This window comes from Cyanobium sp. PCC 7001, assembly GCF_000155635.1.
Classification (GTDB): domain Bacteria; phylum Cyanobacteriota; class Cyanobacteriia; order PCC-6307; family Cyanobiaceae; genus NIES-981.
In genome coordinates this window covers 273,777-328,929 of sequence record NZ_DS990556.1, presented here as the reverse complement: position 1 = coordinate 328,929, position 55,153 = coordinate 273,777, and the positions used below count along the sequence as shown (strand labels likewise).

At 69.6% G+C, this 55,153-nt stretch carries 54 protein-coding genes (1 of these 54 running past the window's edge); 24 read left to right on the top strand and 30 right to left on the bottom strand.

Annotation, left to right across the window (positions count from 1 at the left end):
• Nucleotides 1-107 precede the first annotated feature (107 nt).
• From CPCC7001_RS01625 to CPCC7001_RS01615, 3 genes are read left to right on the top strand one after another with little or no spacing between them, the layout of a single operon-like run.
• Nucleotides 108-1,118: an SMP-30/gluconolactonase/LRE family protein gene (locus CPCC7001_RS01625; protein WP_156796638.1), complete on the top strand. Its 1,011-nt coding sequence runs from the start codon at nucleotides 108-110 to the stop codon at nucleotides 1,116-1,118.
• Nucleotides 1,119-1,134: 16 nt separating this feature from the next.
• Nucleotides 1,135-1,818: a PIG-L deacetylase family protein gene (locus CPCC7001_RS01620; RefSeq protein ID WP_006909838.1), complete on the top strand. Its 684-nt coding sequence runs from the start codon at nucleotides 1,135-1,137 to the stop codon at nucleotides 1,816-1,818.
• Between the two features lie 32 nt (nucleotides 1,819-1,850).
• Nucleotides 1,851-2,729, top strand: coding sequence for an FAD-dependent monooxygenase (locus CPCC7001_RS01615; protein ID WP_050757026.1), 879 nt, complete (start codon nucleotides 1,851-1,853; stop codon nucleotides 2,727-2,729).
• Here CPCC7001_RS01615 and CPCC7001_RS01610 read toward each other — a convergent pair.
• Nucleotides 2,674-3,501 (bottom strand): hypothetical protein, encoded by an 828-nt coding sequence (locus CPCC7001_RS01610; protein ID WP_071778331.1) that lies wholly within the window; start codon nucleotides 3,499-3,501, stop codon nucleotides 2,674-2,676. The genes CPCC7001_RS01615 and CPCC7001_RS01610 overlap by 56 nt on opposite strands.
• Before the next feature lie 85 nt (nucleotides 3,502-3,586).
• On the opposite strand from CPCC7001_RS01610, the gene CPCC7001_RS01605 reads away from it, so the two are divergent.
• The 6 genes from CPCC7001_RS01605 (at nucleotide 3,587) to CPCC7001_RS01585 (ending at nucleotide 7,691) form a co-directional block, all read left to right on the top strand.
• Nucleotides 3,587-4,570 carry a hypothetical protein gene (locus tag CPCC7001_RS01605; RefSeq protein ID WP_006911344.1) on the top strand — a complete coding sequence of 328 codons (984 nt, stop codon included), beginning with the start codon at nucleotides 3,587-3,589 and terminating at the stop codon, nucleotides 4,568-4,570.
• A 288-nt stretch (nucleotides 4,571-4,858) separates the two neighbouring features.
• Nucleotides 4,859-5,218, top strand: coding sequence for a hypothetical protein (locus CPCC7001_RS01600; RefSeq protein WP_198006438.1), 360 nt, complete (start codon nucleotides 4,859-4,861; stop codon nucleotides 5,216-5,218).
• The gene (locus CPCC7001_RS15430; RefSeq protein WP_006911785.1) at nucleotides 5,215-5,385 is read left to right on the top strand and encodes a hypothetical protein; all 171 of its coding nucleotides are present in this window, start codon (nucleotides 5,215-5,217) and stop codon (nucleotides 5,383-5,385) included. The genes CPCC7001_RS01600 and CPCC7001_RS15430 overlap by 4 nt, the downstream gene beginning before the upstream one ends.
• A gap of 85 nt (nucleotides 5,386-5,470) precedes the next feature.
• Complete coding sequence (locus tag CPCC7001_RS01595; protein WP_006910145.1) at nucleotides 5,471-6,412, top strand: GNAT family N-acetyltransferase; 942 nt, start codon at nucleotides 5,471-5,473, stop codon at nucleotides 6,410-6,412.
• Nucleotides 6,413-6,549: 137 nt separating this feature from the next.
• Nucleotides 6,550-6,939 carry a hypothetical protein gene (locus CPCC7001_RS01590; RefSeq protein ID WP_006909221.1) on the top strand — a complete coding sequence of 130 codons (390 nt, stop codon included), beginning with the start codon at nucleotides 6,550-6,552 and terminating at the stop codon, nucleotides 6,937-6,939.
• A gap of 29 nt (nucleotides 6,940-6,968) precedes the next feature.
• Nucleotides 6,969-7,691 carry a triacylglycerol lipase gene (locus CPCC7001_RS01585; protein WP_006910093.1) on the top strand — a complete coding sequence of 241 codons (723 nt, stop codon included), beginning with the start codon at nucleotides 6,969-6,971 and terminating at the stop codon, nucleotides 7,689-7,691.
• On the opposite strand, the gene CPCC7001_RS01580 is transcribed toward CPCC7001_RS01585, so the two are convergent.
• The 11 genes from CPCC7001_RS01580 to CPCC7001_RS01535 form a co-directional block, all read right to left on the bottom strand.
• Nucleotides 7,646-8,356, bottom strand: coding sequence for a chitin deacetylase family protein (locus tag CPCC7001_RS01580; protein WP_225867141.1), 711 nt, complete (start codon nucleotides 8,354-8,356; stop codon nucleotides 7,646-7,648). The two genes, CPCC7001_RS01585 and CPCC7001_RS01580, sit on opposite strands and share 46 nt — an antisense overlap.
• Before the next feature lie 50 nt (nucleotides 8,357-8,406).
• Entirely contained in the window at nucleotides 8,407-9,339 is a 933-nt protein-coding gene (locus CPCC7001_RS01575) for a polyphosphate kinase 2 family protein (RefSeq protein WP_083782540.1), read from the bottom strand.
• Between the two features lie 115 nt (nucleotides 9,340-9,454).
• Entirely contained in the window at nucleotides 9,455-11,950 is a 2,496-nt protein-coding gene (locus tag CPCC7001_RS01570) for a plasma-membrane proton-efflux P-type ATPase (protein ID WP_006909486.1), read from the bottom strand.
• Between the two features lie 52 nt (nucleotides 11,951-12,002).
• Complete coding sequence (locus tag CPCC7001_RS01565; protein ID WP_225867140.1) at nucleotides 12,003-12,440, bottom strand: DUF302 domain-containing protein; 438 nt, start codon at nucleotides 12,438-12,440, stop codon at nucleotides 12,003-12,005.
• Nucleotides 12,430-12,576, bottom strand: coding sequence for a lmo0937 family membrane protein (locus tag CPCC7001_RS14915; RefSeq protein WP_006911068.1), 147 nt, complete (start codon nucleotides 12,574-12,576; stop codon nucleotides 12,430-12,432). Before CPCC7001_RS14915 ends, CPCC7001_RS01565 begins: the two co-directional genes overlap by 11 nt.
• 112 nt (nucleotides 12,577-12,688) lie before the next feature.
• Nucleotides 12,689-13,222, bottom strand: a complete 534-nt coding sequence (locus tag CPCC7001_RS15675; RefSeq protein WP_225867139.1) for a CsbD family protein — start codon at nucleotides 13,220-13,222, stop codon at nucleotides 12,689-12,691.
• A gap of 135 nt (nucleotides 13,223-13,357) precedes the next feature.
• Nucleotides 13,358-14,311 (bottom strand): DUF389 domain-containing protein, encoded by a 954-nt coding sequence (locus CPCC7001_RS01555; RefSeq protein WP_006910255.1) that lies wholly within the window; start codon nucleotides 14,309-14,311, stop codon nucleotides 13,358-13,360.
• A 133-nt stretch (nucleotides 14,312-14,444) separates the two neighbouring features.
• Complete coding sequence (locus CPCC7001_RS01550) at nucleotides 14,445-15,599, bottom strand: hypothetical protein (RefSeq protein ID WP_006911457.1); 1,155 nt, start codon at nucleotides 15,597-15,599, stop codon at nucleotides 14,445-14,447.
• A 280-nt stretch (nucleotides 15,600-15,879) separates the two neighbouring features.
• The gene (locus tag CPCC7001_RS01545) at nucleotides 15,880-17,121 is read right to left on the bottom strand and encodes a PAS domain-containing protein (protein ID WP_006909171.1); all 1,242 of its coding nucleotides are present in this window, start codon (nucleotides 17,119-17,121) and stop codon (nucleotides 15,880-15,882) included.
• Between the two features lie 3 nt (nucleotides 17,122-17,124).
• On the bottom strand, nucleotides 17,125-18,132 hold the full coding sequence (locus CPCC7001_RS13905) for a sigma-70 family RNA polymerase sigma factor (RefSeq protein ID WP_006911052.1): 1,008 nt from the start codon (nucleotides 18,130-18,132) through the stop codon (nucleotides 17,125-17,127).
• Nucleotides 18,133-18,284: 152 nt separating this feature from the next.
• Complete coding sequence (locus CPCC7001_RS01535) at nucleotides 18,285-21,599, bottom strand: chemotaxis protein CheB (protein ID WP_225867138.1); 3,315 nt, start codon at nucleotides 21,597-21,599, stop codon at nucleotides 18,285-18,287.
• Nucleotides 21,600-21,708: 109 nt separating this feature from the next.
• Between CPCC7001_RS01535 and CPCC7001_RS01530 the strand changes: the two genes are divergently transcribed.
• Nucleotides 21,709-22,773, top strand: coding sequence for a helix-turn-helix transcriptional regulator (locus CPCC7001_RS01530; protein ID WP_006911647.1), 1,065 nt, complete (start codon nucleotides 21,709-21,711; stop codon nucleotides 22,771-22,773).
• Complete coding sequence (locus CPCC7001_RS01525; protein WP_006911599.1) at nucleotides 22,770-23,573, top strand: carboxylesterase; 804 nt, start codon at nucleotides 22,770-22,772, stop codon at nucleotides 23,571-23,573. The genes CPCC7001_RS01530 and CPCC7001_RS01525 overlap by 4 nt, the downstream gene beginning before the upstream one ends.
• Here CPCC7001_RS01525 and CPCC7001_RS01520 read toward each other — a convergent pair.
• Complete coding sequence (locus CPCC7001_RS01520) at nucleotides 23,552-23,971, bottom strand: nuclear transport factor 2 family protein (protein WP_006910306.1); 420 nt, start codon at nucleotides 23,969-23,971, stop codon at nucleotides 23,552-23,554. The two genes, CPCC7001_RS01525 and CPCC7001_RS01520, sit on opposite strands and share 22 nt — an antisense overlap.
• Nucleotides 23,972-24,140: 169 nt before the next feature.
• Here CPCC7001_RS01520 and CPCC7001_RS01515 point away from each other — a divergent pair, with 169 nt between their 5' ends.
• Nucleotides 24,141-24,374 carry a hypothetical protein gene (locus CPCC7001_RS01515; protein ID WP_043368459.1) on the top strand — a complete coding sequence of 78 codons (234 nt, stop codon included), beginning with the start codon at nucleotides 24,141-24,143 and terminating at the stop codon, nucleotides 24,372-24,374.
• On the opposite strand, the gene CPCC7001_RS01510 is transcribed toward CPCC7001_RS01515, so the two are convergent.
• Both CPCC7001_RS01510 and CPCC7001_RS01505 read right to left on the bottom strand, forming a co-directional pair.
• The gene (locus CPCC7001_RS01510) at nucleotides 24,347-24,817 is read right to left on the bottom strand and encodes a cupredoxin domain-containing protein (RefSeq protein ID WP_006910411.1); all 471 of its coding nucleotides are present in this window, start codon (nucleotides 24,815-24,817) and stop codon (nucleotides 24,347-24,349) included. The two genes, CPCC7001_RS01515 and CPCC7001_RS01510, sit on opposite strands and share 28 nt — an antisense overlap.
• Complete coding sequence (locus CPCC7001_RS01505) at nucleotides 24,814-26,952, bottom strand: copper-translocating P-type ATPase (RefSeq protein ID WP_006909615.1); 2,139 nt, start codon at nucleotides 26,950-26,952, stop codon at nucleotides 24,814-24,816. Before CPCC7001_RS01505 ends, CPCC7001_RS01510 begins: the two co-directional genes overlap by 4 nt.
• Nucleotides 26,953-27,041: 89 nt before the next feature.
• On the opposite strand from CPCC7001_RS01505, the gene CPCC7001_RS01500 reads away from it, so the two are divergent.
• The gene (locus CPCC7001_RS01500) at nucleotides 27,042-28,148 is read left to right on the top strand and encodes a sensor domain-containing diguanylate cyclase (RefSeq protein WP_225867137.1); all 1,107 of its coding nucleotides are present in this window, start codon (nucleotides 27,042-27,044) and stop codon (nucleotides 28,146-28,148) included.
• Here the strand turns inward: CPCC7001_RS01500 and CPCC7001_RS15880 are convergent.
• From CPCC7001_RS15880 to CPCC7001_RS01485, 4 genes are all read right to left on the bottom strand, one after another.
• Nucleotides 28,137-28,262 (bottom strand): hypothetical protein, encoded by a 126-nt coding sequence (locus tag CPCC7001_RS15880; RefSeq protein ID WP_255347421.1) that lies wholly within the window; start codon nucleotides 28,260-28,262, stop codon nucleotides 28,137-28,139. The genes CPCC7001_RS01500 and CPCC7001_RS15880 overlap by 12 nt on opposite strands.
• Before the next feature lie 15 nt (nucleotides 28,263-28,277).
• Nucleotides 28,278-28,463: a hypothetical protein gene (locus tag CPCC7001_RS01495; RefSeq protein ID WP_006911673.1), complete on the bottom strand. Its 186-nt coding sequence runs from the start codon at nucleotides 28,461-28,463 to the stop codon at nucleotides 28,278-28,280.
• Between the two features lie 111 nt (nucleotides 28,464-28,574).
• A complete protein-coding gene (locus CPCC7001_RS01490; protein ID WP_043369298.1) occupies nucleotides 28,575-29,255 on the bottom strand; it encodes a cupin domain-containing protein in 681 nt (226 codons plus the stop codon).
• Between the two features lie 14 nt (nucleotides 29,256-29,269).
• On the bottom strand, nucleotides 29,270-31,708 hold the full coding sequence (locus tag CPCC7001_RS01485) for an HAD-IC family P-type ATPase (protein WP_006910202.1): 2,439 nt from the start codon (nucleotides 31,706-31,708) through the stop codon (nucleotides 29,270-29,272).
• 142 nt (nucleotides 31,709-31,850) lie between these two features.
• On the opposite strand from CPCC7001_RS01485, the gene CPCC7001_RS01480 reads away from it, so the two are divergent.
• Complete coding sequence (locus tag CPCC7001_RS01480) at nucleotides 31,851-32,108, top strand: hypothetical protein (protein ID WP_006909107.1); 258 nt, start codon at nucleotides 31,851-31,853, stop codon at nucleotides 32,106-32,108.
• An 11-nt stretch (nucleotides 32,109-32,119) separates the two neighbouring features.
• Here CPCC7001_RS01480 and CPCC7001_RS01475 read toward each other — a convergent pair whose 3' ends face one another.
• On the bottom strand, nucleotides 32,120-32,881 hold the full coding sequence (locus tag CPCC7001_RS01475; protein WP_006910518.1) for a TIGR01458 family HAD-type hydrolase: 762 nt from the start codon (nucleotides 32,879-32,881) through the stop codon (nucleotides 32,120-32,122).
• An 86-nt stretch (nucleotides 32,882-32,967) separates the two neighbouring features.
• Between CPCC7001_RS01475 and CPCC7001_RS01470 the strand changes: the two genes are divergently transcribed.
• Nucleotides 32,968-33,414 (top strand): TspO/MBR family protein, encoded by a 447-nt coding sequence (locus CPCC7001_RS01470; protein WP_006909828.1) that lies wholly within the window; start codon nucleotides 32,968-32,970, stop codon nucleotides 33,412-33,414.
• Between the two features lie 6 nt (nucleotides 33,415-33,420).
• Here CPCC7001_RS01470 and CPCC7001_RS01465 read toward each other — a convergent pair whose 3' ends face one another.
• The gene (locus tag CPCC7001_RS01465; RefSeq protein ID WP_006911536.1) at nucleotides 33,421-35,085 is read right to left on the bottom strand and encodes a SulP family inorganic anion transporter; all 1,665 of its coding nucleotides are present in this window, start codon (nucleotides 35,083-35,085) and stop codon (nucleotides 33,421-33,423) included.
• A gap of 244 nt (nucleotides 35,086-35,329) precedes the next feature.
• On the opposite strand from CPCC7001_RS01465, the gene CPCC7001_RS01460 reads away from it, so the two are divergent.
• Nucleotides 35,330-36,955 carry a serine hydrolase gene (locus CPCC7001_RS01460; protein ID WP_006910686.1) on the top strand — a complete coding sequence of 542 codons (1,626 nt, stop codon included), beginning with the start codon at nucleotides 35,330-35,332 and terminating at the stop codon, nucleotides 36,953-36,955.
• 43 nt (nucleotides 36,956-36,998) lie between these two features.
• On the opposite strand, the gene CPCC7001_RS01455 is transcribed toward CPCC7001_RS01460, so the two are convergent.
• Genes CPCC7001_RS01455 through CPCC7001_RS01435 form a run of 5 tightly spaced genes read right to left on the bottom strand, consistent with a single transcriptional unit; the run spans nucleotide 36,999 to nucleotide 41,210 of the window.
• The gene (locus CPCC7001_RS01455) at nucleotides 36,999-37,565 is read right to left on the bottom strand and encodes a PAP/fibrillin family protein (RefSeq protein ID WP_006909791.1); all 567 of its coding nucleotides are present in this window, start codon (nucleotides 37,563-37,565) and stop codon (nucleotides 36,999-37,001) included.
• Nucleotides 37,552-38,172, bottom strand: a complete 621-nt coding sequence (locus CPCC7001_RS13900) for a hypothetical protein (protein WP_006909367.1) — start codon at nucleotides 38,170-38,172, stop codon at nucleotides 37,552-37,554. The genes CPCC7001_RS01455 and CPCC7001_RS13900 overlap by 14 nt, the downstream gene beginning before the upstream one ends.
• Complete coding sequence (locus CPCC7001_RS01445) at nucleotides 38,172-39,242, bottom strand: type III polyketide synthase (protein WP_006910749.1); 1,071 nt, start codon at nucleotides 39,240-39,242, stop codon at nucleotides 38,172-38,174. Before CPCC7001_RS01445 ends, CPCC7001_RS13900 begins: the two co-directional genes overlap by 1 nt.
• Nucleotides 39,233-40,378, bottom strand: a complete 1,146-nt coding sequence (locus CPCC7001_RS01440) for an NAD(P)/FAD-dependent oxidoreductase (RefSeq protein WP_006911473.1) — start codon at nucleotides 40,376-40,378, stop codon at nucleotides 39,233-39,235. The genes CPCC7001_RS01445 and CPCC7001_RS01440 overlap by 10 nt, the downstream gene beginning before the upstream one ends.
• Nucleotides 40,368-41,210 (bottom strand): methyltransferase domain-containing protein, encoded by an 843-nt coding sequence (locus CPCC7001_RS01435; protein ID WP_225867136.1) that lies wholly within the window; start codon nucleotides 41,208-41,210, stop codon nucleotides 40,368-40,370. Before CPCC7001_RS01435 ends, CPCC7001_RS01440 begins: the two co-directional genes overlap by 11 nt.
• Nucleotides 41,211-41,297: 87 nt before the next feature.
• Here CPCC7001_RS01435 and CPCC7001_RS01430 point away from each other — a divergent pair, with 87 nt between their 5' ends.
• The 5 genes from CPCC7001_RS01430 to CPCC7001_RS01410 are packed head-to-tail and all read left to right on the top strand — an operon-like array spanning nucleotide 41,298 to nucleotide 47,395.
• A complete protein-coding gene (locus CPCC7001_RS01430; protein ID WP_043368458.1) occupies nucleotides 41,298-42,722 on the top strand; it encodes an NAD(P)/FAD-dependent oxidoreductase in 1,425 nt (474 codons plus the stop codon).
• Nucleotides 42,723-42,741: 19 nt separating this feature from the next.
• Entirely contained in the window at nucleotides 42,742-43,455 is a 714-nt protein-coding gene (locus CPCC7001_RS01425) for a glycosyltransferase family 2 protein (RefSeq protein ID WP_156796633.1), read from the top strand.
• On the top strand, nucleotides 43,452-44,762 hold the full coding sequence (locus tag CPCC7001_RS01420; RefSeq protein WP_006911598.1) for a hypothetical protein: 1,311 nt from the start codon (nucleotides 43,452-43,454) through the stop codon (nucleotides 44,760-44,762). Before CPCC7001_RS01425 ends, CPCC7001_RS01420 begins: the two co-directional genes overlap by 4 nt.
• Nucleotides 44,763-44,769: 7 nt before the next feature.
• On the top strand, nucleotides 44,770-45,639 hold the full coding sequence (locus tag CPCC7001_RS01415; RefSeq protein ID WP_006911296.1) for a DUF547 domain-containing protein: 870 nt from the start codon (nucleotides 44,770-44,772) through the stop codon (nucleotides 45,637-45,639).
• A gap of 10 nt (nucleotides 45,640-45,649) precedes the next feature.
• Nucleotides 45,650-47,395 (top strand): ATP-dependent DNA ligase, encoded by a 1,746-nt coding sequence (locus tag CPCC7001_RS01410; protein ID WP_006911795.1) that lies wholly within the window; start codon nucleotides 45,650-45,652, stop codon nucleotides 47,393-47,395.
• Here the strand turns inward: CPCC7001_RS01410 and CPCC7001_RS01405 are convergent.
• The 4 genes from CPCC7001_RS01405 to CPCC7001_RS01390 all read right to left on the bottom strand — a co-directional run bounded on the left by CPCC7001_RS01405 (nucleotide 47,355) and on the right by CPCC7001_RS01390 (nucleotide 50,884).
• Complete coding sequence (locus CPCC7001_RS01405; RefSeq protein WP_043368456.1) at nucleotides 47,355-47,939, bottom strand: DUF4178 domain-containing protein; 585 nt, start codon at nucleotides 47,937-47,939, stop codon at nucleotides 47,355-47,357. The genes CPCC7001_RS01410 and CPCC7001_RS01405 overlap by 41 nt on opposite strands.
• A gap of 66 nt (nucleotides 47,940-48,005) precedes the next feature.
• On the bottom strand, nucleotides 48,006-49,598 hold the full coding sequence (locus CPCC7001_RS01400; protein WP_050757023.1) for a polyamine aminopropyltransferase: 1,593 nt from the start codon (nucleotides 49,596-49,598) through the stop codon (nucleotides 48,006-48,008).
• Nucleotides 49,595-49,825, bottom strand: coding sequence for a hypothetical protein (locus CPCC7001_RS01395; RefSeq protein WP_225867135.1), 231 nt, complete (start codon nucleotides 49,823-49,825; stop codon nucleotides 49,595-49,597). Before CPCC7001_RS01395 ends, CPCC7001_RS01400 begins: the two co-directional genes overlap by 4 nt.
• A 9-nt stretch (nucleotides 49,826-49,834) precedes the next feature.
• Nucleotides 49,835-50,884 (bottom strand): hypothetical protein, encoded by a 1,050-nt coding sequence (locus CPCC7001_RS01390; RefSeq protein WP_006910861.1) that lies wholly within the window; start codon nucleotides 50,882-50,884, stop codon nucleotides 49,835-49,837.
• Between the two features lie 75 nt (nucleotides 50,885-50,959).
• Here CPCC7001_RS01390 and CPCC7001_RS01385 point away from each other — a divergent pair, with 75 nt between their 5' ends.
• The 3 genes in view from CPCC7001_RS01385 to CPCC7001_RS01375 are tightly spaced (at most 46 nt apart) and all read left to right on the top strand, a layout consistent with a single transcriptional unit that may run on beyond the window.
• Nucleotides 50,960-51,169 carry a DUF350 domain-containing protein gene (locus CPCC7001_RS01385; protein ID WP_006909114.1) on the top strand — a complete coding sequence of 70 codons (210 nt, stop codon included), beginning with the start codon at nucleotides 50,960-50,962 and terminating at the stop codon, nucleotides 51,167-51,169.
• A 13-nt stretch (nucleotides 51,170-51,182) separates the two neighbouring features.
• Nucleotides 51,183-53,666 carry a ligase-associated DNA damage response DEXH box helicase gene (locus CPCC7001_RS01380; protein WP_006911820.1) on the top strand — a complete coding sequence of 828 codons (2,484 nt, stop codon included), beginning with the start codon at nucleotides 51,183-51,185 and terminating at the stop codon, nucleotides 53,664-53,666.
• Between the two features lie 46 nt (nucleotides 53,667-53,712).
• Nucleotides 53,713-55,153: the 5' portion of a diguanylate cyclase gene (locus tag CPCC7001_RS01375; RefSeq protein WP_006910221.1), read on the top strand. It continues 533 nt past the right edge of the window; 1,441 of the gene's 1,974 nt are visible here — the first part of the coding sequence; the start codon lies at nucleotides 53,713-53,715; its stop codon lies off the right edge, out of view.

Genomic DNA, 55,153 nt, shown 5'->3' with positions numbered 1-55,153 from the left:
TCAGTGTTCAGCGGCCAGCTTTGCAGCGCTGACGGCGAGGGGAGGAGGGAAGGTGGCGTTCTTCGAGCCGTGGCTACAACAAAAGGGGAGCGCCCCGGGCTGCATCCATGCCGAGGGTCTCCAGGGCAGCGATGGTGGCAGCGATGGCGGCAGCGATGCACAGAGACTGGCAGGGTGGCCCGGTGCACTACCCGGACCCGGCCATCGAGGTGATCGCGCCGGCCTTCCAGAAGTATGTGCTCCCCAATGCCGCCGTGGAGCGGATCCACACCGGCGCCCGCTGGACGGAGGGGCCGGTGTGGTTCGGCGATGGGCGCTACCTGCTCTGGAGCGACATCCCCAACAACCGGATCCTGCGGTGGTGCGAAGACACGGAGAGCGTGAGTGTCTTCCGCAGCCCGTCGGACTACGCCAACGGCCACAGCCGTGACCGCCAGGGCCGCCTGATCAGCTGCGAGCACGCCAGCCGGCGGCTGACCCGCACTGAACACGACGGCTCGCTCACCGTGCTGATCGATCACTTCCAGGGCCGGCGGCTGAACGCCCCCAACGATGTGGTGGTGCACCCCGCCGACCACATCTGGTTCAGCGATCCGGGCTATGGAATCCTCGTGAACTACGAGGGCGGGCGGGCGCCGTTCGAGCTGCCCGCCAACGTGTATCGCCTCGATCCGGACACCGGCGAGGCGAGCGTGGTGGCCGATGACATCGAGAAGCCCAACGGGCTCTGCTTCTCGCCCGATTTCCTACAGCTCTACATCACTGATACAGGCGCCTCCCACAAGCCGGGCCACCCGCGCCGGATCCTCGTGTACGACGTGATCGACGGGTCGCGGCTGGCCGATGGGCGGGTGTTCTGCGACATGGGGCCGGCCATGGCCGATGGCCTCACCTGCGATCTGGACGGCAACGTGTGGGCCAGTTCGGGCTGGGCCGATCCCAGCCTCGATGGCGTGGCCGTGTTCTCTGCCGGGGGGGAACTGATCGGGCGGATCCACCTGCCGGAGGTGGCCTCCAACCTCTGCTTCGGCGGGCGCCGGCGCAACCGGCTGTTCATCACCGCCGGGCAGTCGGTCTATGCGCTGTACGTGGAGGCCCAGGGCCTGCCGTTTCCCTAGGACCCTGATCTGCAGCATGACCACCCTCCTCGCCTTCGGCGCCCACCCCGATGACATCGAGATCGGCTGCGGCGGCACCGTGCGCAAGCTGATCCAGCAGGGCTGGCGGGCCGTGCATGTGTGCGTCACCTCCGGGGAGGCCGGTAGCAGCTCGATCGATCGGGCCACGCTGGCGGCCACCCGGGAGCAGGAAGCGCAGCGGGCTGCCGAGGTGCTGGGTGCGGCGCGGGTGGAGTTCCTGCGGGCCCCCGATGGTCTCTCGCAGTATTCCCGGGAGCAGAAGATCGCCGTGATCGATCTGATTCGCGAGGTGCGTCCCGAGATCCTGTTCGTGCACGCCAGCAGCGACGCCTTCCCCGACCACCGCGTGGTGCACGAGCTGGTGATGGCCGCCTTGGCCGGCGCCGCCGGGCCCTGGTATCAGGAGGCCCGAGGAACACCGCATCAGCCGGCCACAATCCTCGGCTACGAGGTGTGGCATCCACTCAGCACCCCTCAGCTGGCGGTGGACATCAGCACCACCGTGGAACGGAAGCTGGACGCCCTCCGCTGCCACCGGTCGCAGATCGAACCCACCCACTACGACGAAGCCTTTCTCGGCCTGGCCCGCTACCGCGGCGTGATGAGCTTCGCCGGCAGCCACGCCGAGGTGTTCGAGGTGCTGCGCACATCCCTGAGCCTGCCTCCCGGGCTGGCCTGATCTCACTCCCCCGCCTGCTCCGCACCGTGTCGATGCCGCTGCCCCGCCAGACCGCCGTGCTCGTGGTGGGCGCCGGCCCCACGGGGCTGCTGCTGGCGGCGGAGCTGCTACGGCGCGGGGTGCCCACCCTGCTGATCGACGCCCGCGCCGAGGCGCTGCACTGGGACCGCGCCACGGTGATCCATGCCGACGGCCGCCGGCTGGGGGAGGTGGACCTGGCCGGCAACGGCAGCCGCTATGGCTTCAATCTCGGCCTCTCGGAGGAGGTGACGGAAGCCATCCTCACGGGCCTTCTCGAGCGCCATAGCGGCCGCGTGCAGCGCTCCTGCCGGCTGCTGGGCAGCGAGCTCCATGGCGGCGGTGTGCGCGCCACGCTGGCCTGCGGCGAGCTGGAGCACAGCGTGGAGGCCCGCTGGCTTGTGGGCTGCGACGGCCTGCACAGCACCGCCCGCGAGCTGAGCGGCATCGGCTTCGAGGGCCAGGCCATCCCACGCTCCTGGGCCGTGTTCAATGCCGCGGTGCAGGGCTGGCCCCACTCCTACGAGGTCAACGCGGCTTATCTGGAGGCTTCGCCGCTGATCCTCACGGCCCTGCCGGAGCAGCCCTTCCGGAAGCTGATGGTGTCCCGGGTCGGCAAAGACAGGCTTCTTGCCGTGGATCCGGTGATGGCCGGAGGAGACTTCGGCCGCTATCGCCTCAGTGATCCCTCCATCGCGAGTCTGATCTTCTGGGTCGGGGGGGTTCCCGCCGAGTCATGGCAGAAGCACCGCGCAAGCGGTGCGTCGCTGCCGTCGCTGCACAGCCCGCAGTGGGGGCCGGATTACGAGGCCGTGATCGAGATGGGCACCGCTGCGCTCACCACCCTGGCCCTGGATCTGTTCCGGCGTCCCGCTCCAGCCAGCCGATGGTGAGGTCGTTCGGATCCTCCTGGAGGTAGAGATAGCCGCTGCCATCGGCCATCACGATGGCCCGGTAGTTGTAGGGAACGCCCTGGCTGTCGCGCTGCACCACGGTGGCGAGACAGTCGGCGTTCACCTCGATCGTGCCGCTGTAGGAGGCCGCCTCGATCTCTCCCGCATAGCTGCTCAGGGCGACACCTTGCACGGCGCCTTCCGTCCAGGTTTCGCGCTGCACCACGGCATTGGGCCGCCAGGCTCCATCCCAGCTGAGACCCTGTTGCTGGCTGAGGACCGTTCCCGTCAGTGTGGAGTCTGTGCAGGCTGCATCACCCTGGTGGCGCCAGATCCCGGTGAGGGTGCTGCCGGCCGCCTGGCTCAGGCTGTAGCGGGGCCGCCCCGCGGCATCCAGGACGGCCTCGGCCTCATACCGGGAGCCGGGGCCGGCCTCGGGCGTGGTGCGCTCCAGCCGCACCCGGCAGGGGCCGATCGGCCGCACCGTGCCCGTGGTGCGGAACTGCCGGAACGCCTGGCCGCGGCGCTCGAACACCGTGCCCTCGATCCGGCCGTCGACCGTCCAGTGCTCCTGCCGCAGCCGGGCCAGTGGCTGCTGATCCGCGCCCTGGCCCCGCCAGCCCCTCTCCAGAACCACATGGCGCCCCGCCGCCGGGGGCGGGCAGGAGGCCTTCTTCGGGGCGGCCCGGCCCGGCAGCGGCAGCAGCAGGGCGGTGGAAGCCAGCAGAGCCAGCCAGACCGGGGTGCGCAGGCCAGCTGGAACGGAGGGCATCAATCCACCTCCCATCTCCCCCACAGGGTAGTGGCGGCTTGCGCAGGGCTCGGCAGGGTAGGAGCGGAAGCGGAAGCGGAACGGCATGCAGGCGGAACTCCAGGACGCATGCCGCAAGGCGGCAGAGCACACGGTTGAGTGGATCGCGGCCCGGCTGAACTCCCCGGAAGGGCTCGGCCACGACCTGGCGGCCCACTACAAGGCGCCCTATCTGCTGCAACTGGCCGGCCGCCCCCGCGAGGCGAGGCAGCTGCTTGACCGGATCGCGGCCCGCTTTCAGCAGCCCAGCGGCGACTTCCTCAGCCGCCCCGCCCTGCGCACCGCCGATCCGGTGCTGGCCGGCTATCCGGCCTACATGAGCGGCTGGATCGCGATGGCGGCCCACAAGATCGGACGCTTCGATCTGAGCTTGCCGGCCTGGAGTTTCCTGCAGCGCTTCTGGAGTGATGCGCCGGCCGGCTTCACCCTCCAGCCCCGCGGCGATGGTCAGGAGGCCGTGCTGGAACTCCTCACCTGTGCCCATCTCGGCCTGGCCTCGCTGTACTTCGCTGACCTGGAGCGTGCCCGGGGAACGGCCCGGGCTCTGCAGCGCTTCCTCGACATGCAGCCCGCCCCCACGAGCCGGCTGTACCTGCAGATGAGCGCTGAGGAACAGCTGCTGACCGAGTTCCCGCCAGAGGTCGCCCCGCTGCATTGCGTGGAGGCGGGGGAGCCGGGGCAGGCCTGGTTCTTCCTCGGCTATCCGATCGCGTTCCTCTGCCGCCTGCATCAGGCCACCGGGGAGGCGGCGCCCCTCGCCACGGCCAGGGGCTACGGCGGCTTCGCCGCAGCCTGCGCCCCGCGCATGGTGCCCGAACCCTTCGCCCACAAGGTGGCCTGGGGCTGCGCCGAACTGGCCTCCGCCACAGGCGAGGCCGCACCACGGGCGCTGAGCGAGGCGATCGTGCGCCACCTGCTCCAAGGCCAGAACGCCGAGGGCACCTGGCTGGCGGACGCTTCGCCACTCACCCGCATCGACCAGAGCGTGGAGATCGCCATCTGGCTGCTCGAGGTGAGTGCTCTGGGTTGACCGGATCCCGGCGGTGGCCATTGGGGGCCGCTCTCAGGGAGTGCCGGCTGGAGCTGTGGTGCCGCTGCCGAAGCGCTGGCGCAAGTGGCGGGCGATAGCGATCCGCCGCGCCAACCAGACGGTTCCCGTGCCTGTCACATGGTCCAGGAACCACTCCAGCCCGTCGATCCGCCCGGGGCGGCCGAATAGCTGATCGAACGGCTTCTCAGCCTGGCGTCACCGCCCCATGCACCGTGAGACGTCGGGCAGCGCCTTGGTATCTCTGGGCACCCCCAGGAAGCTGTTCGAATGCGCCTCGTTCTTCTGGGCAACGCCGGGGCCGGCAAGAGCAGCCTCGCCCGGCAGCTGCAGGCGCGCCATCCGGCGGAGCGTCTCTCCCTCGATGCCGTGGCCTTCGAGCCGGGCAGCCCTCAGCGGCGCCCACTGGCCGACAGCGTGGCAGCGGTGCGGCGGTTCATCGCCGCCCACGAGCACTGGATCCTCGAGGGTTGGTACGCCGACATCCTCGCGCCGGTGCTGAAACAGGCCGAGGAAATGATCTTTCTCAATCCCGGCGTGGAGGTGTGCGCGGCCCATTGCCGGAGCCGGCCCTTTGAGCCCGAGAAGTTCACACGCCGGAAGAGCAGCAGCAGAACCTGGAGAACATGATCGCCTGGGTGCGCTCCTATCCCACGCGCGAGGACGAATACGGCCTCGGGCAGCACCGGGCGCTGTTCGAGGCCTTTCCAGGATGGAAGCGCGAACTCACCCGTCCGGAGTATTACGACAAGCTGCTCCAGCCAGGGCAAGGGAGCTGGAATTCAGGGAATGGGTGACCCTTTGTGATGATTGCGGTGCCGTGATTGGGACCAGGGCTGGTATCGCTACGATCGCCCATCCAACGACGGCAGCGCACGGCTCGTGAGCCTCTCCATCCGACTTCTCCAAGAGCAGGAGCTGTCCGCGGCGGAAGATCTCTTCAGGCTCGCCTTTGGCACCTTCCTTGGATTGCCAGAGCCGAGCAACTTCGGCGGCGATGCGAACTACGTGCAACCCCGATGGAGGCTCGACCCGACAGCGGCCTTTGCCGCTGAGCTGGATGGAACGTTGGTCGGATCCAACATTGCCTGTCGTTGGGGGAGTGTCGGCACCTTCGGGCCTCTTTCCGTTCACCCTGACTGCTGGAATCAAGGCATTGCCCAGCGCCTGATCGAGCCCGTGCTGGATCTGTTTGACGCCTGGGGGATCCAACAGGCCGGATTGTTCACCTTCGCCAACAGCCCCAAGCACCATGCGCTGTATGGCAAGTTCGGGTTCTACCCACGCTTTCTGACCTACCTGATGGCGAAACCCATTCAGATGGAGGTCACCAGCGTGTCCGGATCCACCTACTCCCAGCTCACCCCTGAGCAGCGCCTGGAGTGTCTTGAAGCCTGTTCAGCGCTCACGGATGCCCTCTACCCGGGCCTGGACCTCTCCCGAGAGATCGAAGCCGTTCATTCCCAGGCATTGGGAGATACGGTCTTGCTGTGGGATGAGGCAGGCCTGGCGGCCTTTGCGGTCTGCCATTGTGGGCCCGGCAGTGAGGCCGGCAGTGGGGCTTGCTACGTGAAATTCGGCGGCGTCCGCCCGGGGCCCCGCACGGCCGAGCAGTTCGAGATGCTGCTCGATCAATGTGAGCGTCATGGGGCGTCCCAGCAGGCGTCGCGTCTGCTGGCTGGGGTGAACACCAGCCATGAAGCGGCTCTTGGGCGCATGGTCGCCCGAGGTTTCCGTACAGAAATGCCCGGTGTCGTGATGCACCGGCCCAACGACCCTGGGTACAACCGCCCCGATCTGTTTGTTCTGGATGACTGGCGGTGATGGTTTCCTTCAGCCGATGACGGCCACGCCATGGACTCCCACGCCACCGGCTGACGATCCGGCTCGGCCGCTTCCCCTTTCGCCGGGATGATTGGCAGCTGCCCTGACCTGACCCGATTGGATGGCCGACCCTGGCCATGAGGGTTGTACTGCATGTGCTCGGGTCGATCCTGGTGCTGCCCTATGCGGCCCTGGCGCTGTGGTTCCTGGTCATCGGGGACATCGCCCGATCCAAGGGGCTGTTCGCCGTCCTCGAGACGGCCCTGAACCACCTCAACGGTGTTCTCCTCTGGGGGATCTACCTGCTTCCGCTGCTGTGGCTCGGCCTGGTGGTGATGGGTTGCGTTCCCCGGCTGCAGCAGCCGGGCGCCCTGTGCCTGGCCCTGCTGGCCCTTGCGAGTTGTCTGGTGGTGGTGAGCCTGTCGTCCACCCCGGTGGGCCTCGATGATCTCGTGCTGCTGTTCCCCTGTCTTGCGGTCGCCGTGAGCAGCGCCTGGTCGTTCTGGCGGGCCGGATCAAGGATGTAGCCAACCCGATCAGCAGCACACACCGGCCCATGCCCACCCAACCGATCCTGATCCTGGGCGGCTTCCTGATCAGCCCCGAGGCCTACGCGCCGATGCGGGAGCGGCTGGAACAGCTGAGCGGCCAGCCGGTGCGACTGGTGCCCGTGGGCAAACCGGAATGGCTGCTCACCGTGTTCGCCTTTGCCTGGGCGCGGATCCTCGATCGCGTCGCCGTCGCCGCCCGTGAGCTGGCCCGACAGTCGCCCACCGGCACGGTGACGCTGATCGGCCACAGCTCCGGCGGCATCATGCTGCGGCTGTTTCTGGATGACGCCCCCTTCCAGGGCCGGCGCTACGACGGCAAGGCCCTGGCCAGCGCGCTGGTGATGCTGGGCAGCCCCCATACGGCCCTCAAGGCCACCGTGCTGCGCCAGATGGTGCAGCGGCGCCTGCCGGGCTGTCCCTTCGCCGATCAGGTGCGCTACCTGTCGGTGGCGGGCGATCTGGAGCTGGCCGAGGCCACACCGATGGCCCAACGCCTGGCCCCCACGGCCTACCGCAACAGCACGGGTGATCCCCACGACCGGGGCGACGGCCTGGTGCCGGTGGCCTCCGCCCTGCTGGAGGGCTCCACCCCGCTGGTGCTTCCCGGCGTGGCCCATGGCGGTGCCTTCGGGCCGCGTTGGTATGGCAGCCCGGAGGTGGTGGAGCAGTGGTGGGCGGCCCTTCAGGAGCCCGGATCGAGCAGCTCCGCCAGCGGCACGAACGTGTAGCCGCGCCGGCGCAGGTCAGGCACGATCCGCTGCAGCGTGCGGCAGGTGCGGGCGTTCAGAGCCGGGGTGTCATGCAGCACCAGGATGCCGCCGGGGTGGGCGTTGCAGCGCACGAACCAGCGCACGAACCACAGCGGCGGCTTCAGGGTGTCCCACGGGAAGATCGAGCCCAGCACCAGCCGATAGTGGCGTCCTGCCAGCCACGCCAGCATCCGCCGGTGGAACCAGCCCTGCCCTGGCCGGCACCAGCGCCAGGTCACCGGCTCGGGGAAGGCGGCTCGCTCCACGCGTCGCTCGGTGTTCCGGAGCTGCCGGTGAAAGCTGGACTCCTCCAGAGCGGCAGAGGGTTCATCACGCCAGAGATGGTTGCCGAGCTCATGCCCCTGCTGCAGCGCCCGGAGGGGGAAGGCCGGATCCCGCTCCAGATGGGACCCGATCAGGAAGAAGGTGGCAGGCACCTGCAGTTCCTCCAGCAGCTCCAGCAGGGCCTCGGAACCGGGGCCGCTGGGGCCGTCGTCGAGGGTCAGGGCCAGCCGTTTGCTGGGCCCGCGGCCACAGAACAGCACCTGCGGGTGGAGCGGCGCCAGCAGGAAGCGGATCAGCAGCGAGGGAAGCAGCAGACCGAGCACCACCAGATCCAGGAGGAGCACCAGGACAACCAGCAAGTGGTTCGTCATTGTCCATACAACAGGGTATAGCCTGGGGCAGCAATGATCTAATCCTGCTGCTCGAGCATCGATCGGGCATTGAGGAGTTCGGCCTCCTGCTGTGCACTCAGGCTGGGATATGAGAGGTTCATCTCCTTTAGCTTCGTATAGATTACGGCAGCCACGGCAAGCCGTGTAAACCATTTATGATCGGCTGGGATAATGTACCAAGGAGCAATGGCTGTGCTCGTGTGGTTGAACATGGCTTCATAGGCAGCCATATAGTCGTTCCAGTAGCTGCGCTCGATGACATCCTTGACAGAATATTTCCAGTTCTTCTCGGGTCGGCCAACCCTCTCCAGCAGACGGTCCTTCTGCTCACTCTTGGACACATTCAAGAAGAACTTGAGCACGACGGTACCATTGTTGACGAGGTAGTCTTCGAATGCGTTGATTTCCCTGAAGCGGCGATACCATATCTCCTCATCAATCAACGCTTTGGGAAGCTGGCGTGAGCCCATCAACTCGGGATGGACTCGTGTGATGAGAACATCTTCATAGTAGGAGCGGTTGAAGACGCAGATATTTCCTCGTCGCGGCAGCACATTTGAACAGCGCCAGAGGAAACCATGGTCCAGTTCTTCGATGGAAGGAGCCTTGAAACTGTAAACACGACAACCTTGCGGATTGATTCCAGACAGTACATGCCTGATTGTGCTGTCTTTGCCAGCGGCATCCATGGCCTGAAGAATAATCAGCAAGGCATGGGTGTCCTGGGCATAGAGCATGCCCTGGTAGATAGCCAAGGCACGGATAGCCTCCTGCAGATCGCGATCGGCATCATCCTTTTCCAGATAATGGGCCTTGTAACCAGGGTCGAAGTCACTGGCAAGGGAGATGGTCTTGCCAGGGGGAACAACCAAGGGCCTCACCAGACGACCAAGATCTGGGATCGGGAATGGATTGGATGGTGCATGCTGTTCAGAGAATTGCTCGTCCATGGCCTTGGGATGCCGCAAAGGTGAAGTAAAACCACTTGATCCATTGACTCTGTTCAGGCTGCTCCTCGGGCACGCAGAAGTTGGAGCCATTTAAGACATAGCCATGAGGAATCCATCAGCCAATGATGCTGGCCTGCCGGAGTCGCGCCGCCCCATCAGCCTGTGGTTCTGAGTTCAGAAACCGGTAGACCACCAACTTGAGGCGGTCATTGACCACGAACCAGACCAGGGCATAGCCCCATACCGCCAGGGCCCAACTCCATCCCAGCGGAGCCATGAACCATCCATACACCGCAATCAGCGTGGCGAGCAACTGGGTTCCGCACACTGCCAGCAGCAGGACCCTTGATGGACGGATAGACCAGAATGGACCACGAGTCCGCGTCAGGAAGATCGTCAGATGCCCTGCCACAGAAAGCTTCAGGTACATCAGCGTCTGGAGATGAGAACGATCGAGATTGTAGATACGCTCGCCAAGAAAGAACAGTCCAAAGGCTGACGCGACGCCAACCACGCCCAATGCAGTGGCGACCCCAAGCACAATGCGCATATTCCATCTTTCTGGGGTATTGCTGTAATGGACGTTATCGTACGCAATAGAGAGTATGGCGCCATCATTGAGCAAGGCAAGCATCACGATCATGACGGCGGTTACAGGGTAAAAGTTAAACGCCAGGATCGAGGCCGTCATGAACAGAAGAACGCGCAGTGTTTCGGCGATGCGGTAAATTGCATAACTGGTCATTCTCTGGAAGATCTTGCGGCTTGCCTTGATCGCATCGATGATCACGGATAAGCCTGGGCTCATCAGCACTATCGAAGCGGCACTTCTGGCCGCATCCGTGGCATCCGAAACGGCAATGCCGCAGTCGGCCTGCTTCAGGGCGGGAGCATCGTTGACCCCGTCTCCCGTCATGCCAACGATGTGGCCGTGCTGCTGGAGAACCTGCACGATCTGAAACTTGTGCTCCGGAAACACCTGCGCGAATCCATCCGCCTGTTCGATCGACTTCGCCAACAACCCCTTTTGAGCGGTCTGGGTGGCTCCAAACCCGTTGGCATCGAGGATCAGGGAGCCCAGCCCCAGCTTCTCCGCCGTTTCCTGGGCGATAGGCAATTGGTCACCGGTGATCATCTTGACCATCACGCCCATCTCGTGGGCGGTGGCGATGGTCGCCCGGGCTTCCCGGCGAGGGGGATCGAACAGGGGCAAGACCCCCAGAAACTGCCAGTGGCCTTCCGCATCCGTGCGAGCCACCCCCAAAGACCGGTATCCGCGTGCTGCAAACCCATGGATGGCGTGCTCGACGGAAGCCGAGACCTCGGCGCGGTTGCAAGACAAGGCCAGGATCACCTGAGGGGCCCCTTTGGTGACCTTGAAGTCCCCGCCGTCTCCGCGCCGGATGGTGGCCTCGGTGCGCTTGTGCACCGGATCAAAGGGCTGAAAGTGAACCACCTGGTAGCCATCCAGGCTCTGGCCCTCGCCCAGGCCGCCCAGCACCGCCCGGTCGATCGGGTCCTTGTTATCCGAACGTGATGCCAGTGCGGCGTACAACGTCACCAGGTTTGAACCTGGGCCGTCGCCGGAGCGATCCACACTGAAGGGTGCCCCCAGGGTGAGCGTGTTCTGGGTCAGTGTGCCGGTCTTGTCCGAACACAGCACATCGACCCCAGCCAGCTCCTCAATGGCCGCCAAGCGGGTCACAATGGCTCCCCTCTTCGTGAGCAGACGTGCCCCCACCGCCATGGTCACGGAAAGGACGGTGGGCATGGCCACGGGAATCGCCGCCACAGTCAACACCAAGGCGAACTGAAGGGTTGTGAGCAGGGGATCTCCGCGGAACAGCGCCACGGCCATGATCACGGTGACCAGAATCAGCGCGAGCAGGATCAGATAGTTCCCGATCTTCAACACGGCTTGTTGAAAATGGCTCACGCTGTGGGCAGATTGCACAAGTTCCGCCGTCTTGCCGAAGTAGGTGGATCCACCTGTGGCAAAGACCAACGCGTCGATCTCCCCCTGGCGAATGATGGATCCTGAAAACACGACATCGCCACTGGAACGTGTGGTGGGCAACGATTCACCCGTTAGCGCCGACTGATCCACCTGCAGTGGCTCACCAGCCAACAAGCGGGCATCCGCCGGCACAATGTCGCCGAGGCGCAGATGGACGACATCGCCAGGCACCAATTCCCGCGATTCCAGAGTTGTCCACTGTTGATCCCGCTTCACCTGGGCCTTCAAGGCCAGTTTGGCCTGGAGCGCCGCAATGGCATTGCCTGCCTGGTGTTCTTCCCAGAAGCCGATCACCCCGTTGGCCAGCAGCAGCACGAGGATGATGACAAGATCTGGCCAGTGCCTGGCGAGTGCCGAAAGCACCACAGCGAACTCAATCATCCATGGAATCGGACCCCAGAAATAGGTCAGAAACTTCAGGATCTGATTGGTCTTTCTTTCTTTGATCTCATTGCTGCCGTACTCTCTCAGACGGTGCAGAGCCTCTGTCTGGCTCAGGCCAGCTGGGGATGACTTCAGTGCGTGCAGCAGCTGCTCTGTATCCAGCGTCTCCCATTTCCCACTGGGACCATGGTTCTGACGTGTGGGACCCATTGTCCTGATGCCTGATTGTCCTGAGAGGTCTTGTCTTAGCAGGCCGTGAACCTCAGCGCCCGCGCCGCGAAGCGGCCTCCTGGATGATGCCAATAGCAGAGGCTTCCACCTCTCGCGCCACCTCCATCAGTTCGGGATCGGAGGACAGGCTGCTCAGCATGGCTGCGGGGCGGATCATGCCGATGCTGGTCTGGCCAGCTTGGGTGTACACGGCGATCCGGCAAGGCAGGGCCATGGTCAGCTTCATGTCGCTTCTCAGCACCCTGGCTGCCTGTTGCGGGTTGCACACCTCCATCACCCGGCACTCCTCAACAAAGGTGATGCCCTTGCTGCGCAGACTTTCTCCGAGGTCAAGCAAGGACAACACACCAAAGCCATGGGCTGCCACGGCAGCATGCATGTCGGCACTGGCCTCGTCGAATGATTTCGCTGTCTCCAGAATGAAGAATTGATCCATGGGATCGGGCCACTTCAGGGGTTCAGAGGCCACGCCCTCGAATCAGACGCAGCAGAATGGCGATTACGGCAATGACCAGCAGGACATGAATCAAGCCTCCGAGGGTAAAGTTTGTGAGAAACCCTAGGAGCCAGAGAACAACCAGAACAACGACAATCAACTCCAGCATCGCTCTCTCCAGTGAGGATGGATTATGGGGATAGAAGCTATACTCAGGCCTGGAACTGTCTTTTCTGATCTGTCAGGGGATGCCGTCGCTTCTGGTGCGGCATCCCGAAGACTCAGCTCAGATCATCGGCCACCTTTCCCGCAGTATCGCGCACTCCCCTGGCCGCAGATGCAGCGCCATCCTTGAGATTGCCAGCCACATTCATGGCCGAAGCCTGAACCTGCTTGGCCTTGCCCTTGATCTGGTGGCCAGGATCACCCGTGAGTTCACCATAGGCCGACTCCAGCTTGCCCTCTGCGTCTTTGGCTGCAGCGTCGAATTTGTTTGACATCGTTAAGAATGCAATGGGTTGAGGCTGTCCAGTTGCAGCCATCGCAACACCGCTCAGGGGGAGAATGATCGTGATCATCAACACCGCAGAAGCCATCAGCGAGGCAACAAGATCCTTCCAACGTAGATTCATCCGTAGATTCATCCGTAGATTCATCGATGGCGTGTCCCGTTCCTTCCCTTTAAGCTTAGCCAGGTCGGTCCGGGCCGAATTCAACCAATGGGATAAGGACGGATGATTCAGTCGAGTGATCCATTGCCACGTGTTGCAGCCTGGGAGTTCAGCAGTATGACGAGTGTTGAAGCCCTTCTCCATGGAAAGCCTCACCTCTCGGTCGAGACCAGTTCAGCGAAGTCCACTCCTTGGCCCATCCCCTTTCACTGGACCGGCCTACCGCAGGAGCAACGACGTGCTGCGCGAGCGGCACCCGCGTTGCGGGACGATTCTCTTTCAGTCACTGATGGACGAATAGGAGAGCATGGAGATGATCTCCACGGCGACATCAACGTGGCAAGACGTACTCGCCATGATCTCTGTACCAATCTGATCGGCGAGAATATCTGGGATCTCACCGCCGAGGCGGCACCGCAGTCGGACATCCACAACAGCTTCGTATTCACCCAGAAGGGTGACATCCACGCAGCTGCCAAGGGCAATGAAATTGGTTACGGCTTTGAGCAATCCCGCCACGATGCCGCGAATGCTCTTCTCGAGCTCCAGGTGCCGGCGTCGTACACCGCTGATGGCAAGGATGGAGACGCTGCCGACCAGATCCAGAGCTGCGACATTCAGCAGCAGCAGAGAGAATGCGTTCCAGCTGTGCTCTGGCTGTCCGAGGGCCCATCCGATGCCAATCACGGCTGCGGGTGGAATGAGCGAGATCGCCACCTGCACGCCGATCACCGCATCGATGGCTTGCCCCCAGGGATGCTCCACGATGTTCGGCTGGGAAATCAACGCCAGGGAGGCCGCCGCACCGGCCGACACTGCAATCAGCGTGCTCAGAACCACGTCCCTTGCCGATGGCATCGCCCTCAGCAGAATCTCAGGAGTGATGTCAATACCTGAAAGACAACTCCGCAACAAGAATGTAATGGCAGCGGAAACACAGGCGCCGATCAAGAGCAGCCCGAAGAACTGCTTGATGATGCCACCGAGGAAGACCCGACCATTTCGAAACAGCGCACCGATGCATACCGCCCGCGAGGGTGCCATGAACGGAGCGACACACATCGACCCGATGACCACGGCCGCACTGTTTAGCAGGAGCCCTGCCGTTGCCATCACTGTGGCGGCCACCACCATGGAGATGTATCCACCGGTGATGGTTGCACCCGAGATGGCGCGTTGCTCCAGCGTGGTGTGGTAGTTCCTGACACCCCAAGCTCCGATGACCAGTTCCACGTCTTTTGGACGTAGTTGCTGGCTGTCCCTGTACGTCATGCCTGCCTCATCAACAGACTCGTCATCCTCAGCAACCTACGGTCAGAAACCAAGTGGCCTAGGCAAGGCCGGTTCGCAGCACTGCCACGTCCGCTCAGTAGCGGTAGATGGCAGCAATCCCTGTCATGGTAGGCATTCTGGCGGCAGGGAGTACCACCACTTCTGTTCCCATCTGGAGAGCCGTCTTGCCGAGGTCGTCAAGAAGATCATTGACGTTCGGATCTTCCAACTGCCCCAACTCGATCTCGCCCGTCTGAGGGTTCAGCCGGCCCGGGATGTTCCGTTGGGCCTGAATCAGCAATGTAGCCACTCGCCCATCCACTACGGCCTTCGCCACGGGACCCAGCGTGTCGTCACCCTGTCCTGAAGAGCAGGCACTGCCAAACTCCTCCATCAGGGCGGCCATGTGATGCAGGACCTGAGGCTCTCGAACTGCCCAGGCCCGTTGCCGCAGCTGCTCCGTTGAGGAGTTCTCCTCTGGAAACATGTCGATGCTGTCCTGCATCAGGAAGGGGTTGTGGCTGATTGCGTGGAAGAGGGCATGGTGCTCCGGCAGGGCCGCCAGGATCAGCGGCAGGCCCGATGGCCGGGAGTGGTGTTCCAGAACGGCGCTGTCGACGGCCCTGAAGAAGCGCTCCGTATCGTGATCCGCCTCGGCCTTTCTTCCACCATGGCCATGGTGCATGGGGGCGTGTCCGGCACCCACCCCGCCATAGGAGGCAACGGTGTGGTGCGCTTCCGTCACGTCCGCCCCCAGGGCCTCGGTCATGGTTCGGGGGATCTCCGCGGCCAGATCAATTTCGTCCAGGGCGTCCCGGCTGCCCTCGAAGAGCCTGACCTCCGTGCGGCTGAGGCCGAGCACCTGATAGCGGTCAGCGGACTGAAGGATCTGCAGTAGCGGCTTGAGGTGAAAACTGTCGGCGACAACCGCTAGTTCCGCTACTGGATGCTGGAGTTTGTAGACCCGAAACAGATCCTGGGCTCCGAGCACAGCCAGGCCATCGAGGGTGTGATTCCAGAAATCGAGGTCATGGGCGAGCGCCAGAAAGGGCCGCAGCAGGGGTTCGATCTCACCCTGCGGCAAACGTCTCTGCAACGACTCTTCCAGCGCCTTGACCAGATTCCTGAAACGTATGGGGTCCTGCTGGTTGTCCGGATCGTGCCGATGGGTGGGTTGATAGAGCGAGAGGCAAGGAGGAGGGCAGTCGCTCAGGAGCCCTGCTGTGATGTCCTTGTTGAAGCTGTTCACGGCGATCTCCTTGTCTTTCTTGATTGATGCGTCGTCACCAAGGGAGTCGAACGGTTGGTGATTCGGTGGGGCCAGTACCTCGGCGACGACGCCGCGTATCCACTGTCTAGCTGCGTGATCGCAGAATCGAACTCAGACCTTCACAGGTCGTAGGGCAGCTGGCTGTTTCATGTCATCCCCGTGATGACGAGGATGGATCAGGGAGAGGCTGCCCACATCTCTGCCCACCCCAGGCACGTCATCACCTCCAGAGATGGGTTTCCCGTCAACATCGATTCGCTCACAGGATCGCAATCGCCAGGTTGCGTGGTGTGTTGCGGGGCCGGGCCTGCTCCAGGGCCTGCTCCGCCCGCAGCAGCAGCTCCTCCAGCCGGCTGCCCGGTGTCTCCAGGGCCATGCCCACACAGGGATCGATCACAACCGGATCGCCCCCCAGATCCAACGGCAGGGTGAGCGTCGCGTGCACCCGCTCCACCAGGGCCGTGGCCTCGCCGATGTGGGCCACGCCCGCTGTCACGCCGAGCAGTTGGCCTGTGGCGAAGTTGCCCACGAGGCCGTCAGGTCCGAGGGCCTGCGCCAGGCGCTCCGTGAAGGCCCGCCAGAGGAGATCACCGGTCGCGGTTCCGGGCGGATAACGGAGCAGCTGGGCCTCGGAGAGGGCACACAGGAGCAGGCTGAGCGGCTGGGTGCGGTGCGTGTGGCGATGGCGGCGGGCCAGGAGCGTGAGCACATCGCCTTCTGCGGCCACTGGCGCGGCCGGCCTGGCGGCGAGGGTCGTGAGCACCAGGCTCTGGGTCGCAGCGCCTGCGCTGCGCAGACCACTGAGGGTCGCCAGAACCGCAAGGCCGCGGCCGTCGCTCCCCACCAGATCCAGGGCAGCCCGCTCGGTTCGGCCAGGGCCCGCGGCCCGCAACCGCTGAAAGATCTTCAGCTGGTCAGGGGGCAGGAAGGCGTCCAGAGTGCGGCCAAGCAGGCTCTGCCGGGGATGATCAAGCAGCTCGGCAAGACGCGGGTTGGCGTACAGCACCACTCCGGTGGAGGAGAGGGTGGCGACCGCCTCACCCATCTGCTCCACCAGGTGGCGGTAGCAGGCGTCGCCGCTTTCACGCAGGTACACACCGCCGTTCACCACCAGGGCATCCGCCTCTCCACTGGTGATCGCCTCCACCAGAGCCCGCAAGGCAGCGTTCTCCGCCTGGAGTTGGCGCAGGCGCCGGCGGAACCACCCTGGCGGGCCGCTGCGGAGCGCCGAACACGGTGGCGCCGCCGACGGCAGCGGATCGGCCACCAGGCTGGGGATGGCGCGCACGCCGGCCCGGAGGGCCGGCTCGGGGTCGCTGGACACATCCACCACCCGGAGCTCCACCCGGGTGCTTCCCTCCTGATCGCAGAGGTGACGCAACCGGCACAGCGCTGCGGCCGAGGCCGGTGCGCCGCCGCAGATGAACAGCGTCCAGATCCAGGGGACGTCGTGGGCCGGGATCGTCGTCGCCGGCACGGGGGCGCAGTCGGTGCTGGGCACGCCTCAGCCCCCCCTGGGATCGAGAACCGGACCCAACCGGCGGCGCAGGTTCTTCAGGGTGCGGCGCTCGACACTCTGGACACAGCTCTTGCTCACCCCCAGTACGCGCGCTGTCTTGGAGCAGGAGCGGGACTCATCGTCGCCGTAGCGAAGCTGGAGCACCTGCCGGTCGCGCAGATCGAGAGCGTCCAGATGCTCATGCAGCCAGCGGTAGTCATCGTGCGGCACGTTGCCGCGCCGATCCGGGATCACCTCGATCAGGGTTGTGTCCTCCCCCATGCTTGCTGAGGGCTTGTCCAGCGATGTGGTGCTGCATTGGCGCACCACGGTGAGGGCGGTCTGCAGGCGCTGCTCCTTCTCCCCGAGGAGCGCGGCTATGGCGCCGATGGAGAGGGGCTGCTCCGCGCAGGCTTCCAGCAGCTGGGCGCGGTAGGCGATGTTGCGCAGTGCGGTGGGAATGCGAATGCCGTTGCCGGTGGCCGTCATGCAGCGCTGAACGGCCTGGTGAATCCAGGAAAAGGCGTAGGTGGACAAGCGGTAACCCCGCGAAGGATCGAACAGTTCAACCGCACGCATCAGGCCGATGTTTCCGGCCTGGTAGAGATCCAGCATCTCGAGCTGAAGATTGCCGATCCGGCCGCGATAGCGCCGGCACACCATCACTACCAGGCGCAGATTGGCGGTGACCATGCGATTGCGGGCCCTGGTTCCCCGACGCCGCAGTGACAGCGGCGGATCCGGATGCTGCAGCCACTCCTGCACGGTGCCGGCGAGGTGCAGCTCCTCGGCGGGCGTGAGCAGGGGAACGCGCGCGATCAGGCGCAGATAGTCACTGAGGCCATCGCCGCCGCGGAAGCGGGGATGGGCGGGGGCCAGGCGGGCATCGCGCGATGCCTTCGGAACAGGATCCGGAGGATCGATCTCCTGGTCCTGGTCCCCCTGCCGTGCCGGTTCCTGCTCGCTCTGCGGCGCTGCTGCGTGGAATCGATCCTGTACCGGGTTGTAGACCATGGCCGATCCCTGCTTTCCTCTCTCGTGGCTTCACCGTAAGGGGATAATTCCGGCCCCCCACTGGGGCCATCCCGAACGCTGCACCTGTGCGCCAATGCAGCACCTTTGCGATAAAGCACAGCCCTGCCGACCGGCTGCCGGATGTCTCCGCGTCAGGCAGGGGGATGCACCAGCAGCGTGATCCACTCCCTGGCGAGGGATTGCCGGGGCAGGCGCAGCTCCACCGCCACAGGCTGGAGCGCTCCCTCACGGTTTCTGAGGGAAAGCACGGGTCGAGCGGAGGGCGGCCCCCCATCGCCATCGCCCCGCTCCCGGGCCTCCCGGATCAGGGCCTCCAGCTCCTCCTGCGGGCAGAGCATCGCCGCGCTCACCCCCGTGATCGAGCCCGGGTCGAAGCCCACGGCAGCGCAGAACACCCCATTGGCCATCACGACGCGCTGTTGCCCGTCGAGCACGGCCACGCCGAAGCTGGCGTTCTGGAACACGGATTCAAAGATCGCCGCGAGTTCATCGGCCCGTTCCTGCAGGCCGTGCACGTCGGTGACGTCGGCCAGGGTGCCGACCACGAAGCGCTCCTCGCCATTGCGGACCACCCGGGCCGACTCCTTCATCCAGAGCTGGCGGCCGTCACGGGTGGTGAAGGGATAGGTGATCGACCAGTGGCTCTGCAGGGGGTCGCGGGCGGCCCGGACCCTGGCGCGGTCGGCCGGGGCGATCGCCTCCTCGAGCAGCTCCGGCCGTTCGCACACCTCCGCGGGGGTCCAGCCTGTCAGGGCCTGGATCCGCTGGCTGGCGTAGAGCAACCGGGTGCCGGTGTGGTCCCACTTCCACACCACCTCATCGAGGGCATCGGTGAGGGTGGAGAATTCATTGAGGGCCGCTTCCGCCGCCTGGCGCACGGCCACCAGTTCCGACACGTCGGTGAGGGTCACGATGGCGCCCCGCCGGCGCCCGTCCCGCTCGAGATAGGGAACCACCTGGATCAGGTAGGCCACGTCCTCGCTGCTGGCCTCGAAGCTCTGTCGCGGCCCCCCGTCGAGGACGGTCTTGAGGGCCTCCTCCAGACCTGGCAGGGGAACGGTGGTGGGCACAGCCCGCAACGGCTGGCCGATGTCCGTGTCCACCAGGCCGAACACCCGCACCGCCAGCGGGGAGAAGCGGGTGACGCGGAGGTGGCGATCCACGATCACCATGCCCTGGCTCAGGGAGGTCTGGATGTTCTCCAGTTCGACATTGAGCTGCTCGAGTTCCTCACTGCGGGACCCCAGCTGCTGGTTCAGGGTGGCGAGCTCCTCGTTGGTGGCCTGGAGCTCCTCGTTGGAGGCCTCCAGTTCCTCGTTCGACGACTGCAGCTCCTCGGAGGAGGCCAGCAGCTCCTCCGAGGAGGCCTCCAGCTCCTCGTTGGTCTGCTCGAGTTCCGCCAGGGAGCGCCGAAGGGTGTCCTGGCTGGCCAGCAGCTCGTGCTCCAGCCGCTCGATCTCCCGGTCGAAGGCGGCGTCCCGGGCCTCCGGGGGGCCGGGCAGCGGCTCCCGGCCCCCCGGAGGCAGCGGCTGAAAGGTGAGCACGGTGAGCTGGCGCTCCCCCACCCACATCTGGCGGGCCTCCAGGCGCACCGCCCCCTCCAGGCCCTCCAGCTGCAGCGGCTGACTGCTGGCGGCCAGGCCGTCAGCGCGGGCGAGCACCAGCAGGGCCCGGGCCTCCGCCTGCAGACCCGGCCGGAGGAAGGCGTGGGCCGAGGTGGTCATCCGGCCTTCGGGCAGACGGCAGAAGGGGGTCACATCGCCCAGCACCTCCACCAGGTCGTGGTTCTCATCCAGCACCAGGGCCGCCGGACAGAGGGCGCGGGTGAGCGCTTCGAGCAGGGCCATATGCTGCTCGGGCACTGTCTCGCGCAGCACGGCGATCCGCCCCCCCGAGGGCGGACCCTTGGCGGTCCTCTGCACCAGCGGCACCAGGGCGGGGCGGGGGCGCCGGGCCCCCTGCGGCGTGCGGCTGTAGAGGCCGTGTTCGGCGTCGGCCACGGCGAAGCCGGCCGTCCTGCTGCCGAGGGATTCGGAGCTGCCCAGCAGCAGCAGACCACCGGGGAGCAGGCCGAAACGGAAGCGGTCGATCACCCGCTCCTGCATCGGCGCGGTGAAGTAGATGAGCGTGTTGCGGCAGGAGATCAGGTCGAGGCTGGGGAAGGGCGGGTCCTCGCCCACGTCGTGGCGGGCGAAGACGGCGCAGGCCCGCAGGCCCTCACTGATCTCGATCTCACTGCCGTGTTCGATCACGAACCGCTGGCGCAGCGCAGCGGGGATGGGCTTGGCCGCCGCGAGCGGGTAGCGGGCGCGGCGGGCGATCGCCAGGCTCTGTTCCTCGAGATCGGTGGCGAAGATCTTGAGATTGGCGGCGAGGTCGGCGGGATGGCCCAGCACCGCACTGATCACCATTGCGATGGAATACACCTCCTCCCCCGAGGCACAGCCGGGCACCCACACCCGCAGGCGTTCCGGCGAGGTCCTCCTGGCCACGTAGTCGCCCAGCCGCTGCTCGAGCGCCTCGTAGACCAGCGGATCCCGGAAGAAGGCCGTGACGGCGACCAGCAGGTTGTGCACCAGCCTCTGGGCCTCCTCACCCTCCGCCGTGAGCAGGGGGAGATACTCCTCCAGCCGGCTCACCTGACGGATCGCCATCCGGCGCTGCACCTGCCGGCGCAGGGTGGACGCCTTGTACTCGGAGAAATCGATGCCGCAGGCGTGCTTGAGCTGCGCCGTCACGGCGTCGAGCTGCAGCGGCTCCGCAGCCGGCTGGCCCTCCGCCACCCCGGACCTTCCCGCCGCGGTGAGCTCGGCCAGGCGGGGGCCGATGGCCCCCGGGGCCAGCACCAGGTCCACACCCCCGAGGCTGATGGCAGCCCGGGGCATCGCATCGAACTTGGCGCTCTCGGGTGTCTGGGCCAGGGTGAGCCCGCCCGCGACCCGCAGGGCCCGCACGCCGCGGGCGCCATCGGCCCCGGTGCCGGAAAGCACCACCGCAACGCCGCGCTCCCCCCAGTGGTCGGCGATCGAATCGAACAGCAGGTCGATGCAGGGGCTGGGCCCGAAGCGGGGAACCGGATCGCTCAGCCGCAGCCGTTCGCCGTCCACCGTGAGGTCGTGGTTGGGCGGGGCGATGGCGATCACGTCGGCCTGGAGCGCCGCCCCGTCGACCGCCGTGACCACCGGCAGCGTGGTGGCATGGGCCACCAGCTCCACGATCAGGCTGCGGTGTTCCGGGGCCAGGTGCTGGGCCACCACGTAGGCCAGGCCGGCGCCAGCCACCAGGCTACCGGCCAGCTCCTGCAGCGCTTCGAGGCCACCGGCCGAAGCTCCGATGCCCACCACATGGGTCACCGTGCCGGGCGGGCCTGCTGCGTCCTGGCCTGCCGTGTCCTGGCCTGGCGTGCCCTGGCCTGCCACGCCCTTGCTGGTCCGACGTCGCCGCACGGCGAACCTCGCGTGGTGTCCGAAGCTCAAATTAGACACAGCCGGTGCCCTGGTTCGAAGCCGGCGGACCATGATCCGGGGGTGAGCAGCAGCCTCCGCAGCCAATCCCATGGGCCCTGAGCCGGTCCCTCCGGCCGCTGGTCACCCGCAGGCCGAGGCGCTCGACAACCCCTTCCGGCGCCGTCTGGTTCTGCTCGAGGATCTCCAATCCAGCAGGGAACTGCTGGGCACCGTGCTGCCCCTGCGGGAGTTCCGCGCCGCCCAGCCCGGCGAACCCTGGTGGCACTACGGCGTCAACACCTGGCTGGGGAGCGTGGTGGTGGTGGCCGGGATCCTGCCGCCCGCCCAGATGGTCAGCGCCGATCAGCGCCGGCTCACGGTGTTCCTGGGCTATGGCGGCGATCAGCAGATCCGCCAGGCCTCGCGCCGCTGGTCATGCCCGGCGGAGGGGTGCCTGATGGTGCCGGGCGACAGCTTCAGCTGGGAGGGCACCCTGGTGAGCCTGCTGGTGTTCCGGCTCGAACCGGAACGCCTGCTGCAGACGGCCAGCGCCATGGCGGGCCTGGGGCAGTCCCCCCACCCCTGGCGAGCCCTGCTCCAGCGCCCCCATGACTGGCCACCGGCCACCGCGGCGAACGGGGCTCCCCTGCAGGCCCTGCTGCGCCAGGAGATGGCGCTGGCGGACCGGCTGGCGGCCTACGGCGACGGGCTGGCGGACCGGCTGCAGGTGGACGACCGGATCTACCGGCTGATGGCGGCGATGCTGCTGCCGGAGGTGCGCGAGGAGGGCCCGCTCGACCGCCTCACGCAGAAGCATCGCCAGGGACGCGACGCCTTCGATGAGCTGATCGACTTCATCCGCCTCAACCTCTCCGAGCCGCTCAGCCTCACGATGCTGGAGGAGCACAGCCACTACTCGCGCCGCACGCTGCAGTACGCCTTCCGGGAACGGCTCGGCTGCACCGCCACCCAGTGGATCCGCAGCCAGCGGCTCGATCTGGCCCGCCAGCACCTGCAGCACCCGTCCCCCGGCGACACGATCGCCAGCATCGCCGCCCGCTGCGGCTACCGCTCCCTCAGCCTGTTCAGCGTGGAGTTTCAGCAGCGCTTCCACGTGAAACCCTCCCAGCTGCTGCGGGAGGCGCGATCCTCCCTGCCCCCGGAGGTCTGGTGAGCGCGGAGCCCTCCATCCCCACCCCAGCGGCGGCCGACCCCGCTCCGCTCTCCCTTCGTGGCCAGCGCGGCGTGGCCGTGCTGCTGCTGCATGGCTTCACCGGCTCGCCCGCCGAGATGAAGCCCCTGGCTCAGCGGCTGCATCGCGCCGGCTACAGCGTGGAGGTGCCGCTGCTGAGGGGCCACGGCACCCGCGTGGAGGATCTCGAGGCGGTGAGGGCGGGCGACTGGCGCGAGCAGGTGGCCCAGGAGGTGGCGCACCTGCGGCGGCGGGGCGAGCGGGTGGTGGTGGGGGGCCTGTCGCTGGGGTCCATCCTGGCCTTGCAGCTGGGCCTGGAGGATCCCCAGCTGGAAGGCCTGCTGCTCTACTCCCCGCCGATCAGCGTGCGGGACCGGCGCCGTTTCCTGGCACCGCTGCTGCGGCTGCTGGTGCGCACCCTGCCGAAGCCGGCGGAGGATTTCGTGGACCCCGCCGCCGGCGGGAGGTTCTGGGGCTACGCGCGCTACCCGGTGGCCACCAGCCTGGAGGTGCTGCGGCTGATCGCCCGGGTCCGCCGGCAGCTGCGCCGGAACGGCCTGCCGCTGCGGGCCCTGGTGGTGCTGAGCCATCGGGACCGGGTGGTGCGGGCGGAGCGGTCCATGGCCCTGCTGCAGCGCTGGCTCGATCCGGCCCTTTGCCGCTTCCACTGGCTCGAGGGGGGCGGCCATGTGCTCACGATCGATGCCGGCTGGCCCGAGTTGGCGGAGCTCACGCTGGAGACCCTGCAGGACTGGGAGGTTCAGTCCACGAAACGCTTGTAGAGCCAGCGCACGAACCCTCCCACCACGGGCACCGGCGCAAAGGTGGGCCCCACGAAGTCGAAGTAGTCGCGATGGTCCACGATCTGGCCGGCGTCGTTGAGCAGCAGGCGGGTCGTGCCGGGATAGGTGAATGTGATGCCCCTGATCTTCAGGCCCATCTCCCACTCGATGAACGCGGTGGTGCCGTCGATCGCGATCGCTGCTGGCTTCAGCATCACATCGTCGCAGCGTTTCACCAGACCCTCCTGGGCCTCGATGTAGGCCTGCAGGCCCTGGCGCTCCTGGGTCGGATCCTGAAAGTGCACGTCCTCGGCGTAGTGGGAGCGCCACAGGTCCTCCGAGGGCGCGGGGGAGCCGTAGTGCTTGGTGAACAGGGTGCGCAGGCTGGCTTCATCCATGGAGGCGGTGGTGCGGGAGTGGGGGCTGAACAGGCCTCCAGTGTGTGCTCTTCTTAAGCAATGAAACGGGAGGCGACGAATGGCCCAGACCCCTGTGTTGCTCCTCCGGTTCACTTTTAGGGTCTGAACCGCAGTGCCGTGTGACGACACACGGGTGATCCCGATCGCCATGAACCAGCAGCGGCACGAGCATCCGGCCGGACGGGGCGGCTGGGGACCCTCTCCCTCCCGCCAGCGCTGGGATTCCACCGACGATGCGGCGCTGGTTCAGCTGATCACCACCGTGGTGGCGGGCGTGATTCTGATGGCGCCGGCCCTGCTGCTGATCGATCAACTCAGCCCGTCTCTGGGGCCGTCGCTCACGGCCACGCCCCGCTACCTGGAGCGCATCGCCCTCGACTGATCCGGCACCACCTCCAGGGAGCCCCGCACCATGGCCATGCCGCAGTGGAAGGGGTAGATGCCGGGCTCCAGCGGCGGCAGCTCCAGGCTGGTGCGGGCGTTGAGGGGCAGATCGAGGCTGCGCTGGAAGTCCGGCACGATCACCCGGGCCACGCAGCTGCTGGGATCGAGCCGGTGGAAGGTGAGCCGCACCGGCCGCCCGGCCTGCAGGCGTACCCGCGCCGGAACATAGCCCCCATCCACAGTGATGGTCACCTCCTGCCAGCCGCCCGCCGCGGCCGTGGCCAGGGCGGCATCGCCGTGGCGGCCCAGGAACCACCAGAGCTCCGCCGCGATCAGGGCCAGGCCGGCGGCGGCCACGGCCAGCCGCAGGGCCAGGGGCTGGTGGATCGAGCGCCAGAGCGGCTCGGCCAAGGGGAGGGCGGCGGCAAGCAGGCAGGTCATCGGCGGGCGGCAGCGGGCAGGGGCCTGGGCCGGAAGCGGCGCAGCCGCAGGGCATTGCTCACCACCGACACGGAACTGAACGCCATGGCGGCGCCGGCCAGCATCGGGCTGAGCAGCCAGCCGGTGAAGGGAAACAGCAGGCCGGCGGCGATCGGAAGGCCGGCCACGTTGTAGGCGAAGGCGAACACCAGGTTCTGGCGGATGTTGGCCATGGCGTGGCGGCTGAGCTCGATCGCCGCCGGCACGCCGGCCAGCTGGCCTGAGATCAGGGTGATGTCGCTGGCGGCGATCGCCACATCGGTGCCGGTGCCCATCGCCAGGCCCACATCGGCCGCCGCCAGGGCCGGGGCGTCGTTGATGCCGTCGCCCACCATCGCCACCGGACCCTCCCCCTGCTCCTGCAGCCGCCGGATCACCGCGGCCTTGTCGGCGGGGCGCACCTCGGCGATCACCCGCTCGATCCCCAGCTGCTCGCCCACCACCTCGGCGGTGCGGCGGGCATCGCCGCTGAGCAGCACCACCTGCAGGCCGAGGCGCCGCAGGGCCGCCACGGCGGCAGCGGCATCGGGCTTGAGCGGATCGGCGATGCCGAAACAGGCTTCGATCCGGCCGTCCACCGCCACCGCCGCCACGCTGCGGGCCGAGGCCTCCAGCCGGGCGGCCAGGGGATCGAGGGCCGTGGCCTCGAAGCCGAGCTCCCGGAACCAGCGGGGGGTGCCCACCTGGACGTGGTGGCCGCCGGCGCGGCCCTGCACGCCCAGGCCGGCCACCGCCTCGAAGTGCTCCACCGCGGGCAGAGCCCCCGTGCCGAGCTGGGGGCGGAGGTAGCCCACGATCGCCTCCGCCAGCGGATGCTCCGAGCGCTCCTCCAGGGCCGCCACGGCGGCGAGCAGCTCCAGCGCCGGCAGCCGGCTCCCGCTCAGGCGCTCGAAATCGGTGACCGCCGGCTGACCGCGGGTGAGGGTGCCGGTCTTGTCGAACACCAGGGTGCGCAGACCGCCGGCGGTTTCCAGGGCCTCGGCGCTGCGGAAGATCAGGCCGTTCTCTGCCCCCTTCCCCGAGGCCACCATGATCGAGGTGGGGGTGGCCAGGCCGAGGGCACAGGGACAGGCGATCACCAGCACGCTCACCAGGAAGAGCATCGCCAGCACGGCATTGCCGCTGATCAGGAACCAGAGCACGAAGGCCGCGATGGCCAGGGCGATCACCGCCGGCACGAACCAGCCCACCACCTGATCCGCCAGCCGCTGCACCCGGGTGCGGGAGCTCTGGGCCTGGCGCACCAGCTCCACGATCTGGGCCAGCACGGTGTCGCCACCCACCTGGCTGACGCGGAAGCTGAAGCTGCCGCTGCGGTTGAGAGAGGCGCCGATCACGGTGTCGCCGGGGCCTTTCTGGATCGGGGTGGGCTCGCCGGTGAGCATCGACTCCTCCACCCAGGAGCGGCCCTCCACCACCACCCCGTCCACGGGCAGCTTCTCGCCGGGCCGCACCTGCACCAGATCCCCCACCGCCACCAGGGACACCGGGATCTCCTGGGGCACGCCATCCCTCAGCACCCGGGCGGTGGGGGGCTGGAGCTGCAGCAGGCGCCGGATTGCCTCAGAGGTCTGGCCGCGAGCCCGGGCCTCCAGGAGGCGGCCCAGCAGCACCAGGGTGAGGATCACCGCGGCGGTTTCGTAGTACACATCCGCCGGCAGGCCCTCGGCCGTGAGCAGCTGCGGCGCCAGGGTGGCCACCACGGAGGTGAGCCAGGCGATGCCGGTGCCGGCGGCCACCAGGGTGTTCATGTCGGCGCTGTGCTGGCGGAAGGCCGAGGCGGCGCCGCTGAAGAACTCCCGCCCGCACCAGAACAGCACCGGCGTGGTGAGCAGCAGCTGGGTCCAGGGGCTGGTGAACCAGGGCGGCAGCAGGGGCAGGGAATGGCGCCCGAGCATGTGGGGCAGGCTGGAGAGCATCACCAGCAGGGTGAGCACCGCGGCCACACCCAGCTTGCGGCGCAGCAGGGTGAACTCCCGGGCCAGCTCCCGGTCCATGGCCGCGGCCGACTCCGCCGGGCCGGGCCCGGGGCCGTTGCCGGCGCAGCAGGAGGACGGCGACGGGGAGGGGGAGGAGGAGGAGGACGTGGCGCTCATCGGCGGTGGACCAGCACGGGCAGTCGTGTCTTCAACCTATGGGGTCCGCTTCTGGGGGCCGGGCCATGTTCCTAAGGTGATGCCAGCAGGTGAGGAGCACGATGTATCCCGACTACCCCCTGCCTGCAGACGAGCCCGACCGGCAACGGGACCTCGAGCGCTACGGGGTGCTCGACAGCCCCGACGACACCCACTTCGATCGGCTGGTGCGCCTGGCCTCCACTGTGCTGGAGACGCCGATCGCCCTGATCTCCCTGATCGACAAGAACCGCCAGTGGTTCCTGGCCCGCCATGGGCTCGATATCACAGAAACTCCGCGTGAGCAGGCGTTCTGCGCCCACACCATCACTGAGGGCGAACCGCTGGTGGTGCCTGATGCGCGCACCGATCCCCGGTTCTGCAGCAATCCCCTCGTGCTGGGCGAGCCGGGCGTCCGGTTCTATGCCGGCGCTCCGCTGGCCTCTCCTGATGGCCACAACCTGGGCAGCCTCTGTGTGATCGATCGGCAACCGCGCCGGCTGAGTGCGGCCCAGGTGAAGCTGCTGCAGGATCTGGCCGACCTGGTGGTGCGTGAATTGGAGCTTCGCCGGCAGACGAGTCTCTGCCCGCTCACGGGGCTCGCCAACCGGATGAGTTTTCTGGAGCAGGGACAACGCGAGCTGGACCGGGCCCTTCGCGATGGCGACCCCATGGCCCTGCTGCTGATCGACATCGATCAGTTCAGCACCATCAACAACCGCTGGGGCCACCAGACCGGCGACGAACTGCTGAACGCCGTGGCGGAGGTGTGCCGCTCCCAACGGCGGCCGCGGGATCTGGTGGGCCGCATGCGGGACGACGCCTTCGCGATCCTGATGGTCGACACCGGCCAGGACGCCGCCCTGGAGCGCTCCGAAGCGATCCGCTGCGGCATCGCGGATCTTCAGGGCACCCTCAGCGGCGGGCCCGGTCTGCAGGTGAGCGGGGGGCTGACGGAGCTGAGCCCCTCCGATCAGCGCATCGAGGATCTGCTGGCCCGGGCAGGGCAGGCCCTGCTGCTGGCCCAGAGCAGTGGGCAGCCGCATCAGATCGCCCGGCTCGTGCACGAGACCATGCCGGGCCCGATGCAGAGCGCGAGCGCGGAGCCGGCTCTCCTTTCCGGCCAGAGCGGCCATGGGCGGCGGGGTGATGACCCCGACCCGGCATCAGCCCCCTGAGGCGGCAGCCAGCACCAGCAGCTCGGTGAGGAAGGCCAGCCCAGCAGCACCCAGTGCCGCCAAACCCGCCCAGTGGAGCAGGCGGTTCGCCACCAGAAAGCGCATCGGAATCATGGCCTGGCCTCGGGATCAGGAGGGCGCCAGCTCCTTGCAGGCCACCTGGCTCAGCGGTGCGGCGAAGGCGGGGGAGCCATGGCGGGAGAGGGGCCAGCGACGCAGCCAGCAGCAGTCGCCGTCCTGGTCGATGCTGAGCACCTGGTAGGTCTGGTCGGGGTTGGTGGAGAGCTGAACGATCTGACCTTGTTGAAGGTTCATGGCAGAAACCGCAGAGGAAAAGGAGTCAGCCGTGGGGCAGGCATCAAACCTCCATCAACGTAAAGGACTATTTCGGCAACTTGACAGCCGGTCACAACCTGGTCATCACTGTCAGCGAATGAGCACCGCTGGCAGGGTGTCGGGCAGGTGGCCGGTCTTCACCCAGATGGTGCAGCCCGCCTCACTCCACGGGCGGTGGGCACTGCCGGGGGGATTGCGCAGCCAGCTGCCGGCCGGATAGGTGCCCTGGTCATCCTGAAACACCCCTTCCAGCACCAGGATCTCCTCGCCGCCGGGGTGGCCATGGGGCTGGAACACGGTGCCGGGCGCCCAGCGCACCAGGGCCACATGCTCCGAACCGAAGGCATGCAGGGGCATCACACTCAGGCCGGGCACCAGCCCCGGCACCCAGGTGCCCCGCGTGGTGTCGATCGCCAGCTGCTGCTGATCGGCGGGGTGCATCTGGTGCAGCTTCACCAGGAGCGTGCAGCCCGCCCTGCTGAACGGGGCATGGGAACTGCCGACCGGGTTGCGCAGGTAGGTGCCGGCCGGATGGTCCCCCTGCTCGTCGGAGAAGGTGCCCTCCAGCACCAGGATCTCCTCGCCGCCGCCATGGGTGTGCCGATCAAACCGGCTGCCCGGGGCGTAGCGCACGATCGAGGTGGCGCGGGCCACTTCCCCACCGAGGCGTTCGAGCATGCGCCGCTCCACCCCGGGCAGCGGTGAAGGGGTCCAGGCCAGGGCGTTGGTGTCAAGCGCCACGCGCTGGGTTCGATCGACGTGGAGCTCCATGGGGTGGATGCCGGTCACGGGCAAGGACGGCCCGGGCGCTGGATGGGCACCCCGGCGCTGAACACACCCGCCAGCCCCAGGGCCAGCAGGGAGCTGCACAGCACCGTAACCACCTGGCCCGGCAGCAACGGGGCCAGGCTGAGGCCCTGCCGGATCCAGGGGACGGTCACCAGCAGCCACAGCCCCAGGCCGAGGCCGGCGCCGGCGGCGGTGATGGGGCTGCGGCGATCCCCGTTCAGCCACACCAGGCCCCCGCCACCGAGCAGCAGCAGGGAGAACACCAGGCTGCGGTGCGTTTCCACGCTCGACTCCGGCCAGAAGGCCAGCACCAGGGCGGCCGCCAGCAGCACGGCTCCCTGGGCGAGGGAGCGGCGCCAGGTGCCTGTACCGAACAGGGGGGCCTCCGGTGGGCGGGGGGGCTGACGCATCAGGCCCGGTGCTGCCGGCAGGGCTTCGAACACCACCGTGCATGCCGGATCGATCACCAGATGCAGCAGGGCGATGTGCACCGGCAGCAGGAGCAGGGGATGGCCGGGCAGCAGCAGGGGCAGGAGGCTGAGCCCCGCGATCGGCAGATGGATGGCCAGGGTGTAGCCCAGCGCCCGGTGCAGGTTGGCCTCCACGCGCCGGCCCAGTTCCAGCGCAGCCACCAGATCGCCGAAGGTGTCGCGCAGCAGCACCAGATCGGCGGCCTCCCGGGCCACGGCGGTGCCGCGCCGACCCATGGCCACGCCGATGTCGGCGGCCTTGAGGGCCGGGGCGTCATTGACGCCATCGCCGGTCATCGCCACCACCTCCCCGGCGGCCTGGAGCGCCCGCACCAGCTGCAGCTTCTGCCGGGGCATCACCCGGGCGAACACCGGCACCTCCCGGATCGAGCGCGCCAGCGCCCCGGGGGTGAGGGCCTCCAGTTCGGGGCCGGAGAGCACCGGTCCCGGCGGCAGCCCCGCCTGATCGGCGATCGAGCGGGCGGTCACCGGGCTGTCCCCGGTGATCATCACCACCCGCACCCCGGCGGCCTGCGCCGTGGCGATCGCCGCCGGCACGTCGGAGCGCAGGGGGTCCGCCAGGCCCACCAACCCCACAGGCTCGAACAGGTAGCCGTGCACGTGATCCGGCAGGGCATCGCCGCCGGCCGGCCGCTCTCCCCCGTGCAGCGGCACGCCATCGAGTCCGCGGGCCACGGCCAGCACCCGCAGCCCCTGGCGGGCGAGGCCATCGGCGGCGGCGAGCAGGGCGGCGGCGGGGCCGGCTTCGAGGTGGCACAGATCGGCGATCGCCTCGGGCGCTCCCTTGGCGGCCAGCCGCAGGCCCCCCTGCCCGTCCTGCCAGAGCCGGGAGAACACCAGCAGATCGCTCTGCAGCGGGTACTCACGCTCCAGGGGCCAGTCGGGATGGAGGTGCTCGGTGCCGGCGAGCGCCTCGCCGGCGAGGCGCTGGATCGCCCGTTCCATCGCATCCACCGGATCGCCGCGACTGGCCAGCACCGCCAGTTCCACCAGGGGATGAAAGGGCTCCCGAAGGACCTCCCCCGCCCGCCACACCTGCTGCTGCGGCCAGGTGAGCAACTGATGCACCCCCATGCGGTTCTCGGTGAGGGTGCCGGTCTTGTCCACGGCGAGCACCGTGGCGCTGCCCAGGCTCTCCACCGCCGCGGGCCAGCGGGCCAGCACCCCGATCCGGGCCAGGCGCAGGGCTCCGAGGGCCAGGAACAGGGCCAGCACCACGGGGATTTCGTTGGGCAGCAGCGCCAGGGCCAGGGCCAGGGCCGCCAGCAGGGCCTGGGGCCAGGAGCCGCTGCTGGCCCCCTGCACCACGGCCAACACCGCGCAGAGCCCCAGGGCCAGCACGGTGAGGCGCGCGGTGAGGCGGCGGGTCTGGCGCTGCAGCCGGGTGGGAGGCGGCTGCACGGTGGCCAGGCTGCTGCCGAGCCGGCCCAGTTCGGTGGCGTCGGCCACGGCCACCACCTCCGCCCAGCCCCGGCCGCCGGCCACCAGCGAGCCCGCCAGGATCCGCTCCCCGGGGCTGGAGCGGGCCACCGGCAGGGATTCACCGGTGAGCAGGGATTCGTCCAGCCACAGACCCACCGCTTCCACAAGGGAGGCGTCAGCCGCCACCCGGTCGCCTTCCTCCAGGCGCAGCCGGTCACCCACCCGCACCTGCTCGGCCGGCAGGTCCAGCTCCCGGCCGTCGCGCCGCACGTGGGCCCGGGGTGCGGACAGGCGGGCCAGCTCCGCCAGGGCCCGGCTGCTGCGCCGCTGCTGCACGGCATCGAGGAGGCTGATGCCCAGCACGAACACCAGCAGGATGGCGCCATCCACCCATTCCCCGATCAGGCCGTAGATCAGGGCACAGGCCAGCAGCAGCACGTTGGTGGGCTCGAGCCAGCCCAGGCCGGCGCCCCGGTGGGCTGTGGAAGCGCCGGCGGCGGCGATCGGCGGCGCTGGCGGCATCCTCAAACTCCCGGCAGAGGCAGGTGAATCCAGGCCATCCCAGGAGTCTGGATGCCGCCGGCGCTCACGGTCCGGCCAGGGTGATTCTGGCGGGCCCCGGCGGAGAGGCACTGGGCAGGATGGAGGCACCAGCCCCGCCGCGATGGCCGACCACGAAGGACAGCAGCTCAGCCCGCGCGCGATGGTGCGCGCCCACGCCTACCCGGTGCTGGCGGCGATCGCCAGCCTCAGCCTGGTGGCGATCGCCGTGCTGCAGATCCCCTCGGCCGTGCGCGACCACCGCTACAACCGCTGTGTCGACGCCCAGATCCAGCTGCGCCGCGCCGCCAACCTCACCGGCCAGGAAGGGCCGGGCAAGCTGCTCTACCTGCGGGCCGTGGAGCACTGCGAGGGGCGCTGAGCCCCGGCTCCTCAGCCGCGCTCCAGCGCTCCGGGCAGCTCGGCAAGGCTGGGGATCACCAGAGCCTGTGGCGCGCATCGGCGCTCGTCTCCCGGCCGGTACTTCCCCGTGCGCACCAGACAGCCGCGCAGCCCCGCCACCAGGGCCGCGGCCACATCGGCTTCCGCGTCGTCCCCCACCATCAGGCACTGCTCCGCCGGCAGCCCCACATCCGCCACCAGCTGGGCGAAGAACGCGGCCGAGGGCTTCCCCATCACGACCGGCTCCACCTCCGCCGCCCAGGCGAGGCCCTGAATGAACGCCCCCGCATCCAACATCCACTGCCCACCCTCGCGGAAGCGGCGGTTCATGCCCAGACCGATCAGGGGAGCACCGTCCAGCAGGAGCCGGAAGGCCCGGTTCAGGGCGGCGTAGGTGAGCTCCCCGCGGGCGTCCCCCAGCAGCACGCAGTCCGGGCTCTGGCCCTCGAGATCCGCGAACACGCTGCGGATCGCCGGATGCACCAGGCAGTGGGGCGTGAGCCCCCGCTCCCGGATCCAGGCCCGGGCCGCCAGGGGGGCGGTGAACAGTTCGCCCGGCTCCACCCGGACGCCGAGGGCCGCCAGGTCCCGCAGGATCCGGTGGTGGTGGCGGGTGGCCGTGTTGGTCACGAACCGCAGCGGCAGCCCTCGCTGCCGAGCCCAGCTCACCGTGGTCACGGCCCCCGGCAAGGGAGTGCCGGGCTGGTCGTAGAGCACACCGTTGAGGTCGAGGAACAGGGCGGCAGGAAGCATGGGGGCCGGCCTCCGGATCTGCGGAGATCCATGCTGGCCGCCGTGGCGGCTGCCACAGTGATGGGAAGCCGCGGGGATCCGCAGCCATGACCGCCGCCCTGCTGATCCTGCTCGCCATGGCCGCCGTGGTGGCCGCCCTTAACCCCGGCCGGGAGGACTTCGCCGTGTTCCTGCGTCTGCGGCGGCCGGCCTGGCTCACCTTCGAGCCGCTGATCCCCTTCATCTGGATGGCGATCTACGCCTGCTTCTACGCCTCGGCCCTGCTGAGCTGGAATGGGAGCCGCAGCGGCTGGCTGATGGCCGGCTACCTGGTGCTGCTGGTGCTGGTGCAGAGCTACACCTGGGTGATCTGCCGCACCCGCAACCTGGCCAACGGCACGGCAGTGGGTTTCGCCGGCTGGGTGTGGGGGGTGGCCCTCGCGGTGCTGGTGGCATCCCACTCCCAGCCGGCCTGGCTGCTGCTGATCCCCTACCTGCTCTGGAGCCCGGTGGGCACCTTCGTGACCTGGCGGATGCAGCGGCTCAACCGCTGAGGGCCCTCAGGCCAGGGTACCCACGGCATGGATCAGGGCCTGGTGCCGGGTGAGGTCGATGTGATCGCGCGGCAGCTGTTCGTAGAGCTTGAGCTGCTCCAGCCGCCGCAGGGTGGTGCCCCGGGCCCCCACCACATAGACGTTGCGGCCGGCTTCCACCGCTTCCTCCACGGCGTTCTCGATCGCCAGGGCCGCCGTGAGGCCCAGATGCACCACTTCGCTGAGATCGAAGATCACCGCCTTGCAGTCGCCGATGGCGTTGTGCTCCCGGTTGATCGCCTTGGCCACCCCGAAGATCATCGAGCCGTTGAGCTGGAACAGCAGCACCTGGCCGGCGCCGGCATTGAGGAGCTCCCGCTCCGGATCACTGAGTTCCCCCGCGTCGTCGCCGGTGCTCACCAGCCGCACGCCCCGGGTCTGCATCGCGCTCATCTTGTCGATCGTGATGATGTTGGCGATGAAGATGCCCACCCCCACGGCCACCATCAGATCCACCAGCACCGTGAGCGCGATCACCACGTAGGTAATCAGGGCCCCTTTGCCGGAGAGCTGGGGCACCCGCGCCAGGAAGCCCCAGTCCACGATGTCGATGCCCACCTTGAACACGATCGCCGCCAGCACGGCGAGGGGGATCTGGGCCGCCAGCCCTGACCCGGCCAGGATCAGCAGGGCCAGGATCACCGCCCGCAGCACCCCGGAGAGCCCGGTGCGCCCCCCCGCCTGGATGTTCACCACGGTGGCGGTGGTGGCGCCGGATCCGGGCAGGGCACCGAACAGACCGGCGGCGATGTTGGCCACCCCCTGGCCCACCAGCTCCTTGTTCGACTTGTGCTCGGTGCGGGTGAGGCTGTCGGACACCAGACAGGTGAGCAGACAGTCGATCGAGCCGAGCATGCCCAGCAGGGCCGCATTGATCAGCACCAGCTGCAGCACCTCCGGCGAGAGGGAGGGCAGGGTGAGCTGGGGCAGGCTGCTGGAGATGGCACCGATGCGGCGCAGCTCCACACCCTGAAAGGCCACCAGGGACAGGATCGTGCCCACGATCAGGGCGAAGAGCTGCGAAGGGATGAGCCGCTTGACCCGTTCCGGTGTGAACCACAGCACCACCAGGGTGATCAGGGCCAGGGCCGATTCCATCGGCCGGATCCCCTGCAGCAACTGGGGCACGTTCTGGAGCGTGCCGAGCACTCCGCCGGGGGGTGGCGCCTGGCCCAGCAGGGGGCCGATCTGCAGCACGATCAGGATGGTGCCGATGCCGCTCATGAAGCCCGAGATCACCGTGTACGGCATCTGGGTGATGTAACGGCCCAGCCGGAACACCCCGTAGAGGATCTGGAACACCCCCGAGAGCATCACCACGGTGAAAGCCACCGCCAGGGCTTCGGCGGGGTTGTCCAACCGGGTGGTGAGGCTGGCCAGCACGGCGGTGAACACCACCGTCATCGGGCCGGTGGGTTCGGAGATCAGAGCCGGCGTGCCGCCGAACAGCGCCGTGACCAGGCCGATGATCGCCGCTGACCACAGACCCGCCGCCGCTCCTGCGCCGGAGGCCACACCGAAGGCCAGCGCCATCGGCAGCGCGATCACGGCGGCGGTGAGCCCTCCGAAGAAATCCCCGCGGATGTTGTGGCGGCCGATGTGGTTCAGGATCCGGCCGGCCTTGGGTGCCATCGACGCAGGGGGCGGAGGGCTTGCCGTCATCAACAGGCTGCGAATGTTCCAGGGGAACCTACAGATGAATCCCACGGAACACCAGGCAGGGGATGTTGACGCCGCCGCCAGCCCCGCCATGGTGAGAGCTGGAAGACTCCTGCCCGTGGAACAGGCTGAAGCGCACCAGGCCAGAGCGCACCAGGCCGGAAGCAAATGCGGGTGTCAGCTGACGTCCCAGCCGGCAGGGAAGCCGGCAGGGCAGGTGAAACCATCAGGCCTGCGGCGCGCCCTGCCCTGGCCGCTGGCCCTTGGCCTGACACTGGTGATGGCCTCCGGGGGCTCTCTGGCCGCTGAGCACACCGCAGCAGACCAGCGCGTCGCGGCCCTGGCCAGCAGCCAGGCCGGTGACGCCACGGCAACCGCCAAGGACGAGGAGGCCAAGCGGCTGGCGATGGCCCTGGAGAAGCTGCCGGGCCTGATCAAGGCCGCCATGGCCCGCAGCGGTGTGCCGGGGTTGGCGGTGGTGGTGGTGCACGACGACGCCACCGTGGTGTTGCAGGGCTATGGCACGCGACGGCTCGGCAGCGGGCTGCCGGTGGATGGCGACACGGTGTTCCAGCTCGCCTCCCTCTCCAAGCCGATCGCCTCCACGGTGATCGCCTCCCTGGTGGGCGATGGCATCGTGAGCTGGGACACCCCGGTGATGGACCAGCTGCCGGAGGTGGTGATCGGCGGCCGCAGCCTCGGAGCGCGGGTGACCCTGCGGGATCTGCTCGCCCACCGCAGCGGCCTGCCGGACCATGCGGGCGATGACCTGGAGGACCTGGGCTTCGATCGCGCCACGGTGCTGGGACGCCTGAGCCTGCTGGACACCGGTAACCGTTTCCGGGCGGCCTACGCCTACACCAACTTCGGCTTCACCGCCGCCGGCGAAGCTGCGGCCCGCGCCGCCGGCCGCAGCTGGGAGGACCTCTCGGCCGAGCGGCTCTACGGGCCGCTCGGCATGACCAGCACCAGCTCCCGCCATGCCGACTATCTGGGCAGGAGCAACCGCGCCGATCTGCACCAGCAGCGCAATGGCCGCTGGCAGCTGAGCGGCGGCCGCCAGCCCGATGCCCAGGCGCCGGCGGGCGGGGTGAGCGCCTCGGCCCGGGATCTGGCCCGCTGGATGCGGCTCCAGCTCAACGGCGGCAGCATCGAGGGCCGCCAGCTGGTGGCGGCAGCGGCACTGGGGGAAACCCACCGGCCCCAGATGATCAGCGTGCCCCCGGCCGATCCGGCCCGCGATCCGGCCCGCACCTATGGCCTGGGCTGGAACGTGGGGTTCACGCCCCCCGATCAGGTGCGCCTGAGCCACTCGGGGGCCTTCGCCCTCGGGGCCGCCACGGCCGTGAGCCTCATCCCCTCCCAGGGGCTGGGCATCGCGGTGCTCACCAACGGCAGCCCGATGGGGGTGCCGGAGGAGGTGATCGCGGCGTTCCTCGATCTGGTGGAGCTGGGCCGGGTGCAGCGCGATTACGCCGCCCTGCTGGCCCCCGTCTTTGCGCAGATGATGCAGCCTGACTACCCGATCGTGACGGCCGCAGCGGGTGCACCGGCGCTTCCCCTGGAGCGCTACGCCGGCACCTACGCCAACGCCTACCTCGGGGATGTGACTGTGACCCTGGAAGGGGATTCTCTGGTGATGCGCCTCGGACCCGAGCGGCGCAGCGCCCCGCTCACCTCCCTGGGCGAGCACCGTTTCTCCTACCTGCCTGTGGGGGAGAACGCCGGAGGGCCCAGTGCCGTGACCTTCCGGATCGGCGCCGGCGGCCGCAGCGAGGCGGTGGTGATCGACAACCTCAACGTGGAGGGCATGGGCACCCTGCAGCGACGCGATCGGCCCTGAGCACCGGCACGGCAGCACCGCGCCCGAGCACACCCCCGGGCCTTCAAGCAGCAGGCGGCAGGAGGTCCTCGACGCGGAGATCATCGCGCCGCAACAGGGCGAAGAGCGTGCCGGCATTGCCGCGGCAGAGGCGCAGCTCCTGATCGAGCACGGTGATGTCGAGCCAGGCCGGGGTGGCGGCGCTGACCTGCCGCAACAGCCGCAGCCGCTCCGGGCCGATCGGGGGCCCGAGCCAGCCGCCCCGCTGGAAGCGCACCTCCACCCGCTGGGCCGTGGCGATCGTGATCCGGGCCTCCAGGGCGATGCCTCCGAGCGGCCCCAGCGGTCCAGCGGCCCGCAGCAGATTCATGGCCCGGCCCAGGGATGGAGCCAGCAGCTGCAGGTTCTCCAGCCAGGGGGTGGCCTGCAGATAGGGCTGGCGGCTGCTGCTCCAGCGCAGCTCCCACACCCCCTCCAGCAGCTCCGCAGCCCCATCGGCGCTGAGATCGGCGGGCTGGGAGGCTTCCAGGGCCGCGAACGCCTGCCGCACGGCCTGGTCGTGACGGTTGGCACGGCCTCGGGGCTGCTCCCGCAGCAGGGTGAGCAGCTGCTGGCGATCAGGGGTCTCCATCAGGCCCTCCTGAGTCCTGCCCTGGATCCAGCCCTGGGCGTTCACCGGCCCGGCCACTGGTGCCGCCCATGGCGTCGCCGGTGCCGGATCCGGGCCGCCCGGATCCGGTGATCTGGGTGATCAGGTTGGGCACGAACTTCTCCGAGAATCCAGCCACGAAGGCCCACACCAGCAGCTTGGCGAAGTCGGCATTGCTGGCGGGGTGCACGTCTGCCACAAAGCCACGCACATCGGTGAAGCCTGCCGTGTCACCGCAGAACTTGGGAAAGATGCCGCCCGTGAGCACCTGGCCCATGAACATCAGGTAGAGCAGGCAGGCGAAGGCCACCGCCACGGACGCTTTCCAGACCAGATACAGCCAGGGGGAGCCCCCATCCGAGGCCAGCGGATCTTCTCGGAATGGTTGATTGAGAACCGATCCCACCACCGCGGCCATGGCCACGAACAGGGCCGTGGGATAGGGGCTGAGATTCTGCTCGGCGGCGATCTGAACGAACATCGCGTAGCAGAGCAGGCCCGCCACGGCCACCGTGACGAAGGCGGTGGCCCGCTGCGCGGCGCGGCTGGAGTGGCCACGGCTGGATCGCCCGGAGCGGCTCTGAGGCATCACGGCAGCTCGAGCAACGCCGCTTCCACGGTGAGGCCTGGGCCGAATCCGAGCGCCAGGCATGGGCCGGAAGCCGCACCGGCACCCGGCGCGCCCGGCGCCGCGGCAGGGCCCAGGAGCCGCTGGAGGATGAACAGCACGGTGGCTGAGGACATGTTTCCGTACTGCCGGAGAACCTCCCGGGAGCCATCCAGCCGGCCGGGCTCCAGTCCGGCGCTCTCCAGCACCGCGGAAAGAATGCGGGGTCCCCCGGGATGCACGGCCCAGTGCTGAATGGCTGGGAGGCTCAGGCCGTGGCCGGCCAGCCAGGCCTCGAGCCAGGGGCGCAGCCGGGCCGCGATCAGCCCGGGCACCCGGGCCGAGAGGGCCATGGAAAAGCCGTGGTCCTCGATGATCCACGCCATCGCATCGGCGCTGGCCGGCACCACGGTGGACCCACAGGCCCGCAGGCGCAGGCGCCCGGCCTCCGGTCGGGCGGCCACCGCCACCACGGCACCCGCCCCATCGGCGAAGAGGGCATTGGCCACGATGTGGTCCGGATTCCAGCCCTCCTGCAGATGGAGGCTGCACAGCTCCACGGCGCAGAGCAGCACGCAGGCCCGGGGATCGGCCTCCACGAAGGCCTGGGCCACCCGCAGACCATTGAGGGCCCCATGGCAGCCCATGAAGCCCACGTGGGTGCGAGCCACATCCGGCCGCAGCGGCACGGCCTCGATCAGGGCCAGGTCCACTCCCGGGGCCGAAAACCCTGTGCAGGACACGGTGACCAGATGGGTGATCGCATCCGGTGCGATGGCGGCGTCCTCCAGCGCCCGGCGGCAGGCCTGCAGGGCGAGGGGCACCGCTTCAGTGCGGTAGTGGCGCATCCGCTCCGCGGTGGAGGGGTTGGTGGCGGCCAGGAGGGGCACGCAGTGGCGGCCGTCCACACCGGAGCGCAGGTAGATGCGGCGCAGCAGCCGCTGCTGGCGCAGGGTGGCGGCCGCCATCTGGGGAGCAAGGTCCAGGGTCTGCTCCTGGCTCAGCCGCCGTTCCGGCACCGCGGTGCCGAGGCCCCGCAGGATCAGACCCATGGCGGCAGCTCCGTGTGCTGCAGGGCGCCGGCCAGCGCGCCCGCAACGGCGGGCATCCCAGCCCCGAGCCGATGCAGGGTGCGGCAGAACGTCGGATGCCGCAGGGTCCAGGCCACCTGACGGCAGAAACGCTGGTGGCGACCCACCCAGCGCAGGTGCTGCCGCGGCCACTCGGCGGCGATCGCCTCGTCCCACCCCTCCACAGCGCGCAGCGCCAGGGGCACCACGGCCAGGGCGGAGGTGAGGGCCCAGCCCATGCCCTCGCCCGTGAAGGGCTCCACGTAGCCGGCCGCATCCCCCAGCAGCAGCAGCCGCTCGCCCGCCAGCGGCACGCTGCGGCGGCTGAGGGGCGGCGTGCGCTGCCAGCGGGCTGTGGCGAGGGCGGGCAGGGGGTCGAAACCCGCTTCCCGCACCACCGCGTCACAGGCTCCGGCCACACCGCCCCCGGCCCGGATCAGCTCCGGATCGAGGGCCGCGGCGAGGTTGAGGCTGCCGTCCTCCACCCGCACCAGGCCCACATACCCCCCACGGCCCACGGCCATCGCGATCGTGCCCGTCCCGTAGCTGGCAGGGGCTTGCGGCAGCACGCAGCCCGCTCCCACGCGGCTGTCCGGGGCGGCGTGGCTCCGCCAGGCCGGCCGGGCTCCGAGCGCGCCCGGCACCAGGCCCGAGGCCGCGAGCACCAGGCGCGCCTGCAGCTGCTGCTGGCCGCCCCGGCGCTGCAGGAGCAGCCGGCGCCAGGGTCCCGGCCCCTCCGCCAGCACGGCACGCGTGCCGAGCCGCACCTCGGCACCGGCCGCCGCAGCCGTCTGCAGCAGCGCCTGATCCAGGCATGGCCTGGAAACGGCCCGGCTCCGGCCCAGGGGCACCGGCAGGGTGGCACCGGCCACCCCCAGCTGGAGCTCGCGCAGCGGCACACCCCGCTCCACCAGCTGCTCCAGGCCGAGGGCCCCCAGAGCCGCGATCGCCTGGGGGCTCAGGCAGGCACCACACACCTTCCAGCGCGGAAAGCGCCGTTGCTCCACCAGCAGCACCTTCACCCCGCGGCGCGCGAGGGCCAGGGCCGCGGCCGAGCCGGCGGGACCCGCCCCCACCACCACCACGTCCCAGAGCGGTGCATCGCCATCAACCGGCAAGGGAGTCCTCCCCGTGATGGCCCGCTGCCCCCTGCAGGGCCGCTGCCAGGCCTTCGGCTGCACCTCGGTCGGGCCGGCACCAGGAGAGCAGGAAGCGTTCGGGCCAGAAGCGGCGCAGCTCGGCCCCCTCCAGGCCGGCCGCCGCCGCCAGCGCCCGCACCTCCTCGATCCGGAATGCCCCACCCACCGACAGGGGACCGTCCACGTGCACCACCGGCGATCGGCTCAGGAGCCGCGTGCCGGCCCAGGTGAGCAGCAGGTCGAGGCGGCTGCGCACCAGATCGTGCACGAGCAGCTGGGCCTCGGTGGCTGCGGCCATCCGCCGCAGCAGCGTTTCCGCCTCCGCCGTGCCGAGGTGGTGCAGGAACAGGGAGCAGGTGATCAGCTGGTATCCGCCGGGGAGGGGGGCGCCGAGGGCGTCGGCCTGGAAGAACTCCGCCGCCAGCCCCTCGGCCCGCGCCGTGCGGCTGGCCAGGGCGACGGCCTCCGGGCTGAGGTCACAGCCGTGCACCTCCAGAACGAGACCCTCCCGCCGTCCCAGCCTCACCAGCTCACGCACGGTGTCGCCACCACCGCAGGCCACATCCAGCACCCGCAACGGCCTGCCGGGGAGGCGGCGGGCGAGACGGCGCACGGCGGGGGCGAAGCAGCCGATGGTGCGGGTGAGGGCATTGATCCTGGCCAGACCCCGCAGCGCCGCCTGGTGGGCGGCGGCATCGAGCCCGGGCTGATCCATCACCTCGGGCCGAAGTGTGCGGCGCTCCAGCCCGGCCCAGAGCGTGGGCAGGGGAACGGAAAGGGACCGGACCAGTTCGGCGGATTCAGCCCGCAACGCCTGATCCCCATCGCCCGCCAACCCTAGGCAGCAGAGACCATCGCGGGGGGCCCTGCCTAGGGTGCGGCCATCGGCTCGGCGGTGATGGCGCGGGAACGGTTCTTCCTGGAACTGGACCCTGCCGCCGGCGTGGACCCTGCCTGGCCCCGGGTGGTGATCGTGGGCGGCGGCTTCGCCGGCCTTCAGGCGGCCCGGCGGCTGATGAACCAGCCCGTGCGCGTGAGCCTGATCGACAAGCGCAACTTCAACCTGTTCCAGCCCCTGCTCTACCAGGTGGCCACGGGGCTGGTGCCGGAGGCCGACGTGGCCACGCCCCTGCGCCGCCTGCTGGCGAAGGCGGCGAACGTGCAGGTGCTGCTCGGGGAGGTGGAGGACCTCGATCCGGCCGGCCGGGCGGTGGTGTTCAACGGGCGCCGCCTGGCCTACGACCATCTGATCCTGGCCGCGGGTTCAGGCAGCTCCTACTTCGGCCATGAGCGCTGGCGGCCGCTGGCGCCGCCGATGAAGATCCTGGAGCACGCCGACGAGATCCGTCGGCGTGTGCTCACGGCCCTGGAGGAGGCCGAGCAATGCGCCGACCCCGAGCGGCGGCGGCGGCTCCAGTCGGTGCTGGTGGTGGGGGGCGGCCCCTCCGGCTGCGAGCTGGCCGGCTCCCTGCATGAGCTGCTGGCCCACACGGTGGAGCGGGATTTCCGCCAGCTGCGGCCGGAGCACAACCGCGTGATCCTGGTGGACCCCGGCGAGCGGCTGCTGAGGGCCATGCATCCCACACTCTCGGAAGCGGCCGAGCGGTCCCTGCGCGGCCGTGGGGTGGAGGTGGTTCTCGGCGGCCGGGTGGTGGCGATCGAGGCTGACGCCGTGACCCTCACCCAGCCGGGGCCGCAGGCGGGCGCCCCCCCCTCGGAGCGGCGGATCGAGGCCGCCACCGTGTGCTGGACGGCCGGCGTGCGGGCCTCCCATCTCGGCAGGCGGCTGGCGGACCTCACCGGCTGCGGGCTCGATCGCGGCGGCCGCGTGATCGTGCAGCCCGATTTCTCCGTGCCCGATCACCCGGAGATCCGCGTGGTGGGCGACCTGTGCGCCTACAGCCACACCCCCGACACCCGGCCCCTGCCGGGCATGGCCGGCCCCGCCGTGCAGATGGGGGGCTGGGTGGCCCTCGACCTGCTGGCGACACTGCAGGGCCGGCGTATGGCGCCGTTCCGTTGGACCGATCTCGGCAGCATGGCGGTGATCGGCCCCCTCAGTGCCGTGGCCGACCTGCGCGGCCTGCGGGTGAGTGGCGTCCTGGGCTGGCTGCTCTGGGGCCTGGCCCACCTGGCGTTCATGCCCGCCGCCGAGAACCGCCTCACCCTGCTCACCCGCTGGCTGTGGGCGATCGCCACCAACCAGCGGGGCTCCCTGTTGATCACCGGCCGGATCAACCAGCACATGGACGTGCCGGTGGGGCTGGAGCAGGGGGAGCCCCTGGAGCAGGCAGCGCCATCCGATGGCAGCGCTCACCGGTAGAAGTCCCCAGCAGGCCCCCATGTCCATGAGCAGCCTGGCCAGGGTGATGGCGATCATCCCGGTGCGCGATGAGGCCGCCACCATCGGCGCGGTGGTGGCGCGGCTGCGGGGGCTGGGGGTGGGGGCGATCCGGGTGGTGGACAACGGCAGCACCGACGCCAGCGCGGCCCTGGCCCGGGCAGCGGGGGCGGAGGTGGTGCGGGAGCCGCGGGCCGGCTACGGCCGGGCCTGCTGGAGCGGGCTGCAGTTCCTGCCCGATCCGGTGCGCTGGATCCTGTTCTGCGATGGCGACGGCAGCGACGACCTGGCCGCCGTGGCCGCCTGGCGCCCCCTGATGGACGGGGCCGATCTCATCCTCGGCAACCGCTGTGCCACGGCCGAAGGCCGGGCCCGGCTCACGCCGGTGCAGCGCTTCGGCAACCGGCTGGCCACCAGTCTGATCCGGCTGGGCTGGGGCCATGCCTACGCCGATCTGGGCCCGCTGCGGCTGATCCGGCGGGAGGCCCTCGAGGCGATGGCCATGGCCGATCGGGGCTTCGGCTGGACGATCGAGATGCAGGTGAAGGCGGTCGAGGCGGGCCTGCGGATCGTGGAGTGCGACGTGCAGCAGCACCCCCGGCGCGGTGGCCGCTCCAAGATCTCGGGCACGCTCCGGGGCAGCGTGGGAGCGGGCCTGGGCATCCTCTCCACCGTGGGCCGGCTCTACGGGCGGCGGCTGGGGCTGCTGCCATGAGCCAGCCCGCCTCCCGAGCCCAGCAGGGACTGCTGATCGCCAGCGGCGTGCTGCTGGTGGCCGGCGCCGCGCTGGTGAGTCCCTACGGGCAGTTCCGCGATCCCCTGGTGCTGCAGCGGTTCTGGCCGGGCGCTGTGGTGATGGGGCTGGGGTTTGCCCTGTCCTGGCGGCTGGCCGTGGTGCCCGCCGCCGCCTTCTGGGGGGTGGCGCTGGCCGCCCGGCTGCTGCTGCTGCCGATGGAGCCCAGCGACGACGTCTGGCGCTACCTCTGGGAGGGGAGGATCCAGCTGGAGGGTTTCAACCCGTTCCTGCTGCCACCGGATCACCCGGCGCTGGAGGCCCTGCGCCCCCCCTGGTGGGGGCAGATCAACCATCCGGATGTCACGGCGATCTACCCGCCCCTCAGCCAGCTGCTGTTCCGGCTGCTGGCTCTGGCCGGGCCCAGCGTGGCACTGCTCAAGCTGAGCGTGGTGGCGGCCGATCTGGCGGTGTGCGGGCTGCTGGCCCGCCGCTTCGGCCATCGGGCCGCCCTGCTGGTGGCCTGGAATCCGCTGGTGCTGGTGTGCCTGGCCGGCGGCGGCCATTTCGACAGCTGGTTCCTGCTGCCCCTGGTGGCGGCCTGGCTGCTGCTGGAGCCCGCGCCCACCCCGGGCCGCCAGCGGCTGGCCGCCCTGCTGCTGGGGCTCAGCGCGGCGATCAAGTGGATCTCCCTGCCGATGCTGGCGCTGCTGGTTGGGCAAGCCCTGGGGCGGCGGCAATGGCGCCACGGCGCCGCCCTGGCAGCCCTTGGCCTGCTCCCCCTGGCCGTGGCGGCGGTGCCCTTCTGCAGCTCCGGCGTCTGCCCCCTGATTCCGGTGGAATCCGGCTTCGTGCGGTTCGGCCGCAGCGCCGAGCTGGTGCCGGCTCTGGTGGGGCGGCTCTGGCCCTGGACGCTGGCCCACAACAGCCTGTTTCTGGCACTGCTGGCCTTCCTCAGCCTGCTGCTGCTGGTCATCAGCACGGATCTGGGCCGCTTCAGCCGCCGCTACCTGCTGGCCCTGCTCATGGTGTCGCCGATCGTGCACCTCTGGTACGTGAGCTGGTACCTGCCCTTCGCCGTGCCCACCCGCGCCTGGGGCGCCCGCCTGGTGAGCCTGTCGGGCTTCGTGTACTGGGTGCTGCCCGCCCGCCTGCCGGACTGGCGCCTCAGCGAGCCGGAGCGGCTGCTGTTCTGGGCGCCGCTGCTGCTGGGCCTGGGGCTGGAGGCCCTGGCCTCGCGCCGCCCCCTGCTCCCCGCGTTCGCTCGCCACCGTCCATCTGAACCATGACCCTCCCATGACCTTCCGCTCCCTGCTCCTGTTGGCCGGCGTGCTGCTGCTGGCCGGCTGCCGCGGCGGCCCCTCCCTGGCGGATCGGGCCAACAGCACGCCCCAGCAGCAAGCCAACGGAACCCCCACGCGCCCGGCGCCCCGGCCGCCCCTGGACCACAGCGCCTATGCCCGGGTGCTGGAGCGCTTCGTGGACCGGCAGGGTCTGGTGGATTACCGGGGTCTGCAGCAGGAGCCCCGGGATCTGGAGGCCTACGTGGCCGCCATCACCGCGGTGGAGCCCGACCGCTTCGCCAGCTGGCATCCCAGCGAGCAGATCGCCTTCCTGCTCAACGCCTACAACGCCCTCACCCTGGCCTCGATCATCGAGCAGGAGCCGATCCGCGCCAGCATCCGCGACATCCCCGGGGTGTGGAAGCTGCGGCGCCACACGGTGGCGGGGGAGGGGATGACCCTCGACCACATCGAGCACGGCATCCTGCGCAAGCGCTACGACGAGCCCCGCATCCATGCCGCCCTGGTGTGCGCCGCCATCAGCTGCCCGCCCCTGCGCCGCGAGCCCTACACCGGGCCGGCGCTCGACACCCAGCTGGATGATCAGTCGCGCCTCTGGCTCAGCAGCCCCCAGGGACTGGTGATCGGCCGCGGCGCCCAGGGGGAACCCGGCAGCGTGGCCATCTCGCAGATCTTCCAGTGGTTCGGCGACGACTGGAAACGCCGCTACGCCACCAGCGAACGCTTCGGCGACCACGAAGGCCAGCGCGCCATCCTGAACTACATCAGCGGCTACGTGAGCCCGGCGGACCAGGCCTTCCTGCGCAACGGCGACTACCGCCTCACCCATCTCCAGTACGACTGGTCGCTGAACCAGCAGTAGGGGCCCAGCCATGCGCCGCTTCGCCGCGCTGATCGAGCAGCTCGACCACACCAGCGGCACCGCCGCCAAGGTGGCCGTGCTGCAGCGGTGGCTGGCCGCGGAACCGGCCGCCGATGCCGCCTGGGCCCTGCACTGCCTGCTGGGCAAGCAGCGCCGCCGGCTGATCACGGCGCGCCGTCTGCGCCAGATCTGCCTGGAGCAGGCGGGGCTGCCGGAGTGGCTGTTCGACGACTGCTACGCCCAGGTGGGCGACACGGCCGAAACCATCGCCCTGCTCTGGCGCCAGGTGGGAACGGAGGCGGGCACCCCAGCCTCTGCCCCCGCGCCCGTCGCCGCCCCAGCGCCAGACGCTCCGCTCCACACCTGGATGGAGGAGGTGCTGCCGGGCGTGGCCGGCCTGGAGGGCGAGGCCCAGGCCGAGGCGGTGCGGGCCCTCTGGAGCCGGCTCGCGGGCATGGAGCTGCTGGTGATGAACAAGCTGCTGAGCGGCGGCTTCCGGATCGGCGTGGCCCAGGGCCTGGTGCTGCTGGCCCTGGCCGGGATGAGCGGCCTGGAGGAGTCGCTGCTGGCCCACCGGCTGATGGGGGGCTTCACCCCCACCCCGGCGGCCTGGGCAGGTCTGCTGGCCGCCGGGCAGGGCGACGAGGCGCGCAGCAGCCGGCCCTATCCCTTCTTCCTGGCCTCCCCCCTGGAGCTGCCCGCCGATCCCGGCGCCGCCCCCCTGGCAGGCAGCGTGGACGACTGGCAGATCGAGTGGAAATGGGACGGCATCCGCGGCCAGCTGATCCGTCGCGCCGGCGCCAGCCTGCTCTGGAGCCGGGGAGAGGAGCTGATCAATCCCGCCTTCCCGGAGCTGATCGCCCTGGCCGACAGACTCCCCGACGGCACCGTGCTCGACGGGGAAGTGATCGTGTGGCCGGCGGAGGCGCCGCGCCCTGCCCCCTTCGCGGCCCTGCAGCGCCGCCTGGGCCGCCGCGCGCCCGGACCGAAGCTGCTCGGGGAATGTCCAGCCGTGTTCCTGGCCTATGACCTGCTGGAACAGGAGGGCCGGGACCTGCGCCCCCAGCCCCTGCGCCTGCGCCGGGCCGCCCTGGAATCGCTGCAGCGGCAGCTGCCGCCGGCGGCAGGGGCGTCCTCGGCCGGGCCCCTGCGCCTCTCCCCCACCCTCGCGCTCGCCGGCTGGGAGGAGCTCGAAGCCCTGCGCCAGCGGGCCCGCCCGGTGGGCGCCGAAGGGCTGATGCTCAAGGCCGCCGGCTCCCCCTACCTGGCCGGCCGCAGGCGGGGCCACTGGTGGAAGCACAAGCTGGAGCCCTACCGGCTCGATGCGGTGCTGCTCTATGCCCAGGCGGGCAGCGGCCGCCGCGCCAACCTCTTCACCGACTACACCTTCGGGCTATGGGATCGGGACGGCGGTAAGCAGGATGGCGAGCGTCGCCTGGTGACCTTCGCCAAGGCCTATTCCGGCCTCAACGACCGGGAGATCAACGCCCTCGACCGCTGGATCCGCAGCCACACCACCGAACGGTTCGGGCCAGTGCGGGCCGTGGAGCCCGCGCAGGTGTTCGAGCTGGCCTTCGAGGGACTGCAGGCTTCCCGGCGCCACCGGAGCGGCATCGCCGTGCGCTTCCCCCGCATCAGCCGCTGGCGCCAGGACAAGCCCGCCGCAGAGGCCGACACCCTGGCCAACGCGCTCGCGCTGCTGGAAGCCGAGCCCCTCAGCGATACACCGAGCGACCGTCGCCCGGCAGCAGGGTGAGGCTGGTGGGTTCGATCCGGTGGCCGGCGGTCACCTCCGCCTCCTGATCCTCGCCGCTGCCCCAGAGCTCCACGCAGAGCATCCGGCCCCCGCTGCCCACGTAGTCGGCGTAGCGGCACTGGCCGGGGCGCTTGTTGAGGGTGCGCAGCCGGGCGGTCACCGTGGCCTGGCCCTGCTCCCGGAGCGTCAGCGCCTCCCCCTCCCACTCCAGCTGCCTGGGCAGGGGCCGAGGGGGTGTGAACGGCACCGTCTCCAGCCAGCTCACCTCCAGCCAGTCGTCCTCGTTCACCACCAGCCAGCGGCCTTCGTCGCCGTCGCGCAGGAGGTACTCGAGCCACTGGAATCCCTCTTCCTCGTAGAGCAGGCGGTCTTCCACCACCCAGTCCCGGCCGTCGGCCTGCACGATGTCGCCCAGCTGCAGATCGAAGAGGGTGCGCTCCCGCACGGCGGCACGGCGGCGGCGACCACGCAGCCGGCGGAAGCGCTGCAGCGCCAGCAGCAGCCCGGCTGCGGCCACCAGCACCAGAAGCACCAGCACGGCCATCGCCCCAGGGCATCGTCACCGCACACTATCGGCGCCCCGGAGACGGCAGCACCCCAGGGGCGGCGCTCAGTTGGAGCGCCAGCGGCTCTGGCGCTGGTAGTCCACCAGCACGGGCCGCACCAGCCGGTTGGGCTCCACCCGCTCCCCGGGGCCGGGCCTGAGATCCCGGGGAAGGTCGAACAGGTGCCGTAGCTGGGCCCGGTCGAGCCAGCGGGCCTGGAACGGCAGGTCGCCGGCGGCGAGGGTCAGCGTGGGCCGGTGGGCGAGCACGAAGCCCCAGGGGCCGAAGCTCGGCACCGTCACGCTGTAGGGGCGGGTGTCGAGGCCCAGGGCCTCGAAGGTAGCCTGGATCGAGGCCAGCACCCGCGGGGTGAAGAAGGGCGTGGAGGCCTGGGTCACCACCAGCCCGCCGGGTGCCAGCCGCCCCAGCAGGCGGCCGTAGAAGCCGAGGCTGTAGAGCCTGGCCAGTGCCGGGGTGGCCGGATCGGGGAAGTCGGCGATGATCACGTCGTAGCGGCCCGCCAGGCCGGGCACCAGGGCCAGGGCATCGCCCAGGTGCACATGCACCCGGGGATCGTCGAGGCTGGAGCCGTTGAGCCGTCGCAGCAGCGGGTGGCGACGGGCCAGGCGCAGCATCGCCGGATCCAGTTCCACCAGGTCCACCCGCTCCAGGTCCGGCCAGCGCAGGATCTCCCGCAGCGCCAGGCCATCCCCCGCCCCCAGCAGCAGCACGCGCCGTGGCCGGCCGTGCAGCGCCATGGCGGGATGCACCAGCGCCTCGTGATAGCGGTATTCATCGAGGCTGGAGAACTGCAGGTTGCCATCGAGATAGAGCCGCAGATCGTCCCGGCGGCGGGTGAGCACGATGCGCTGGTGGCGGGTCTGCAGCCGGCCGATCACCGGATCGTCGTAGAGCCCGTCCTCCACCCGGTCGCCCAGCGGTGCCACCAGCAGGGCCGCCACGCCGGCCAGCGGCAGGGCCGCGGCCACGGGCCAGCGCCAACGGCGCAGGCCGGGGAATCCCCAGCAGAGGGCGCCGCTGCAGAGCAGGGGCACCAGGGCCAGCAGAGCTGCGGTGGGCAACAGGCCGAGCCAGGGCAGCAGCAGCAGCGGGAAGGCGAGGGAGCCGAGCAGGGCGCCGAGGTAGTCGAGAGCCAGCACCTGGGCCAGGGCCCGGCGCAGCTGCTCCTGGCCCTCCAGCAGGCGGGTGAGCAGCGGGAGCTCCATGCCGCCGAGCCCCCCCACCGCCAGGGTGAGCAGCACCAGGGCCAGCCACAGCGGTCCATCGGCGGCGAACAGGCTGAACAGGGCCAGCGGGCCGAACAGGCAGAGCGGGCTCAGACACAGCTCCACCAGCACGAAGGCCCGCAGCAGGGAGGCCTGCGCTCCGGCCCCCGCCGCCACGAACTGGCTGAGCCACGCCCCCAGCCCCATCGCCGCCAGGAAGGTGCCCACCACCACCCCGGTGGCCAGGGCCGCATCGCCGGCCAGGTAGCTGGCCTGGGTCACCAGCAGCAGCTGCAGCACCAGCCCCACGGCCGAGGAGAGGGCGGCGCTCACCAGCAGCAGCCTCACCTGAACGGGGGTGAGCACCCGGGCCTGCGCCCGTGCCTGCGCCTGGGGCCTGTCCTGCGGGGGTGTCCCAGCCCCGGGGTTCACTTGGCGCCGCCGGGCCCGCGGCCCTGGAATCCTCCCCAGTCACGGCGGCGGGGCGTGGCCGTCCAGAGCCCACCGCGGTAGCGGCCCCGGTAGTTCACGCCGCTGGAGGAACTGGCCCGGGGAGCCCCCTCCTGCCCCAGCCGGTACAGCAGGGGCCGGGTGATGGCGAGCCCGGTGCCGATCAGCACCGAGGCCAGCAGCAGGCCGAGGATCAGGGAGCGTTCCACCACCGAGATCTAGCTCCCCGCAGCGGCCGTCCCTTCCACGCCGGCCTGCAGCCCGGGAGCGGCCAGCGCCGTGGCCGGCACCAGCCAGGGGGTGACCACTCCGTCCTCCAGCAGCAGATCGATCCATTCGAGCTCCAGCCCACCCCCGGCCAGCTCCGCCGGCAGGGCGGTCCAGACCCGCACGCTCCCGGGTTCGGCCAGGTGCAGATGCCAGCGGCTGGTCACGGTCCACCAGCTGTCGTCCTCCCCGCTCCAGTGCCGGAGACACGCGGTGCGTGTCTCCTGGAGCAGCACCCGGCCCCGGGCATCGGTGACGCGGAGCTCCAGGGGTACCTCGGCCGGCGGAGGCCGGCGGGGGAGCGGCGGGTGAAAGGGCTCCTCGTAGCGGGCGCGCACCACCACCCGCAGCAGGCCCGCACCGCCGAGCACCTCACGAAGCGCCAGGGTGGCGTCGTCACCGCGCACCCGCCGGCGCAGACGGCAGTCGCCATACACCGCCGCCCACAGCATCCTGGCCACCAGGGCACTGCAGAAGGCCGTGATCAGCAGCAGGCCCCGGTCCACGCTGTGGTTGCGCACATGGAGCCATACCCGCAACGGTCCGGGCACCTCCACACCCGTGGCGCCCTCCAGCTCCTCCCGCACCAGCTGCAATCGGTAGGCACCGCTGGCGGGAGGCCGCAGCGTCAGCACCAAGTCGGCGTCCTGCTCGTCGTAGGTGCCGCTCTCGCCGTCCTCCCGCCAGGTGCCGAGTTCCCGCCAGCCCTCCTTGCTCAGCTGCAGCACCGGCCGGCCGGCCCCATCGAGAAGATCCACCGCCAGCGCCATGGCGCTGTTGGGGGGAAGCTCGGCCCGCAGATCCAGCCGCGGGCTGCCCAGCCAGCCGGCCTCCAGCCGGAACGGCTGGCTCAGCACCGGCACGGCGTCATCGAGGATCAGCAGCTGCCGCTGGCGGGGGGTGAGCAGCGAGGCCAGCAGCACCAGCAGCGGCAGCAGGGGCAGCAGCACCGCCAGCTGAGGCCAGCGCACCACGGCACTGGGGGTGACGGGCGGCGGCATCGCGCGGCAGGGCCGGTCGGGCGGACCTGCGTACCCTAGGGGTGGTGCCGCGCTTCACCGCACCTGTCCCCACCGATGACCCGTCCCCTCCTCCAGCTGCTTTTCACCGTGGGGTGGACCGTGGTGGGCGTTGTGCTCATCTACGCCGGCATCGTGCTGTTCGACCGGCTCGCCCCGATCGACTACCGCGCCGAGATCCGCCAGGGCAACGTGGCCGCCGGCCTGGTGCTGGCTGCCGTGATTCTGGCCGTGGCGGCGGTGGTGGTCACCGTGATCGCCACCTGAGGCGCCGCCCGGGGTGAGGCCATCCATCCAGGCGCAGCTGGCGCCCGTCGAGGAGTGGTTCCGCCGGCAGGGCTGGCGGCCGATGCCGTTCCAGCGCCAGTGCTGGAAGGCCTACCTGCAGGGGCAGTCGGGCCTGATCCAGGTGCCCACCGGCTCCGGCAAGACCTACGCGGCGGTGATGGGGCCGATCGCCCGGATGCTGGCGGATCCCCGGCCCGGCCTTCGCCTGCTCTACCTCACCCCCCTGCGGGCCCTGAGCCGCGACCTGGCGGCGGCGATCCAGGCACCGATCAACGCCATGGGCTGGCCGCTGCGGCTGGGGGTCCGCAATGGCGACACCCCCGGCAGTGAACGCACCCGGCAGCTGCGGCGCCCGCCCGAGATCCTGATCACCACCCCGGAATCCCTCTGCCTGCTGCTGGCCAACCCCAGGGCCGAGGAGCTGTTCGGCGGCCTGGAGGCGGTGGTGCTGGATGAATGGCACGAACTGATGGGCGGCAAGCGGGGCTCCCAGTGCGAGCTGGCCCTGAGCTGGCTGCGGCGGCAGTGCCCCGGGCTGCGCACCTGGGCCATCAGCGCCACGATCGGCAACCTCGAAACGGCGGCACGGGCGGCCGTGGGCGATGGCCCCGACCCCGTGCTGATCACGGCCAGGCTGCGGCGCGATACCGCCATCCGCAGCCTGGTGCCGGAGCGGATCGACGGCTTCCCCTGGGCCGGGCATCTGGGGCTGCGCATGTACGAGGAGCTGGTGGCGGCCCTCGAGCCCAGCGTGTCCACGCTGCTGTTCACCAACACCCGCAACCAGGCTGAGCGCTGGCACCAGTGCCTGCGCTACGCCTGCCCGGAGATGGAGGGGGCCCTGGCGCTGCACCACAGCGCCATCGACCGGGCCGAGCGGGAGGCGATCGAGGCCGGCGTGAAGGCCGGCGGCCTGCGCTGGGTGGTGTGCACCAGCTCCCTGGACCTGGGCGTGGACTTCCAGCCGGTGGAGCGGGTGGTGCAGATCGGCAGCGCCAAGAACCTGGCGCGGCTGCTGCAGCGGGCCGGCCGCAGCGCCCATCTCCCCGGCGGCACCTCCCAGGTGCTGTTCATGCCCACCAACGCCCTCGAGCTGCTGGAGGTGAGCGCCATGCGGCGCGGCCTGGCCGAGGGCCTGGTGGAGGAGCGTCGCCCGCCGCAGGCCCCGATCGACGTGCTGCTCCAGCACCTCACCAGCCTGGCCTGCGGCCCCGGCTTCCATCCCGAGGAGGAGCTGGCCACGGTGCGCAGCGCCTGGAGCTACCGCCACCTCCCTGAGGCCAGCTGGCGCTGGTGCCTACGGTTTCTTGAACAGGGGGGCGACTGCCTGGGCGCCTATCCCCGCTACCGCAAGCTCAGGCGGGTGGAGCAGGGCCAGGCGGAGCGGCTGGTGGTGAGCGAACCGGCCATCGCCCGGCTGCACCGGGTCAACATCGGCACGATCACCGCCGATCGTGCCGTCACGGTGCGGGTGGTGCGCGGGGCAGTGCTGGGCCATGTGGAGGAGACCTTCATCAGCCGGCTCAAGCCGGGCGATGTGTTCTTCTTCGCCGGGCGGCAGCTGGAATTCGTGCGGCTGCGGGAGATGACGGCCCAGGTGAAGGCCACCACCCGCAAGAGCCAGGCCGTGCCCGCCTGGGCCGGCGGCCAGATGGCCCTCTCCGACCTGCTCAGCCACCACCTGCGCCAGGAGGTGGACCGGGCCGCCCGGGCCCTGGCCGCGGAGGACACCACCGCCCTGGACACACCGGAACTCCAGGCCCTCGAGCCCCTGCTCCGCCGCCAGGCCGAGCTCTCGGCCCTGCCCCGCAGCACGGAATTCCTGGTGGAGCTGTGCAGCAGCCGGGAAGGCAGCCACCTCTATGCCTACCCCTTCGAGGGCCGGTTCGTGCACGAGGGGATCGGCTTTCTCTGGGCCTGGCGGCTGGCCCGCCACGCCCCCACCACCATCACCGTGTCGGTGAACGATTACGGCTTCGAGCTGCTGGCACCGCGGGGCTACCGCTTCGAGGCGCTGTTCGAGGAGCATGCCGATGCCCTGCTCGACACCAGCGAGCTGGAGGCCCACCTGGAGCAGGCCATCAACGTGTCGGAGCTGAGCCGGCGGCGCTTCCGGGCCATCGCCCAGATCAGCGGCCTGGTGGTCAACGGCTACCCCGGACAGGCCCGCACGGGCGGTCAGCTCCAGATCAGCGCCGCCCTGCTGTTCGATGTGTTCCAGCGGCACGAGCCCGGCAATCTGCTGCTGGCCCAGGCCCGCGCCGAGGTGCTGGGGGAGCAGCTGGAGCTGCCCCGCATCGCCGAGGCCCTGCAACGGCTGATGGGCTGCCGGCTGCTGCTGCAACGCACCCCCCGGCCCGGACCGCTGGCCTTCCCGTTGCTGGCGGAGCGGCTGAACAACCGGATGAGCAATGAATCCCTGCTGGCACGGCTGCAACGGCTGCGGGAGCAAGCCGAACGGCAGGAAGGCTGCTAGCTATTGACTGCTACAGGGTGGACCGCTGCCCATTCCGATCCCCACCATGCCGGATCCGGCCCCCAGAGCCTGGCTGGATGCTGTCAGGTCCTGGCACATCGAGCGCCTGGCCGCGGCCGTGCTGCTGAGTGGGCTCGTGGCCACGGCCGCCATCAGCGAGCTCACCCGCCGCTTCGGCGTGGCGCAGTACGCCAGGCAGGAAAGCAGCTTGCTCACCCAGGTGAGTGATGCGATCCACGCCAGGCTGGAGGTGAACGCCGCCGCCCTCGCCTCCGTGGTGGCCCTGTTCCAGGCCTCCAGCACGGTCACCCGGGCGGAATTTGGTCGCTTCTATGCCACGCTCGCCATCCCCTCGAGCGGCCGGGATGCGAACGGTGGCCTGCAGGGGCTCGGTTTCGCCCGCCTCCTCACCCCCGCCCAGGTGGCCCCGTTTGAGGCCCGGATGCGCACCGAGGGTTTTGCGGACTTCCGGGTGAAGCCCCCCGGGCCGAGGCCCACCTACAGCGCGATCGAATTTCTGGAGCCCGAGAACGTGGTCAATCGGCAGGCCCTGGGCTTCGACATGGCCACCAGGCCGATGCTGCAACGGGCCATGCAGACGGCGGACCGGACCGGATCCGCCACCCTCTCGGGGAAGGTGAAGCTGGGGCTGGAGCAGCGCCCTCTGGCCGACGACCCCCCCGGCGTGGTGCTGTTCATGCCGATCCAGAAGAACGGCGACGCCTTGCAGGGGTGGGCCTACGCCCCGATGGCGCTCAAGGACCTGTTCGATGGGGTGCTGGCCACGGTGAACCAGGCCGCGCTGGCCGGGGCCACGGTCCGCGTCATCGACCGCACCAGTGGCGAGCCGGCCTCGCTGCTCTACACCACAGCGAAACAGGGGCGTGACATCTGGGAGCGACCCACCGACGCCGAGGAGACCCTGGAGCTGGCCGGCAGGCGCTGGGGGGTGCAGGTGAGCCTCGGGTCAGGGCAGGGAAACCGCTATGGCCTCAGCCCCACCTTCTGGGCCGTGCTGATCTGTGGCGCAAGCGCCAGCCTGGTGGCCGCCATGGCCGCCCACCTGCTGGCCATCAACCAGCGCACCACCCGCGAAGCCCTGGCCGTGAGCGAGGAGGCGGCCAAGGAGCGGGCCCTGGCCAGCACGGTGTTCGACGCCAGTGACCAGGGCATCGTGGTGACCGACCCGGAGGGCCGGATCCTGATGGCCAACAACGCCTTCACCCAGCTCACGGGCTATCGCCTCTCGGAGATCCAGGCGCAGAGGGCCGACCTGCTCAAATCAGGCCGCCACGGGCCGGAGTTCTACCACGAGCTCTGGCAGGCGGTGCTGCAGCGCGGGCACTGGCAGGGTGACCTCTGGAACCGGGTGCGCAGCGGCGAGATCCGCCGCCATCACCTGGCGATCTCCACCGTGCGCGACGAGGCCCTCAGGCCCCGCTACCTGGTGGGTTTCCTGCAGGACATCACCGAACGCCACGCCGCCG

Coding starts and splice junctions, on each gene's coding strand:
- CPCC7001_RS01625 (WP_156796638.1), top strand. CDS start 108: ATGCCGAGGGTCTCCAGGGCAGCGATGGTGGCAGCGATGGCGGCAGCG.
- CPCC7001_RS01620 (WP_006909838.1), top strand. CDS start 1,135: ATGACCACCCTCCTCGCCTTCGGCGCCCACCCCGATGACATCGAGATC.
- CPCC7001_RS01615 (WP_050757026.1), top strand. CDS start 1,851: ATGCCGCTGCCCCGCCAGACCGCCGTGCTCGTGGTGGGCGCCGGCCCC.
- CPCC7001_RS01610 (WP_071778331.1), bottom strand. CDS start 3,501: ATGCCCTCCGTTCCAGCTGGCCTGCGCACCCCGGTCTGGCTGGCTCTG.
- CPCC7001_RS01605 (WP_006911344.1), top strand. CDS start 3,587: ATGCAGGCGGAACTCCAGGACGCATGCCGCAAGGCGGCAGAGCACACG.
- CPCC7001_RS01600 (WP_198006438.1), top strand. CDS start 4,859: ATGCGCCTCGTTCTTCTGGGCAACGCCGGGGCCGGCAAGAGCAGCCTC.
- CPCC7001_RS15430 (WP_006911785.1), top strand. CDS start 5,215: ATGATCGCCTGGGTGCGCTCCTATCCCACGCGCGAGGACGAATACGGC.
- CPCC7001_RS01590 (WP_006909221.1), top strand. CDS start 6,550: ATGAGGGTTGTACTGCATGTGCTCGGGTCGATCCTGGTGCTGCCCTAT.
- CPCC7001_RS01585 (WP_006910093.1), top strand. CDS start 6,969: ATGCCCACCCAACCGATCCTGATCCTGGGCGGCTTCCTGATCAGCCCC.
- CPCC7001_RS01575 (WP_083782540.1), bottom strand. CDS start 9,339: ATGGACGAGCAATTCTCTGAACAGCATGCACCATCCAATCCATTCCCG.
- CPCC7001_RS01570 (WP_006909486.1), bottom strand. CDS start 11,950: ATGGGTCCCACACGTCAGAACCATGGTCCCAGTGGGAAATGGGAGACG.
- CPCC7001_RS14915 (WP_006911068.1), bottom strand. CDS start 12,576: ATGCTGGAGTTGATTGTCGTTGTTCTGGTTGTTCTCTGGCTCCTAGGG.
- CPCC7001_RS15675 (WP_225867139.1), bottom strand. CDS start 13,222: ATGGAGAAGGGCTTCAACACTCGTCATACTGCTGAACTCCCAGGCTGC.
- CPCC7001_RS13905 (WP_006911052.1), bottom strand. CDS start 18,132: ATGGTCTACAACCCGGTACAGGATCGATTCCACGCAGCAGCGCCGCAG.
- CPCC7001_RS01530 (WP_006911647.1), top strand. CDS start 21,709: ATGGGCCCTGAGCCGGTCCCTCCGGCCGCTGGTCACCCGCAGGCCGAG.
- CPCC7001_RS01520 (WP_006910306.1), bottom strand. CDS start 23,971: ATGGATGAAGCCAGCCTGCGCACCCTGTTCACCAAGCACTACGGCTCC.
- CPCC7001_RS01515 (WP_043368459.1), top strand. CDS start 24,141: ATGAACCAGCAGCGGCACGAGCATCCGGCCGGACGGGGCGGCTGGGGA.
- CPCC7001_RS01510 (WP_006910411.1), bottom strand. CDS start 24,817: ATGACCTGCCTGCTTGCCGCCGCCCTCCCCTTGGCCGAGCCGCTCTGG.
- CPCC7001_RS01505 (WP_006909615.1), bottom strand. CDS start 26,952: ATGAGCGCCACGTCCTCCTCCTCCTCCCCCTCCCCGTCGCCGTCCTCC.
- CPCC7001_RS15880 (WP_255347421.1), bottom strand. CDS start 28,262: ATGATTCCGATGCGCTTTCTGGTGGCGAACCGCCTGCTCCACTGGGCG.
- CPCC7001_RS01495 (WP_006911673.1), bottom strand. CDS start 28,463: ATGAACCTTCAACAAGGTCAGATCGTTCAGCTCTCCACCAACCCCGAC.
- CPCC7001_RS01490 (WP_043369298.1), bottom strand. CDS start 29,255: ATGGAGCTCCACGTCGATCGAACCCAGCGCGTGGCGCTTGACACCAAC.
- CPCC7001_RS01485 (WP_006910202.1), bottom strand. CDS start 31,708: ATGCCGCCAGCGCCGCCGATCGCCGCCGCCGGCGCTTCCACAGCCCAC.
- CPCC7001_RS01480 (WP_006909107.1), top strand. CDS start 31,851: ATGGCCGACCACGAAGGACAGCAGCTCAGCCCGCGCGCGATGGTGCGC.
- CPCC7001_RS01475 (WP_006910518.1), bottom strand. CDS start 32,881: ATGCTTCCTGCCGCCCTGTTCCTCGACCTCAACGGTGTGCTCTACGAC.
- CPCC7001_RS01470 (WP_006909828.1), top strand. CDS start 32,968: ATGACCGCCGCCCTGCTGATCCTGCTCGCCATGGCCGCCGTGGTGGCC.
- CPCC7001_RS01465 (WP_006911536.1), bottom strand. CDS start 35,085: ATGGCACCCAAGGCCGGCCGGATCCTGAACCACATCGGCCGCCACAAC.
- CPCC7001_RS01455 (WP_006909791.1), bottom strand. CDS start 37,565: ATGGAGACCCCTGATCGCCAGCAGCTGCTCACCCTGCTGCGGGAGCAG.
- CPCC7001_RS13900 (WP_006909367.1), bottom strand. CDS start 38,172: ATGCCTCAGAGCCGCTCCGGGCGATCCAGCCGTGGCCACTCCAGCCGC.
- CPCC7001_RS01445 (WP_006910749.1), bottom strand. CDS start 39,242: ATGGGTCTGATCCTGCGGGGCCTCGGCACCGCGGTGCCGGAACGGCGG.
- CPCC7001_RS01430 (WP_043368458.1), top strand. CDS start 41,298: ATGGCGCGGGAACGGTTCTTCCTGGAACTGGACCCTGCCGCCGGCGTG.
- CPCC7001_RS01425 (WP_156796633.1), top strand. CDS start 42,742: ATGTCCATGAGCAGCCTGGCCAGGGTGATGGCGATCATCCCGGTGCGC.
- CPCC7001_RS01420 (WP_006911598.1), top strand. CDS start 43,452: ATGAGCCAGCCCGCCTCCCGAGCCCAGCAGGGACTGCTGATCGCCAGC.
- CPCC7001_RS01415 (WP_006911296.1), top strand. CDS start 44,770: ATGACCTTCCGCTCCCTGCTCCTGTTGGCCGGCGTGCTGCTGCTGGCC.
- CPCC7001_RS01410 (WP_006911795.1), top strand. CDS start 45,650: ATGCGCCGCTTCGCCGCGCTGATCGAGCAGCTCGACCACACCAGCGGC.
- CPCC7001_RS01405 (WP_043368456.1), bottom strand. CDS start 47,939: ATGGCCGTGCTGGTGCTTCTGGTGCTGGTGGCCGCAGCCGGGCTGCTG.
- CPCC7001_RS01390 (WP_006910861.1), bottom strand. CDS start 50,884: ATGCCGCCGCCCGTCACCCCCAGTGCCGTGGTGCGCTGGCCTCAGCTG.
- CPCC7001_RS01385 (WP_006909114.1), top strand. CDS start 50,960: ATGACCCGTCCCCTCCTCCAGCTGCTTTTCACCGTGGGGTGGACCGTG.